This window comes from Paraburkholderia bryophila, from assembly GCF_003269035.1.
GTDB classification, from domain to species: domain Bacteria; phylum Pseudomonadota; class Gammaproteobacteria; order Burkholderiales; family Burkholderiaceae; genus Paraburkholderia; species Paraburkholderia bryophila.
Genome location: NZ_QLTK01000008.1, coordinates 115,344 through 173,014 on the forward strand (window position 1 = coordinate 115,344; position 57,671 = coordinate 173,014).

The following is a 57,671-nucleotide window of genomic DNA, read 5'->3' on the forward strand; positions in this document are numbered from 1 at the left end:
ACGCCGAACAACTGAGCGAAGTCGTCGATCACGAAGTAGGTTTTCTGGAACGTGTCGATGCGATAGCGCGTGCGCATCACGCGTTCGAGGTCGAAGCGGATCCGGTTCGGCGCCGCATCGCGCTGACTGTAGACGGTCTCGCCTTTGCTCGACACAATGCCCGCGCCGTAGATTTTCACACCGTTCGGACTGGCGGCGTCGCGGATCAGTCCAAACTCCACTGTGTACCAATAGAGACGCGCCAGCAACGGCAGCGCGCCGGCGTCGCTGGCGGCCAGCGCGGCGCGACCGTACGCGTGCATGTAGTCGGCGAACACCGGGTTGATCAACAGCGGCACGTGGCCGAACAGGTCGTGAAAGCAGTCGGGTTCCTGCAGATAATCGAGCTGATCCGGACGGCGCATCCACCAGGTCACGGGAAAGCGGCGGTTCGCCAGATGCTCGAAGAACACCTGGTCGGGCACGAGCCCCGGCACCGCCACGATCCGCCAGCCGGTAGCGGGCGTGAGCCTGGCGTTGATCTCGTCGAACGACGGCACGCGATCGGCCGGCATGCCGATTCGTTCGACACCTTCCAGAAACGCGTCGCAGACGCGGCCCTTGAGCAGCGCAGTCTGGCGGGCATAAAGCTGTTGCCACACGGCATGGTCGACCGCGCCGTAGCGTTCGGTCGGTTGATCGATGGTGAAGTCCGCACGGGTTTCGAGGCCGGCGTCGAATTGCTCTTTCAGTTTGGCGGTGTTCGCGGTGGACATGGCGGTGGTGCTCTACGGCATGGGCCGATCAAATTCGATGATGCGAGTGTAGAGCGGTGCGCACGCGGAATGGGCGCATTTGAGGCGTTATGAGGCGTAGATATGCAATAATCGCGCATCAAATAGACATTACATGCGGATATATAACATGCTAGAACTGGATCACTTCGATCTCGCGTTGCTCGACGTGTTGCAACGCTTCGGCAGGGCCACGCATCAGCAGCTGGCCGAGCAGGTACCGCTCTCGCCGTCGCAGATCGGACGGCGTTTGCAGCGGCTGGAGCAGGTCGGCGTGGTGGACGGTTATCGGGTCGTGCTGCGACCGGAGAAACTCGGGCTCGGCGTGACCGCGTTTACCAGCTTGAAGTTGAAGCACCACGGCGATTCGATCATCGAGCAATTCCAGCAACAGATCGACGTGTTGCCCGAGGTGCTGGAATGTCACGCGGTGGTGGGCGACGCCGATTATCTGCTGCGGATCGTCGCGCCTGATCTGAACTATCTGTCGACGTTCGTGATGAAGAAGCTGATGCGCGTGCCGGGTGTGGACAGCGTCCGCTCGAATATCGTGCTGACCACGTTCAAGCGCAATGGGCCGTTGCCGCTCGGGCATCTATCGCCGGGGGCGGCCGCCGCTTGATTTGGCGGCGGTTTGAGGAGCGCGGCGTTGGGATGCGTCCTGCGCCGCGAAAGATCGCTCCGCTGAAGTTTCAGGCCGCCTGCTTCGGCTCGTTCGCCGGGCTCAGCAGATCGACGTAAGCCACCGCCACCAGATCCGATTCCGGCACGCCGAGCGTTTGGAACATGGCGTGGGCTTCGGCGTGGCCGCCTTCCTCGTCGTCGTCTTGCGCGAGCAGCACTTCGAGTTCGACGAAGTCGCCCAGACCGTCTACCCGGTCCAGATGGATTCGCGTGCGCCCAGTCAGATACACATGGCGTTCTTTGGTCACGATGCCGCGCGTGGTCAACGCGGTGGCGAGCAGCGCATGCATGGCTTCGGGGTTCGTCACCGGGCTGCGTGTGTAGTACGAGGCCTTCGGACCGTCGCGGTCGTCGCGCTGATAGAAGATCAGCTCGGCCGGTGTGCCGTCGTCGAACTGACGCAGCTTCAGGCGCCCGCGCGGCACGTCGTAGAAAAAGTCCTGCTGGCGGAAGATCAGCGGCGCGTCCGGCGCGAGCTTGGCCGCGCGTTCACGGAGTTGTTCGAAATGCTGGGCGCGGGCTTTGATTTCAATGTTGCGTGCCATGTCAGGTTCCTGTCGAAAGGGTGGCGTGGTCGGCGGCTTCCGGTGAGGCCGGGGCGAAGCTGCCGGGAAGGACAGAGTCAGGCGAAACGAACAACGATGCAGACCGGCGCGTCAGCGCGAACCCTCAATCTAACAAAAACTGCGTGACGGTGTGGTTTCAGATGAAGGGACAGGCAAGGGCGACTATTGGCGATTTGCCGGGAAGTGACGATAGGCAAGGCGAGCGGCATTGGCCTTGAGGCGCACGGGTGGCGAATAGCCGCAGAGTGGGCCAACTCTTCAAAGAAGCTGAAACCCTGCGGCGTAACTGTCATGAGACTCGCTCATATCGCTGCGAATCGCTACGAAGCGTCCTTGCGTCACACGCCAGGCAGCCGACACGTCGTCACGTCGCCCACTGCTGCTCGATCAACTTCAACGCCGCGGCGATCGCGGGCTCCTCCTTGCGCGCGTCGAGCGTGATGAAACTGAGCTGCGTCGGCACCGTCACCCCTTCGACGATAGTCAACGCGTGCGCATGGGCTTCGGCGATCGCGGTGGCGTCGCGTGCGAGCGTGAGACCGACGCCGGACTTGACGAGGTCGAGCATCGACGGCTCCTGATCCACCTCCGCGACCTTCACTGGTTTCACCCCGGCCTCGCCGAAGCAGCGCGACAACAGCCGATTGTGCGCCGACGCGGGCGGCGTCCAGATCCACGGCAGCGCCGCGAGCGAGCGCCAATCACGTGCGCCTTTCACGCGATCCTTCCAGCCGGCCGGCGCGAGCACGCGATACTGGAAGCGGGTCAGCGTGACGGCGTGAAAAGCCGCACCGTCGCGCGGTTCGTCTTCGGAGGGCAGGCCGATGTAATAGCCCACATCCAGCTCGCCCGCGCGTACCTGCTCCAGCACCCAGCCCGACATGCCGTGACGCAGCGCCGTCTCGATGCGCGGCCAGGTTTCCACCAACTGCTTGAGGAACCCGCCCAGACGTAGAAACGCCGGGTCGAGGATCGTGCCGATCCGCAAGCGCCCGCGCACTTCGTGCCGCAGCGACTGCGCCGCGCGCTGCACGTCGCTGGCCGCGCCGAGTGCGCGCTCGGCGTGGGGCAGCAAGGCCTGGCCATCGCGTGTCAGCGACAGTCCGTGCGAGGTGCGCGTGAACAACGTCACGCCGAGCGTCTCCTGCAAATGTTTGATTTGCAGGCTGACGGCGGGTTGGGTCAGGTGCAGTTGCACCGCCGCGCGCGTGAGATTGCCCTCTCGTGCAACCGTGACAAAGGCCCGTAGCAGAGTCAGATCCATATCTTGATATTAGCGCGCCTTATATCGCAATTGAGCATTACTCATTGGATTTGTTGCACCGAAGCGCCGTACGCTTGCCCTTCGACACGCCCGCACGACGCCTTCGAACAGGCGCAAGAACGCTGGGCGGAAGACTTCACTGGAAGAGGAAAACCATGAGCGAGACAGATCAGGACGCGGTTGCGCGCAGCGAAACCCAGGCGCGCGCGCTGACCCATTTCATCAACAGCAAGCCGGTCGAGGGCACGAGCGGCCGTTTCGGCGACGTCTTCAATCCCGCGCTCGGCAGTGTCAGCGCCCGCGTGCCGCTGGCGAGCGTCGCCGAAGTGGACGCCGCGGTCGCCGCCGCCAAGGCCGCGTTCCCCGCCTGGAGCGAAACCGCGCCGATCAAACGCGCGCGCGTGCTGTTCAAGTTCAAGGAACTGCTCGACCGTCACCACGACGAACTCGCGGAACTGATCACGCGTGAACACGGCAAGGTGTTTTCCGACGCGAAGGGCGAGGTGATGCGCGGCATCGAGATCGTCGAATTCGCGTGCGGCATTCCGAATCTGTTGAAGACGGATTTCACCGACCAGATCGGCGGCGGCATCGACAACTGGAATCTGCGTCAGCCGTTGGGCGCGGTGGCCGGTATCACGCCGTTCAATTTTCCAATGATGGTGCCGTGCTGGATGTTCCCCGTCGCGATTGCGTGCGGCAACACCTTCGTGCTGAAACCGTCGGAACGCGATCCGTCGTGCGCCAACCGTCTCGCGGAATTGCTGAAAGAAGCCGGTCTGCCGGATGGCGTATTCAACGTCGTGCACGGCGACAAAACGGCGGTCGATGCGCTGCTCGTGCATCCGGACGTGAGCGCGTTGTCGTTCGTCGGATCGACGCCGATTGCCGAATACATCTATACGGAAGGCACGAAGCACGGCAAACGCGTGCAAGCGTTGGGCGGGGCGAAGAATCATCTGGTGGTGATGCCGGACGCCGATCTCGACCAGGCAGTCGATGCGTTGATCGGTGCCGCGTACGGTTCGGCCGGCGAGCGTTGCATGGCGATTTCGGTGGCAGTGGCGGTGGGACACATCGCCGATGAACTGGTCGAACGGCTGACGCCGCGCGTGAAGAGCCTGAAGATTCTCAACGGCATGGAAGCGGCGGCGGAGATGGGACCGTTGGTGACGGGCGTGCATCGCGACAAAGTGGTCGGCTATATCGACGCGGGTATCGCGGCGGGCGCGAAGCTCGTGGTCGACGGACGCGGTCATCAGGTGGAAGGTCACGAGAAAGGCTTCTTCCTCGGCGGTACCTTGTTCGACGATGTCTCGACCGACATGAAGATCTATCGCGAAGAGATTTTTGGACCGGTGTTGTGCGTGGTGCGCGTGCCGGATTTTGCGTCGGCGGTGGAACTCATCAACGCCAACGAATTCGCCAACGGTGTCTCGTTGTTCACGTCCGACGGCGGTGTCGCGCGAGCCTTCTCCAGGCAGATCCAGATCGGCATGGTGGGCATCAACGTGCCGATTCCGGTGCCGATGGCGTGGCATTCGTTCGGTGGCTGGAAGAAGTCCCTGTTCGGCGATCATCACGCGTATGGCGAAGAAGGCGTGCGGTTTTACACGCGCTACAAGAGCATCATGCAGCGCTGGCCCGACAGCATCGCGAAGGGCGCCGAGTTCACGATGCCGGTGGCGAAATAGTGTGACGTGTCGGCCTTCGGTGCGGCTTGCGATCGCGCGCCGAAGGTCGAGGCAGGAAGGCGCAACGAACAAATAAAATCGGCCCGACGCAGACACAGGCAAGCATCGCCGGTACGCGGGCCGAAAGGCTTAGGAGACTAGACCATGAGCGACACGCACACCAAGGCCACATCGGAAGGCCGGCGTCTGGAAGGCGAATTCGACTACATCATCGTGGGCGCGGGTACGGCGGGTTGCGTGCTGGCCAATCGCCTGAGCGCGGATCCCGACGTGCAGGTTCTGCTGCTCGAAGCCGGCGGCAAAGACGACTATCACTGGATTCACGTGCCGGTCGGTTACCTCTACTGCATCGGCAATCCGCGCACCGATTGGCTTTACAAAACACAGCCAGAAGCCGGCCTGAATGGACGTGCGCTGTCGTATCCACGCGGGCGGGTACTCGGCGGTAGCTCTTCGATCAACGGCATGATCTACATGCGCGGTCAGCGCGAAGATTACGACGAATGGGCGCGCGTCACCAACGACGCGTCGTGGTCATGGAACGCGGTGCTGCCGGTCTTCAAACGCAGCGAAGATCATCATGCCGGCGCGACCGAATCGCATGGCGCGGGCGGTCCGTGGCGTGTCGAAAAGCAGCGCCTCAAATGGAAAATTCTCGAAGAGTTTTCGCAGGCCGCGCAGCAAACCGGCATTCCCGCCACTGATGATTTCAACCGCGGCGACAACACCGGTGTCGGCTATTTCGACGTGAATCAGAAGCGCGGCATTCGCTGGAATGCGTCGAAAGCGTTTTTGCGTCCCGCGCTCAAGCGACCGAATCTCACGGTCATCACCGGCGCGCAGACACAGCGTGTCGTCTTCGAAGGACGCCGTTGCACCGGCGTCGAATATCGCGGCGACAACATCGACTATCTCGCCAGGGCGCGCTGCGAAGTGATCCTCAGTTCGGGCGCGGTGAACTCGCCGCAATTGCTCGAACTGTCCGGCATCGGCAACGGCGCGCGTTTGCAGAATCTGGGTATCGATGTCGTCAACGATCTGCGTGGCGTCGGTGAAAATCTGCAGGACCATTTGCAGTTGCGCATGGCTTATCGGGTCGACGGCGTGCGCACGCTCAACACGGCCTCCGCGCATTGGTGGGGCAAGCTGATGATCGGCATGCAATACGCGCTGTTTCAAAGCGGACCCATGTCGATGTCGCCGTCGCAACTCGGCGCGTTCGCGAAGTCCGATCCGCACGATCGCTCGCTCACGCGGCCTGACCTCGAATATCACGTGCAGCCGTTGTCGCTCGATCGTTTCGGCGAACCGCTGCATCGCTTCAACGCGTTCACGGCGTCGGTGTGTCAGTTGCGGCCCACCTCGCGCGGCAGCATTCATATCGCGTCCGCGGATGCTTCAGCGCCGCCGCTAATCGCACCGAATTATCTCTCCACCGATTACGACCGTCACGTCGCCGCCAACGCACTGCGTCTCACGCGACGGATCGCCGCGGCGCCTGCGCTGGCCCGCTATCAGCCGCGCGAGATTTTGCCGGGCATCCAGTATCAGACCGAAGCAGAGCTTCAACAGGCCGCCGGCGCGGTCGGCACGACGATCTTCCATCCGGTCGGCACCTGCCGCATGGGCACGACCGACGACCCGGCCGCGGTCGTCGATAACCGCCTACGTGTTATCGGTGTTGACGGCTTGCGCGTGGTCGATGCATCGGTCATGCCTGTCATCACGTCGGGCAACACCAACTCACCCACGCTGATGATCGCCGAGCGCGCCAGCGAAATGATCCGCGAAGACCGCCGTGCCCGCGTGGCCGGCAGTCGCACGACGCAAGGCGTGGCAGGCGCGTCGATGTCGGCCGTGTGACAACGGCACGTTGGTTGCGTGCGCTGTCCGTTGCCTGCCACGCGCAGGCCGGGCGGCCTGTGCGCGTCCGCCATCTGGCGCGCCGGCACGGGTCACGCGGCACACCGGCTTCATCCACTAAGTGCAAATCCCAATGAATGCGCTGCATCATTGGCGCGACAATGGCAGCCATGCTGCGTGCCGCCCCATGGATTACCGTCCGGATTGGTGCAGTACGCCAACGAGCGGCCCGGGGTGCCGCCGTCATCACAAGTCGCGCAAAGCTCCGCGCGGAAGATCGTAGTGCTTCGCCTTACTCCGTATGGAAGGGAACATGATTCTCGGCGATACGATTCTCGAAACGCGCGGCCTCACCCGTGAGTTCAAAGGCTTCATTGCCGTGAACGGGGTGAACCTGCGCGTGCGCCGTGGCTCGATCCATGCGCTGATCGGCCCCAATGGGGCAGGCAAGACCACCTGCTTCAATCTGCTCACCAAGTTCCTCGAACCGACCGCGGGCCAGATCGTTTTCAACGGTATCGACATTACGGGCGAACGTCCTGCGCAGATTGCCCGGCGCGGCATCATCCGTTCGTTCCAGATTTCCGCGGTGTTTCCGCATCTGACAGCATTGCAGAATGTGCGTATCGGGCTGCAGCGTCAGCTCGGCACGGCATTTCATTTCTGGAAAAGCGAGCGCACGCTGCGCCAACTCGACGACCGCGCGATGGATCTGCTCACCCAGGTCGGTCTGACCGATTTCGCCGACGTTCTGACGGTCGAACTGTCATACGGCCGCAAACGCGCGCTGGAAATCGCCACCACGCTCGCCATGGAACCGGAGCTGATGCTGCTCGACGAGCCGACGCAAGGCATGGGCCACGAAGACGTGGATCGTGTCACAGCCTTGATCAAGAAAGTCTCGAGCGGCCGCACGATCCTGATGGTCGAACACAACATGAATGTTATCGCCGGCATCTCCGACACGATCACCGTGTTGCAACGAGGCGAAGTGCTCGCCGAAGGCAGCTACGCCGAGGTGTCGAAGAACCCGCTCGTGATGCAAGCCTATATGGGCAGCGCCGACGCGGCGCTCGCCGGAGCCCACGCATGAATACGATTGCCGAGCGCGAAAGCCTCGACGTTCGCGGCACGGCGGAAGCCGTTCCCGCGCTGGAAATTGCGGGTTTGCAGGCGTGGTATGGCGAGTCTCACATATTGCACGGCGTCGACCTGACGGTGAATCGCGGCGAAGTCGTCACACTGCTTGGCCGCAACGGCGCGGGCCGCACCACCACGCTGCGCGCGATCATGGGGTTGACGGGCCGGCGCACCGGCTCGATCCGCATCGGCGGACGCGAAACCATCAATCTGCCCACGCATCGCATCGCGCACTGCGGCATTGGTTACTGTCCCGAAGAGCGCGGGATTTTCTCGAGCCTGTCGTGCGAGGAAAATCTGCTGCTGCCGCCGCCCGTCGGCGACAAAGCACACATGATGTCGCTCGACGAAATCTATTCGATGTTCCCGAATCTGCAGGAACGCCGCATGAGCCAGGGCACGCGGCTCTCGGGCGGCGAGCAGCAGATGCTGGCGGTGGCGCGCATTCTGCGCACCGGCGCGAGTCTGTTGCTGCTCGACGAGATTTCGGAAGGGCTGGCGCCGGTCATCGTGCAGGCGCTCGCACGCATGATCATCACGCTGAAAGAGCGGGGCTATACGGTCGTGATGGTCGAACAGAATTTCCGCTTTGCCGCGCCGCTTGCCGATCGCTTCTACGTGATGGAGCACGGCACGATCGTCGAGCACTTCGGGGCAAGTGAACTCGAAAGCAAGATGCCGGTGCTGCACGATCTGCTGGGCGTATAAAAGCCGCCCGATTGCCTCTGATAACCACAAGTGAAGAAACAGGAGACAGGAATGAAAAAGAACCCACTCGCGCGACTCGCCACCCTTTGCTTCGCGGCCGCCGCCGGCGCCGCTCTGACGATGGGCAGCGCGCAAGCGGCTGACGACGCGGTGAAGATCGGTTACATCACCGATCTGTCGGGCCTGTATGCGGATATCGACGGCCCGGGCGGACTCGAAGCGATCCGCATGGCGATCGCGGACTTCGGCGGCAAGGTCAACGGCAAGCCGATTACGCTGGTCTACGCGGATCATCAGAACAAAGCGGATATCGCCGCGTCGCGCGCACGCGAGTGGTTCGATCGTGACGGCGTCGACATGCTGATCGGCGGCACGAACTCGGCAACGGGTCTGTCGATGAACACGGTCGCGGGCGAGAAGCACAAGGTCTACATCAACATCGGCGCGGGCGCCGATACGCTGACCAACGAGCAGTGCACGCCGTACACGATCCACTACGCGTACGACACGACCGCGCTCGCCAACGGCACTGGTTCGGCGGTGACGAAGCAGGGCGGCAAGACGTGGTACTTCCTGACCGCGGACTACGCGTTCGGCAAGGCGCTGGAAAAGGCGACCTCGGACGTGGTGAAGGCAAACGGTGGTCAGGTGCTGGGCGCCGTGCGCGCGCCGTTGTCGGCGTCGGACTTCTCGTCGTTCCTGTTGCAGGCGCAAGCGTCGAAAGCGCAGATTCTCGGCCTCGCGAATGCCGGCGGCGATACGGTCAACTCGATCAAGGCCGCGAAGGAATTCGGTCTGACCAAGACGATGAAGCTGGCCGCGCTGCTGATGTTTATCGACGACGTGCACAGCCTCGGCCTCGAAACCACGCAAGGCCTGGTGCTGACGGACAGCTGGTACTGGAACAAGGACGCCAATACGCGCAAGTGGGCGCAGCGCTACTTCGACAAGACGAAGAAGATGCCGTCGAGCCTGCAGGCTGCCGACTACTCCGCGACCATGACCTACCTGAACGCGGTGAAGGCGGTCGGTTCGACCGACACCGACAAGGTGATGGCGCAACTGCGCAAGACCAAGATCGACGACTTCTATGCGAAAGGCTACATCCGTCAGGACGGCAGCATGATCCACGACATGTACCTGATGCAGGTGAAGACGCCGGCCGAATCCAAGGAGCCGTGGGACTACTACAAGATCATGGCGACGATTCCGGGCGAGCAGGCGTTCACGACCAAGGCGCAAACGCGCTGTGCGTTGTGGAAGTAACAACGGCTTGAGGCTTCGATAGACGTCGGTTTGCGAGTCGCGCTTCGGACAGGCAAACCGACTGTTTCACATGCCGCGCGTGTTCGGCGTCATTGCCGCCGCTCGCGCGTCGGCCGGATCGTGCGTCACCGATCTCACCTTGGCGATAGCTTCAGGGGTTAAGGCTTCAATGGAAATCTTTGGCATTCCGCTACCGGCGATGCTGAGCCAGCTTCTGCTGGGGCTCGTGAACGGCTCGTTCTACGCGATTCTGAGTCTCGGGCTCGCGGTGATCTTCGGCTTGCTCAACGTGATCAACTTCGCGCACGGCGCGTTGTTCATGCTCGGCGCAATGCTCGCGTGGATGGGCTTTTCGTATTTCGGCCTGCCGTACTGGGTGATGCTGGTGCTTTCGCCTCTAATCGTGGGGCTGTTCGGCATCGTGATCGAGCGCACCATGCTGCGCTGGCTTTACAAGCTCGATCATCTGTACGGGCTGTTGCTGACCTTCGGGCTCACGCTGCTGGTCGAAGGCGTGTTCCATTCGATCTACGGCTCGTCGGGCCAACCGTACGACGTGCCGTCGGCATTGTCCGGCGCGACTAACCTCGGCTTCATGTTCCTGCCGAACTATCGCGCGTGGGTCGTGGTGGCGTCGCTCGTGGTCTGTTTCGCGACGTGGTTCGTGATCGAGAAGACGCGTCTGGGCGCCTATCTGCGCGCGGGCACGGAGAACCCGAAACTGGTCGAGGCGTTCGGCATCAACGTACCGTTGATGATCACGCTCACCTACGGTTTCGGCGTCGCGCTGGCGGCGTTCGCGGGCGTGCTCGCCGCGCCGGTCATTCAGGTGTCGCCGCTGATGGGCCAGCCGATGATCATCACCGTGTTCGCGGTGGTCGTGATCGGCGGCATGGGCTCGATCATGGGCTCGATTCTTACCGGCCTGATGCTTGGCGTGATCGAAGGGCTGACGCGCGTGTTTTACCCGGAAGCGTCGGCGACGGTCGTCTTCGTGATCATGGCGCTCGTGTTGCTGGTGCGGCCGGCGGGTCTGTTCGGCAAGGAAAAATGATGCAGAGAAAAATGCTCTACGGTCTGCTGCTGATCGTGCTGCTCGCCGTGCCGGTGCTCGGCATCTATCCGCTGTTCGTCATGAAGGTGCTGTGTTTTGCGCTGTTCGCGGCGGCCTTCAATCTGCTGATCGGCTACACCGGGCTGCTGTCTTTCGGCCACGCCATGTTCCTCGGCTCGGCCGGTTACGTGACCGGCTACGCGATGCAAACGCTCGGCTTCTCGCCGGAACTCGGCGTGCTCGCGGGCACCGCGGCGGCCACCTTGCTCGGCTTCGTGGTGGGACTCTTTGCGATTCGCCGACAAGGCATCTACTTCGCGATGGTCACGCTGGCGCTCGCGCAGATGGTCTACTTCGTGTTCCTGCAGGCGCCGTTCACGCATGGCGAGGACGGCCTGCAAGGCGTGCCGCGCGGCAAGCTGTTCGGCCTGCTGGATCTTTCGTCCGACGTGACGTTGTATTTCGTCGTGCTGGCCGTCATGGTGCTGGCCTTCCTGCTGATCGTGCGGATCGTGCATTCGCCGTTCGGTCAGGTGCTGGTCGCGATCAAGGAAAACGAACCGCGGGCGATTTCGCTCGGCTACGACACGGACCGCTTCAAGTTGCTCGCCTTCATTCTGTCTGCCGGTATCGCGGGTCTCGCCGGTTCGCTGAAAGTGCTGGTGCAGGGCTTCGAAACCTTGAGCGATGCGTACTGGACCATGTCCGGCCTCGTGATCCTGATGACGCTGGTCGGCGGCATGGGCACGCTGTTCGGGCCGCTGCTCGGCGCGGCGGTCATCGTGGCGCTGGAGGATCGTCTCGGCGACATCGGCACGGCGCTCGCATCGACGACGGGCATCGAGTGGTTCCGCTCGCTGGGTGAGTCGGTCACGATCGTAACCGGCCTGATTTTCATCGCGTGCGTGCTGGCGTTCCGGCGCGGGATTGTCGGCGAGATTGTCGCGCGCGTGAAGCCATTGCGCGCGTGATCCCGATAGCTCTGCTTAACTGCTTCGGCATCCGATATAATCCGTCGGCGGTTGACATGGAGAAGGTGGCGGTGAAATCCGCCAGCCAATCGACACCAGCGGCCAAACCCGCGCATAGGCGCCCCAATTCAGTGCGGCAGTGCACCACTAGGGTAATTGCTAGTTGTAGTACACCATGTGCTCGTTTAATCTTCATGCAGTTCTGATGCACCACGAATTTTGCAGGTGGAGAACGAGGAGACAATGAGGCACTCAGTGCCCAGACGAAAGCGCTGTTGGATTGATATCCAACAGCGCTTTTTATTTGTATTTTCGAAATGGCGCAACACCATTTTGGTGCCAATTTCCCGGCCCTTTTTTATTCCCTGAACCATTCCATTTCCCGCGTGCCGTTTCCCTGCAAAACGCTTGCAGCGCGGGGCTGCGCTCCGCTACACTCGCAATTCACCGACCGCTGGGTCGGGATTAAATCGCGGAATGGCATTCGCGTATTTAACGTCGAATGAATAACGGGGTAGACAGAGGAGCGGGATGAAGTCGGCATTGCGTTGGATAAGCGCGGCATTAGTCGCCACCGGGGTATCCGCAGCATGGAGCGGTATTGCATTCGCGGACGTGAAAATCGGCGTGACGGTATCGGCGACCGGCCCGGCTGCGTCGCTCGGTATTCCGGAGAAAAACACGATTGCGCTGCTGCCTAAAGAGGTAGCCGGCCAGAAAATCGATTACATCGTGCTCGACGACGCGACCGACTCGACCCAGGCCGTGAAGAACGCCCGCAAGCTCACCAGTGAAGACCACGTCGACGCGCTGATCGGTTCGACCGTCGTGCCGAACTCGCTGGCCTTGATCGACGTCGCCGCCGAAAGCACCACGCCGATGATCTCCATGGCGGCCGCGGCGAGCATCGTCGAGCCCATGGATGCCAAGCGCGCGTGGGTCTTCAAGACGCCGCAGAACGACATTCTGATGGCCACCGCGATCGCGCAGCACATGTCGAACCACGGCGTGAAGACGGTTGCGTTTATCGGCTTCTCCGACGCTTACGGCGAGAGCTGGTTCAAGGAATTCGGCAAAGCCGCCGAGCTGGCCAAAATCAAGGTCGTCGCGAACGAACGCTTCGCGCGCAGCGACGCTTCGGTAACCGGGCAGGTGCTGAAGATCATGTCGCAGAACCCGGACGCGGTGCTGATCGCGGGGGCGGGCACGCCGGCCGCACTGCCGCAGAAAACCTTCAAGGAGCGCGGTTACAGGGGCAAGGTCTATCAGACGCACGGCGTTGCGAATAACGACTTCCTGCGCGTATGCGGCAAGGATTGCGAAGGCACGTATCTGCCCGCTGGCCCGTTGCTGGTCGCCGATCAGTTGCCCGATTCGAATCCCGTGAAGAAGACCGCGCTGACCTATAAACGCGCCTATGAAGCCGCGTACGGCGCCGGCTCGGTGTCGACCTTCGGCGGGCACGCGTGGGACGCCGGTTTGCTGCTGCAACGCGCGATTCCGCTGGCGCTGAAGAAGGGACAACCGGGCACGGCCGCGTTCCGCGAAGCGCTGCGTGCGGCGCTTGAGAGCACGAAAGACATGCCCGCGTCGCACGGCATCTTCAACATGAGCGCGAACGACCACGCTGGCCTCGACCAGCGGGCGCGCGTGATGGTGGAGATTGTCGGCGGCAAGTGGAAGTTGTCCGGCGACTGAGCGAAGAAGGCGAAGCGATACGGAACTCCATTCAAAAAAGACGCGTGCAGTTGACGCGTCTTTTTTATTGGCCGTTTCACGTGAAGTCGCCCCGACGTCGCGTGAAAAAGTGTGGTGTCGTGGCTTCAGGACAAACCCGCATTTGGCCCGCAGCAGCTTGACCGTCGATGATGCAGAACGCAATACTACTAACATGTTAGTGTTTTGCTCGCGACGAATCGCAGCAACAGATCGTGACGAAGATCACGAGAAAATCAGCATAGGAATCGCAGCAGTCCGCAGTCGTCGCACGCAGTAGGGCAGTGGCACCAATGCGGTGAAGGCAGCGCGCGTCGAGCAGGGAAAACCATGCTTGGCATGCCCGAACCCTATAACTAGATTCAGACACCCGGCCCGCGAGCCGGATTACAGATACGCGCTTCAAAGCGTTTGGAGACTGGCAATGAAAAAGACAAATCAATGGGTACGCACCGGCATCGCGATGGCGCTGATGTGCAGCGCGGGCGCCGCGTTCGCGCAGGTGAAAATCGGCGTGACGCTGTCTACCACGGGGCCGGCTGCATCGCTCGGCATTCCGGAGAAAAACACGATCGCGCTGTTGCCGAAAGAGATCGGCGGCAAGACGGTGCAGTACATCATTCTGGATGACGCGTCCGACACCGGCAAAGCCGTGCAGAACACGCGCAAGCTGATCGACGAAGATCACGTCGACGCGATCATCGGCTCGACCGTCACGCCGAACTCGCTCGCCATGCTCGACCCCGCTGCCGAAGGCAAGACGCCGGTGATCTCGCTGGCGGCGTCGGCGGCGATCATTTCGCCGATGGACGCGAAGCGCGCGTGGGCCTTCAAACCGCCGCAGAACGACAGCCTGATGGCCGACGCCATCGCCGACTACATGGAACGTCACGGCGTGAAGACGGTGGGTTTCATCGGCTTCGCGGACGCGTACGGCGACGGCTGGAACAACGTCTTCACGGCGGCCGCCGCGGCGCATCATCTGAAGATCGTCTCCAACGAACGCTTTAACCGTACCGACGCGTCGGTGACGGGTCAGGTGCTGAAGACCATGGGCGCGAACCCGGACGCGGTGCTGATTGCGGGCGCGGGCACGCCGTCGGCGCTGCCGGCCAAGACGCTCAAGGAGCGCGGCTACAAGGGCAAGGTCTATCAGACGCACGGCGTCGCCAACAACGACTTCCTGCGCGTGTGCGGCAAGGACTGCGAAGGCGAATTCCTGCCGGCCGGCCCGATCCTCGTCGCGGATCAGTTGCCGGACTCGAATCCGGTGAAGAAGTCGTCGGAAGCTTATAAGGCGGCTTACGAGAAGGCCTACGGCGCGGGTTCGGTGGCGACCTTCGGCGGTCACGCCTGGGACGCCGGCCAGATGCTGCAAGCGGCGATTCCGGTCGCGCTGAAGACCGCCCAGCCGGGCACCGAGGCGTTCCGCGTGGCGCTGCGCGGCGCGCTGGAAAGCATCAAGGAACTGCCGGTGTCGCACGGCATCATGAACACCACGACAACCGACCACAACGGCCTCGACAAGCGCGCACGCGTGATCGTGCAGATCGTCGACGGCAAGTGGAAGCTGCAGAACGACTAATAACAAAAGCGGTACGCGCCTCTCGCGCAATGTGCGGCGTATGACGCCGCATTGCCATTCTGGTCGATGAGAATGGCATCGACCGCCGCGCCGTGTCCCGGCGCGGCGGTCGCCTTTTCAGACTTGCAGGTTGCTGGCCGCTACGGTGCCGCCACGGCTGTTTCCCAGTTTCGATTTCGACGCTTCAGGACGAGGAAGTATGGATCTATCAATTGCGGCGATCCTCGCGCAGGACGGCATCACCACCGGCGCGATCTACGCGCTGCTCGCGCTTGCGCTGGTGCTGGTGTTCTCGGTGACGCGGGTGATCTTCATCCCGCAGGGGGAGTTTGTTTCGTACGGCGCGCTCACGCTCGCCGCGTTGCAGACACAAAAATTTCCGGCCACCTGCTGGTTGCTGATGGCGATGGGCGCGGCGTGTTTCGTCGTCGAGGTCGCGGGTCTCGTGCGGCATGCCGAGCGGCGGCGGCACGCGGCGCGCACGCTGGTGACGCTGGCCAGCAAATATCTGCTGTTCCCAATCGCGGTGTACGCGCTGACGCAAAGTGTTTTCCTGCATCCGCTGCCGATGCTCGCGCAGATTGCGTTGACGCTGTTGATCGTGATTCCGATGGGACCGTTCGTCTATCGCCTGGCTTATGAGCCGATCGCGGAAGCGACCACGCTGCTGCTGTTGATCGTGGCGGTGGCGGTGCACTTCGCGATGGTCGGCGTCGGGCTCGTGATGTTCGGCGCGGAAGGTTCGCGGACCACCGCGTTTTCCGACGCGACCTTCAACTTGGGCAGCCTGTCGATCTCTGGCCAGAGTTTGTGGGTGATCGGCACCGCGGCGGTGTTGATCGGCGCGCTGTATCTGTATTTCGATCGCTCGATCTCGGGCAAGGCCTTGCGCGCGACGTCGGTGAACCGGCTCGGCGCGCGGCTCGTCGGCATCGGCACGACGCAGGCGGGGCGCCTCGCGTTCACGCTGGCTGCGGGACTCGGCGCGCTGTGCGGCATCCTCGTGGCGCCGCTGACCACCATTTACTACGACTCCGGCTTCCTGATCGGTTTGAAGGGCTTCGTGGGCGCGATTATCGGCGGCCTCGTCAGCTATCCGCTGGCGGCTGCCGGTGCGATTCTGGTCGGCCTGCTGGAGTCGTATTCGTCGTTCTGGGCGAGTGCTTATAAGGAAGTGATCGTGTTCACACTGATCATCCCGGTGCTGCTCTGGCGAAGTCTGGCCAGCCCGCACAGCGAAGAGGACGAGGAGTGACGCGATGAAACGGATCATGCAAAACAAGTTCTTCTGGTTGTTCCTCGTGGTGCTGTTCACGTTGCCGGTGTTGCCGCACCCGATTCATGTGCCCGAGTATTGGGTCACGCTGCTGAACTACATCGGCTTGTACTCGATCGTCGCGATCGGTCTCGTGTTGCTGACCGGTATTGGCGGCATGACGAGTTTCGGGCAGGCGGCGTTCGTCGGCATCGGCGCGTACGCGACCGCCTATCTGACGACCACGTATGGTGTGTCGCCGTGGCTTGCGTTGATCGCGGGTGTGGTGGTGACAGCGCTGATCGCGCTGATGCTGGGGCTGGTGACGATGCGGCTGTCCGGGCACTTTCTACCGCTCGGCACGATTGCGTGGGGCCTGGCGCTGTTCTACCTGTTCGGCAATCTGGACATGCTCGGCAAGTACGACGGCATCAACGGGATTCCGGTGCTGAATGTTTTTGGCATCAACCTGGAATCCGGCCGCCATATCTATTACCTGATCTGGGTCGTCGTGCTCGGCGCGGTGATCTCTGTTCAGAATCTGCTTAATAGCCGGCCGGGGCGGGCGATTCGCGCGCTGCGCGGCGGCGGCATGATGGCCGAGGCGATGGGCGTTAATACGGGTTGGATGCGCGTGGTGATCTTCGTCTACGCGGCGGTACTGGCGTCCATCTCGGGCTTTCTGTATGCCCACTTGCAACGCGCGGTGAATCCGACGCCGTTTGGTTTGAATCACGGCATCGAGTTTCTGTTCATGGCCGTGGTGGGAGGGGTGTCGCACGTTTGGGGTGCGGTGCTCGGCGCGGCGATCCTGACCGTGTTGCAGGATTATCTGCAAACCCTGCTGCCGAAGCTGCTCGGCGAGAACGGCAACTTTGAAGTGATCGTGTTCGGCATCTTGATGGTGCTGCTGCTGCAATATGCCCGACAAGGCGTCTGGCCGTTCGTCGCGCGCTTTTTCCCGCGCGGTCCGCGTGCGCATCTGGCGGATCATGCGGAGCCGTTGCCGCAGCGCAGCAAGCCGACGGCGGGTGAAAACCTGCTGTCGGTGAACAAGGCCCGCAAGCAGTTCGGCGGTCTGGTCGCGGTGAACGACGTCAGTTTCGAGGTCAAAGCCGGGCAGATCATCGGCTTGATCGGCCCGAACGGCGCCGGTAAGTCGACCACGTTCAATCTCGTGACCGGCGTGCTGCAAGCCACCAGTGGCGAGATCACGTTCCGTGGCGAGCGCATCGATTCGCTGAGTTCACGTGAAATCGTCAAGCGCGGGATCGGTCGCACGTTCCAGCACGTCAAGCTGCTGCCGGGCATGACGGTGCTGGAGAACGTCGCAATCGGCGCGCATCTGCGTGGCCAGGCCGGTGTCTGGCGCAGCATTGCACGCCTGAACGGCGCGGAAGAAGCGCGGCTGATGGCCGAGGCTGCGCGCCAGATCCGTCGTGTCGGGCTCGAGCAGTATATGTACGAAGAGGCGGGCAGCCTGGCGCTGGGACAGCAACGGATTCTGGAAATCGCCCGGGCGTTGTGCTGCGACCCGACCTTGCTGTTGCTGGATGAGCCGGCCGCTGGTCTGCGGTATCAGGAAAAACTGCAACTCGCCGATCTGCTGCGCCGGCTGAAGGCCGAAGGCATGAGTGTGCTGCTGGTCGAGCACGATATGGATTTCGTGATGAATCTCACCGATCGTCTGGTGGTGATGGAATTCGGCACGCGGATCGCGGAAGGTTTGCCGCAGGAAGTACAGCAAGACCCGGCCGTGCTTGAAGCTTATCTGGGTGGGGTGGAGTGATGGAAAACACGATGAATACTGCGGATGCCATTCTGGACGTGAGCGGTCTGTCGGTTTGCTACGGCAAGGTCGAGGCGCTGCACGGCGCGGCGATCAAGGTGCGGCCGGGCCAGATCGTGTCGGTGATCGGCCCGAACGGCGCGGGCAAGTCGACGTTGCTGAACGCGATCATGGGTGCGCTGCCCACGACTGGACGCGCGAAGGGAACGGTTCTCTATCAGGGCGAGGACGTGAGCGCGGTGCCGGTCGAAAAGCGGGTCGCGCGTGGCATGTGTCTGGTGCCGGAGAAGCGGGAGCTGTTTGCATCGATGACCGTGGAAGACAATCTCGTGCTCGGCGCCTACCGTCGCAAGCGAGCAGGGGAGCGCAACTTCCTCGATCAGCTCGAACCCGTGTTCACGCTCTTTCCGCGGTTGAAGGAGCGTCGGCAGCAAGCGGCCGGCACGTTGTCCGGTGGCGAGCGACAGATGCTGGCAGTCGGTCGTGCGCTGATGGGTAAACCCGATTTGCTGATGCTGGACGAGCCGAGCCTGGGTCTTGCTCCGCTGATCGTGAAAGAGATTTTTCACATCATCAGCGCGCTGCGTCAGACGGGCGTGGCAACGCTACTGATCGAGCAGAACGCGCGCGCGGCGCTGCAGATTTCCGACTACTGCTATGTACTTGAAACCGGCGAACTGGCACTGGAAGGTCCGGCGGCGGATCTGGCGCAGAATCCACGCGTGATCGAGACATACCTCGGGCTGGCGAAAAAAGCGGCTTAATTCTTCGTTTTTTGACGACTGCGGATGTTTGAAGCGGTGTGTTTCACGTGAAACACACCGCTTTTTTTATTGGTTGGCCATTCGAGCGAAATTCGGGCCTAAACCGAACCCGCTATAATTCGCCCAACCATTTTCCTTTTGAAGGCTCACGCGACGATCTGGCGTGAGATCCGCGATGCTCTTTCCCACAGAATTTGACGTAATTGTCGTCGGCGGCGGTCATGCCGGCACCGAGGCCGCATTGGCTTCGGCGCGCATGGGCAATACCACGCTCCTGCTGACCCACAACATCGAAACCCTCGGCCAGATGAGCTGCAATCCGTCGATTGGCGGCATTGGCAAAGGCCATCTGGTTAAGGAAGTCGACGCGCTCGGCGGTGCAATGGCGGCCGCGACGGACGAGGGCGGTATCCAGTTCCGCATTCTCAATTCGTCTAAAGGACCGGCCGTTCGGGCCACGCGCGCCCAAGCCGACCGGCTGCTGTACAAGCAGGCGATCCGACATCGGCTGGAGAATCAGCCGAACCTGTGGCTGTTCCAGCAGGCGGTCGACGATCTGATGGTGGAGGGCGATCGTGTGGTCGGCGCGGTGACGCAAGTGGGGATTCAGTTCCGCGCACGCGCTGTGGTGCTGACGGCCGGGACGTTCCTCGACGGCAAGATTCACGTGGGCTTGAACAACTACACCGGCGGCCGTGCCGGCGATCCGGCTTCGGTGTCGCTGTCCGCGCGCCTGAAGGAATTGAAGTTGCCGCAAGGGCGCCTCAAGACCGGGACGCCGCCGCGTATCGACGGCCGCACGATCGACTTTTCGAAGCTCGAAGAGCAACCGGGCGATCTGGATCCGGTGCCGGTGTTCTCGTTTCTCGGGCGGGTCGAGCAGCATCCGCGGCAAGTGCCGTGCTGGGTCACGCATACGAACGAGCGGACGCATGACATCATCCGCGGCGGCCTTGATCGTTCGCCGATGTACACGGGCGTGATCGAAGGGGTAGGGCCGCGCTATTGCCCGTCGATCGAGGACAAGATTCATCGGTTTGCGTCGAAAGAATCGCATCAGATTTTCCTGGAACCGGAAGGGCTGACGACCAACGAGTACTACCCGAACGGGATTTCGACGAGCTTGCCGTTCGACGTGCAGTTGGAGTTGGTGCGCTCGATGCGCGGTCTGGAACACGCGCATATCCTGCGCCCCGGCTATGCCATTGAGTACGACTACTTCGATCCGCGCGGGCTGAAGGCGTCGCTGGAAACGAAGGTGATCAGCGGTTTGTTCTTCGCGGGGCAGATCAACGGCACGACCGGCTACGAAGAAGCGGCGGCGCAAGGCCTGCTGGCCGGTATTAACGCAGGTCTATTTGTACAGGGCAAGGAAGCGTGGTGCCCACGTCGCGATCAGGCTTACCTCGGCGTTCTGGTCGATGATCTGGTCACGCGTGGTGTGTCGGAGCCGTATCGCATGTTCACGAGCCGCGCGGAGTATCGTCTCAGCCTTCGCGAAGACAATGCCGATATGCGTTTGACGGAGATGGGCCGCGAGCTTGGCGTGGTCGACGACGTCCGTTGGGACGCGTTCAGTCGCAAGCGCGATGCTGTTTCACGTGAAACAGAGCGACTTCGCACGACGTGGGTCAATCCTAAGACGTTATCGGCCGACGAAGCGACCGCGCTGCTCGGCAAGCCAATCGACCATGAGTACAGTTTGGCCGATCTGCTGCGCCGTCCGGGTGTCTCGTACGACGGTGTCTGCGGTCTGCGTGCGGGCGCCTGCGCTGCGCCGGAAATCCTGGCGGAAGACGACGTGCTGCTCGCTCAGATCAAGGAGCAGATCGAGATCGGCATCAAATATCAGGGCTATATCGACCGTCAGGCCGGCGAGATTGAACGCAATGAAGCGCATGAAGGCACGCGTTTGCCGGACGGATTGGACTACGCAGAAGTGCGAGGGCTGTCGTTCGAAGCGTGCCAGAAGCTGACGCAATTCCGTCCTGAAACGATCGGCCAGGCATCGCGCATTTCGGGCATCACGCCAGCGGCGATCTCGTTGCTGATGGTTCATCTGAAGCGCGGCTTGGGACGTCGTTCGACGAAACCCGCCGAACCCGGCACCGACAGCACGCCGGTGACGCAATGACGGTAAGCCAGAAGGGAAGCGGTCGGGAAGCGTTGGCGCCATTGCTGGAAGAGGGCGTTCGCGACCTCGGCCTTGAATTGAGCGATGCCCAGCTTGGCAAGCTGCTCGACTACGTCGCGTTGCTGTTGAAGTGGAATGCCGTCTACAACCTGACGGCCATTCGCGACCCGCGACAGATGCTGATCCAGCACATTCTCGATTCACTATCGATCGTGCCGCATCTGGCGCCGTGCGGCCCGTCGTCGGTGCTCGACGTTGGCTCCGGTGGCGGTTTGCCGGGTATCGTGCTGGCAATCGTTCTGCCTGAATGGACCGTTACCGTGAACGACATCGTTCATAAGAAGACGGCGTTTCAGTCGCAGGCCAAGGCCGAACTCGGTCTGCCGAATCTGTCGGTGGTGACCGGCCGCGTCGAGACTTTGCAGCCGGGCGTCGAAGTACCCGCAAAGTTTGACGTAATCGTCTCGCGCGCATTCGCAGAGCTCTCGGATTTCGTTACACTGGCCCGTCATCTGGTGGCGGAGCAGGGTGCGATCTGGGCCATGAAAGGTGTGCGCCCGGAAGGCGAGATCGAGCGCCTACCTGCGGGCGCCCACGCGGAACAGATCATCCGGCTGAATGTGCCGTCGCTCGACGCCGAACGGCATCTGATCAAGGTGCGGGTGGACGCGGCCAACTGACAGCCGCTGATTCCCGACTTGGCCATTACCTTAGCCACGAGCGATCAGCCACACGTCGTACCAGCAGCAAGCTTTACTTACTTCATCCAGGCAGCAAAAGGGATACACCAACGATGGCAAAAATCTTCTGCGTTGCGAACCAGAAAGGCGGCGTCGGTAAGACGACGACCACAGTCAATCTGGCCGCGAGCTTGGCAGCGCAGGGACAGCGTGTCCTTCTCATCGACCTGGACCCGCAGGGCAATGCCACGATGGGCAGCGGCATCGACAAGGCCGCTTGCGCAAATACGGTTTATGAAGTGCTCGTGGATGGCGTCGCCGTCATCGATGCGCGAGTGCGTCCCGAAGCGGTCGGCTATGACGTGCTGCCGGCGAATCGCGAACTCGCCGGCGCCGAGGTCGAGCTGGTCAGCGTCCAGAACCGTGAACGTCAATTGAAGAACGCGCTTGCCGCGGTCGAGGGCGAATACGATTTCGTGCTGATCGACTGTCCGCCGGCTTTGTCGCTGCTGACGCTCAATGGCCTGTGCGCCGCACACGGCGTCGTGATTCCGATGCAGTGCGAGTACTTCGCGCTCGAAGGTCTGTCGGATCTGGTCAACACCATCAAGCAGGTGCATGCCAACCTCAACCGCGACCTGAAGGTGATCGGCCTGTTGCGCGTCATGTTCGATCCGCGCATCACGCTGCAACAGCAAGTCTCCGATCAACTGAAAGAGCATTTCGGCGACAAGGTATTCGATGCGGTGATCCCGCGCAACGTGCGTCTGGCCGAGGCGCCCAGCTACGGTTTGCCAGGCGTGGTGTTCGACCGTGCGTCGCGCGGTGCGCAGGCGTACGTGCAGTTCGGCGCGGAAATGATTGAGCGGGTGCGCGCGTTGAACGACGCGCCCCAGGCATCCTAAGCGGATCGAGGGAGCACGATGAACGCAGTAGCGAGAAAGAAGGGATTGGGTCGCGGCCTTGAGGCACTGCTGGGTGGCAGCGCGGATATTACCGAGGCCGTTGCCATTGAAGGCGCGCCGAACGTGCTGCCGCTTAGCAAGATGCAGGCGGGCAAGTATCAGCCGCGCACGCGCATGGACGAAGGCGCGCTGCAGGAACTGGCGGCGAGTATTCGCGCTCAGGGTTTGATGCAACCGATCCTGGTGCGCCCCGTGTCGGCGGACAGATACGAGATCATCGCCGGCGAACGGCGGTTCCGCGCGGCGCGTCTTGCCGGTCTGAGCGAAGTGCCGGTGCTCGTCAAGGACGTGCCGGATCAGGCCGCCGCCGCAATGGCGCTGATCGAGAACATCCAGCGCGAAGATCTGAATCCGCTCGAAGAAGCGCAAGGCATCCAGCGCCTGCTCGACGAGTTCAATTTCACGCACGAGCAGGCGGCGGAGTCGGTGGGGCGTTCGCGCAGTGCGGTGTCGAATCTGCTGCGCTTGCTGAACCTGGCGTCGCCGGTACAGACCATGCTGCTTGCCGGTGACCTCGACATGGGTCATGCGCGCGCGTTGTTGGCCGTGGATGCCGCGACGCAGATTACATTGGCCAATCAGGTCGTCAATAAACGCATGTCGGTCCGCGAGACCGAGAAGCTGGTCACGACGACCACCAAGGCCGCGCCGGCGGTAAAGGCGCGCGCCAACCCGGACGGCGGTCGCGACACGCGGCGGCTCGAGGAAGAGCTGTCCGATTTGCTGGCGGCGACGGTGAAGATCAAACTCGGCCGGCGCGGGCGAGGGCAAGTGCTGGTCGACTTCGGCGATCTGGACGCGCTGGAAGGCATTCTCGTGCGGTTGCGCGGCAACACCGCAGCGGTTTGATTGGCGGGTTGAGTCGTTGGTTTGCGACGCGGATCTCGGGCCGGATTTCGCGCGCAAGCTATTTGGCGCCCTGTGCCGGGTTATCAAGCCCGACGGAGTAGGGCGGTACGCTGCAGGGATCGGTCCCTCCTTTTGAAGCGCACTGGAATCCTAATTAAATTCCAGTCGATTAATCAGGATTCCGGAAGTGTGTAGCCCGGCCTGTGCTGTCATTGTCGAGGCCTCCCCGTGATCGCACTGCGCCGCGCGTTGGAATCCTCATGGCTCTCGCGCCTGGCCTTTTCAGCTAACCCGATCCACAAAGCCGTTCGCTTACCCAACGCCGCTCCACCTGTCCACCCACGCGCGCAAAAATCCGCGTTTGTTGCATTTTCGAGACGGCCATTACAGCGCTAAAGGGCCGTTTGCGCGGGCGCAAATTGACGCGATTCAATACGCATGTTTTGCCACCCCCGAGCCGCCTTACATTTGGCGCGTTTTGCCCCGCCAGGCCGCCATTCCCGCATCGTGAGGATCGGTTTCACGCAGCTTATTGAACGGCCTAAAGTCTTGAATTGCCTGCAACTATCGCTTACAATCGCCCGGATTTAATTGCACGGCAACCCCGTAAGCGCAGCGTAAGCTGGCGGGCTGGAATAAGACTTTCGGAACACTGCAATGGCGGTCAAAACGTCGAATCAAGCGCCGAAGAATGGGCACGACGAACCCGCTGAACGCATCGCTTCCGTTGCGTCCACCGGTCAGCAAGTCCCTTCTGACGAAGCGTGGGATGTCGAGCAGCAAGATAACAATATCGTTCCGCTCACGCGGACCGAAGCTGAAAAGCTGTTTGGTCCGAATGTGAGTCGTCCATCGCGCGTTACGCCTTTCAAGGTCGTGGCGGCGCAAATGGTTTTGTCCCTGGGTGCGACGCTGCTGTGGTGGCTGTTCTATAAGCCGCCGGGCGATGCTGCGCTGTCCGCATTCCTGGGGGGAGCGATCTGCTGGGTGCCGAGCGCGTTGTTCGCGGCACGACTTAGAACGCTGAGCGGCGCCACAACAGCCATGAGCTGGATGATTGGCGAAGCGCTCAAGATGGGGACAACGATCGCGATGTTTGTAGTCATCGCCTTCTGGTATCACGACGTAAGCTGGGTGCCGCTGCTCGTGACCTACCTCGTCGCGCTCAAGACGTACTGGATCGCCTTAGCCTGGCGCTAAGGGTGCAGGAACAAAAGCAGTACAAAATTCACGCTGGCGCGCAGCGCCGGCATCAGGAGTGCGGATATGACACGATCCGCACCCGGCGTGTTCCCGCAAAACAGTATTGCGGCGGGAACGGCCTAAGACGATTTTCGACAATTTGGGTGGCTTTAACGATATGGCAGCTAGCGAAGGCACGCGCGCAATGGATCCGTCCGAGTACATCGCGCACCACTTGCAGAACTTTTCCACCGCGCATCAGACGTCGATTTTCGACATTCACGTGTGGAATCTGGACACCCTTTTCTGGTCGATCGTTTGTGGTCTGGCCACCATCTTCATTCTGCATCTCGCGGCCCGCAAGGCAACGTCCGGCGTGCCGGGCCGTTTCCAATGCGCCATCGAAATGCTGGTCGAAATGGTCGAGGATCAATCGAAGTCGATGATCCACGGCTCGCGCACTTTCATCGCGCCGTTGGCCCTGACCGTGTTCGTCTGGGTCGCGCTGATGAACTCGCTCGACTTTATCCCTGTGGACCTGCCGGGCAAGGTGATTGGCCTGCTGGGTCTGTCCGAAGTCATCCCGCACCACCGTATCGTGCCGACCGCCGACCTGAACGGCACGCTCGGCATCGCCCTCGGTGTGTTCGCGCTGATGATTTACTACAACTTCAAGATCAAGGGCGCGGGCGGCTTCGTGCATGAACTGCTGTCCGCTCCGTTCGGCGCGCATCCGCTGTTGTGGATCCCGAACCTTGCACTGAACATCATCGAGTTCGTCGCCAAGACGGTCTCGCTCGGCATGCGGCTGTTCGGCAACATGTATGCGGGCGAACTGTTGTTCCTGCTGATTGCCCTGCTCGGCAGCATGTGGGGTTTCGGCGCGGACGTGACGGTGCTTGGCTTCATCGGCCATGTGATCGCAGGCACGGTTTGGGCGATCTTCCACATCTTGATCGTTCTGCTGCAGGCGTTCATTTTCATGATGCTGACGCTGGTGTACATCGGCCAGGCTCACGATACCCACTAGTAGCGGCTGCGCGTCACGAATAGTTTTTGGTTTAGCTTTAGTTTTTTAAATCCCAGTTCCAACCAGTTCTAAAAGACTTTTCACAAAGGAGTGATCATGCAAGCTTTCATCGCCAACATCCAGGGTCTGACCGCCATCGGTATCGGCATCATCATCGGCCTGGGTGCAATCGGCGCCTGTATCGGTATCGGCCTGATGGGTGGCAAGTACATCGAAGCATGTGCACGTCAGCCGGAATTGATGAACCCGCTGCAAACCAAGATGTTCCTGCTGGCTGGTCTGATCGATGCGGCGTTCCTGATTGGCGTTGGTGTGGCAATGCTGTTCGCGTTCGCGAACCCGCTGCTGTCGAAGCTGGCAGGCTGAGGTTCCTCGGAAGTTTGCGCCTGAGCTATAACTAGTAAGGGCGCAGGGCGGAACGGGCACTTGGGCGCTGATCGAATACAGAATCGATGAGCGCCTTGCCGTTTCACTTTCCGAACTAGCAACGTTTAAGGAAACACCGTGAATCTCAACGCAACCCTGTTTGCGCAAATGGTCGTGTTCCTGATCCTCGCGTGGTTCACGATGAAGTTCGTGTGGCCGCCGTTGATCAACGCCCTCGACGAGCGCTCGAAGAAGATTGCTGACGGTTTGTCGGCTGCTGAAAAGGGCAAGGCTGAACTCGAAGCCGCTCACAAGCGCGTCGACCAGGAACTCGCTCAGGCACGCAACGACGGTCAGCAACGCATTGCCGACGCAGAAAAGCGTGCTGTGGCAGTCGCTGACGAAATCAAGGCTCAAGCACACGCTGAAGCCGCTCGCATCATCGCGCAAGCGAAGGCCGACGCGGACCAGCAAGTCGTGAAGGCGCGCGAAACGCTGCGCGGCGAAGTCGCTGCACTCGCTGTGAAGGGCGCTGAACAGATCCTGAAGCGCGAAGTCGACCAGGCAGCTCACGCTGACCTGCTGAATCAACTGAAAGCCGAGCTCTGATCATGGCCGAACTTGCAACCATCGCCCGTCCGTACGCAGAAGCGCTGTTTGGCGTGGCCGAAGCTGGTGACATCGCCGCCTGGTCCACGCTCGTGCAGGAGCTGGCACAGGTTGCGCGTCTGCCCGAAGTGCTGTCGATCGCCTCGAGCCCGAAAGTAAGCCGCGCCCAAGTCAGCGAACTGCTGCTGGCCGCGGTCAAGTCGCCGCTCAAGGACAACGCGCAAGCGAAGAATCTGGTGCAAATGCTGGTGGATAACCATCGCCTGCAATTGCTGCCGGAAATCGCTGTGCAGTTCGAAGAGTTGAAGAATGCCCGCGAAGGGGCGGCCGATGTGCTGATCGTCAGCGCATTCCCGCTCGAAGGCGCGCAATTGAACGAACTCGTCGCAAGTCTCGAACGCAAGTTCCAACGCAAGCTGAAGCCGACGGTCGAAGTCGACTCGTCGTTGATCGGCGGCGTGCGCGTGACAGTTGGCGACGAAGTGCTCGATACCTCGGTCCGCGCGCGGCTTGCCAGCATGCAGACGGCTCTGACGGCCTGAAGCGCGTAACGCGCTGAAGCGGCTGGCACGCAACAGAATTGACTATCAGGAGCGAATAATGCAACTCAATCCCTCTGAGATCAGCGAGCTGATCAAGAGCCGGATCCAGGGCCTTGACGCGAGCGCAGACGTTCGCAACCAGGGCACCGTGATCTCCGTGACCGACGGTATCGTGCGTATTCACGGCCTGTCGGAAGTGATGCAGGGCGAAATGCTCGAATTCCCGGGCAACACCTTCGGTCTCGCACTGAACCTCGAGCGCGACTCGGTCGGCGCCGTGATTCTGGGTGAGTACGAACACATTTCGGAAGGCGACATCGTCAAGACGACGGGCCGCATTCTCGAAGTGCCGGTGGGTCCGGAACTGCTCGGCCGCGTGGTCGACGCACTCGGCAACCCGATCGACGGCAAAGGCCCGATCAACGCGAAGAAGACCGACGCAATCGAAAAGATTGCGCCGGGCGTGATCTGGCGTAAGTCGGTTTCGGAACCGGTCCAAACCGGTCTGAAGTCGATCGACGCGATGGTGCCGGTTGGCCGTGGCCAGCGTGAGCTGATCATTGGCGACCGCCAGTGCGGCAAGACCGCAGTCGCTGTCGACGCGATCATCAACCAGAAGGGCAAGAACCTCTTCTGTATCTACGTCGCGATCGGCCAGAAGGCGTCGTCGATCATGAACGTGGTCCGCAAGCTGGAAGAAACCGGCGCGCTGGAATACACGATCGTCGTGGCCGCTTCGGCTTCGGAATCGGCAGCGATGCAATACCTCGCACCGTACGCCGGCTGCACGATGGGCGAATACTTCCGCGACCGCGGTCAAGACGCGCTGATCGTGTATGACGATTTGACCAAGCAAGCTTGGGCATACCGTCAGATCTCGCTGTTGCTGCGCCGCCCGCCGGGCCGTGAAGCTTACCCGGGCGACGTGTTCTATCTGCACTCGCGTCTGCTGGAACGTGCAGCGCGCGTCTCGGAAGAGTATGTCGAGAAGTTCACGAACGGCGAAGTGAAGGGTAAGAGCGGTTCGCTGACGGCACTGCCGGTCATTGAAACGCAAGCCGGCGACGTGACCGCGTTCGTTCCGACGAACGTGATCTCGATTACCGACGGTCAGATCTTCCTGGAAACCGACCTTTTCAACGCAGGTATCCGCCCGGCAATTAACGCCGGCGTGTCGGTGTCGCGCGTGGGTGGTGCGGCTCAGACCAAGGTCGTGAAGAAGCTGTCGGGCGGTATCCGTACCGACCTCGCGCAGTACCGTGAACTGGCTGCGTTCGCGCAGTTCGCCTCGGACCTCGACGAAGCGACCCGCAAGCAACTGGAGCGCGGCCGCCGCGTGACGGAACTGCTGAAGCAGCCGCAGTATCAACCGCTGCAAGTGTGGGAACTGGCTATCTCGCTGTTCGCCGCAAACAACGGTTACCTCGACGATCTGGAAGTCCCGCAAGTGCTGCCGTTCGAAAAGGGCCTGCGCGAATACTTGAAGGCGAGCCACGCTGACCTGGTCAAGCGCATCGAAGATACCAAGGAACTCTCGAAGGACGACGAAGGCCTGCTGCACACGGCTCTCAAAGACTTCAAGAAGTCCGGCGCTTATTGATCCGCGAGTGATCCGCAAGGCATAAACGGACCTTGAAGCGGCGCGGGCCGCATGAGAATGCTCCCGCGTTGCTTCAATCGCTTTGCATGGGACCCGAGTCAGCGCCAAAACGCTAACTCGGGCCGACAAGGAGCAAGCAATGGCTGGAATGAAGGAAATTCGCGGCAAGATCAAGAGCGTGCAAAACACGCGAAAGATCACGAAAGCGATGGAGATGGTGGCCGCATCGAAGATGCGCCGCGCTCAGGAGCGCATGCGCGCTGCTCGCCCGTATGCTGACAAGGTCCGCGATATCGCTGCACACATGAGCCGTGCGAACCCGGAGTATCGTCACCCGTTCATGGTGTCGAACGAAGGCGCGAAGGCGGCCGGCATCATCCTCGTCACGACCGACAAGGGTCTGTGCGGCGGCATGAATACCAACGTGCTGCGTGCGTCGCTGCAGAAGTTCAAGGAACTGGAAGGTCAGGGCAAGACGATCGAAGCAACTGCGATCGGCACCAAGGGCCTGGGTTTCCTGAATCGTTTGCGCGCCAAGGTGGTGTCGAACGTCGTGCATCTGGGCGATACGCCGCATCTGGAAAAGCTGATCGGCGCGGTGAAGGTGCAGCTCGACCTGTACTCGGAAGGCAAGGTTTCGGCGGTGTACCTCGCGTACACGCGCTTCGTCAACACGATGAAGCAGGAGCCGGTGATCGAGCAACTGCTGCCGCTGTCGGCAGAACAGTTCGAGCGCAAGGAAGAAGACGGCACGACGCCGAGCACGCAGTGGGACTACATCTACGAGCCGGATGCGCAGGCAGTGGTGGACGAACTGCTGGTGCGTTATGTCGAAGCGCTGGTCTATCAGGCCGTCGCGGAAAACATGGCATCGGAGCAGTCGGCACGCATGGTCGCGATGAAGGCCGCTTCGGACAATGCGAAGACGGTCATCAATGAACTGCAGCTTGTGTACAACAAGAGCCGTCAGGCCGCGATCACGAAAGAACTGTCGGAAATCGTCGGTGGTGCGGCGGCTGTCTGACCTTGACGTCAGGCAAGTGCCTCGTGTGCGCCCGTGTGGCGCACACCGCCCCGGCGGCCCACTGAAACTGCGCCTTTGCGCGAGTGAAGAATTGAGTATCTAAAGGAAAAGCGATGAGTACTACTGCTTTGGTAGAAGGCAAGATCGTACAGTGCATCGGCGCGGTGATCGACGTGGAATTTCCGCGTTCGGACATGCCGAAGATTTACGACGCGCTCATTCTCGAAGGTTCGGAACTGACCCTCGAAGTCCAGCAACAACTGGGCGACGGCGTTGTCCGTACCATCTGTCTGGGTGCATCGGACGGCCTGCGTCGCGGTACGGTCGTGAAGAACACGGGTAAGCCGATCAGCGTGCCGGTCGGCAAGCCGACTCTGGGCCGGATCATGGACGTGCTGGGTCGCCCGATCGACGAAGCCGGCCCGATCAACTCGGACGTGGTTCGCGGTATTCACCAGAAGGCTCCGGCGTTCGACGAACTGTCGCCGTCGACCGAACTGCTCGAAACCGGCATCAAGGTTATCGACCTGATCTGCCCGTTCGCCAAGGGCGGCAAGGTTGGCCTGTTCGGTGGCGCCGGTGTGGGCAAGACCGTGAACATGATGGAACTGATCAACAACATCGCTAAGGAACACGGTGGTTACTCCGTGTTCGCCGGTGTTGGCGAGCGTACCCGCGAAGGGAACGACTTCTATCACGAAATGAAGGACTCGAACGTTCTCGACAAGGTCGCGCTGGTGTACGGCCAGATGAACGAGCCGCCGGGCAACCGTCTGCGCGTTGCGCTGACCGGCCTGACGATGGCTGAGCACTTCCGTGACGAAGGTCTCGACGTGCTGTTCTTCGTCGACAACATCTACCGTTTCACGCTGGCAGGCACGGAAGTGTCGGCACTGCTCGGCCGTATGCCGTCGGCAGTGGGCTATCAGCCTACGTTGGCTGAAGAAATGGGTAAGCTGCAAGAGCGTATTACGTCGACCAAGACCGGCTCGATCACGTCGGTTCAGGCCGTGTACGTCCCTGCGGATGACTTGACCGACCCGTCGCCGGCCACGACTTTCGGCCACCTGGACGCAACCGTCGTGTTGTCGCGTGACATCGCTTCGCTGGGTATCTACCCGGCAGTCGACCCGCTCGATTCGACCTCGCGTCAGATCGACCCGAACGTGATCGGCGAAGAACACTACGCGATCACGCGTGGCGTGCAGCAAACGCTGCAACGCTACAAGGAACTGCGCGACATTATCGCGATTCTGGGCATGGACGAACTGGCACCGGAAGACAAGCTCGCCGTGGCGCGCGCTCGTAAGATCCAGCGTTTCCTGTCGCAGCCGTTCCACGTCGCTGAGGTGTTCACGGGCTCGCCTGGCAAGTACGTGCCGCTGAAGGAAACGATCCGTGGCTTCAAGATGATCGTGGAAGGCGAGTGCGACCACCTGCCGGAACAAGCGTTCTACATGGTCGGCACGATCGACGAAGCCTTCGAAAAGGCCAAGAAGATCCAGTAAAGGTCGGGTGTAACGAAGCGGGCGCCGGCCTCGCGCTTGACCACTGCCCACGCGGCGGTCTTAAGCAAAGCCGGCGCTTCTTACTACGCTCAACCCAGCCTTGCATGGGACGGGAGCAAGCGCTGAAGCGCTCAAACCCGTCGACAGGAGTCGACAGTTATGGCAACTATTAAAGTAGACGTCGTCAGCGCGGAAGAGCAGATCTTCTCGGGCCAGGCGAAGTTCGTCGCATTGCCGGGCGAAGCGGGTGAACTCGGTATTCTGCCGGGCCACACCCCGCTGATCACGCGGATTCGTCCGGGTGCGGTGCGCATCGAAGCTGAAAACGGTGAAGAAGAGTTTGTCTTCGTCGCCGGCGGCATCCTCGAAATCCAGCCGGGCGCTGTGACGGTTCTCGCCGACACCGCGATTCGAGGCAAGGATCTCGACGAAGCCAAGGCTGAAGATGCACGCAAGCGTGCGGAAGAAGCGCTGCAGAACACGGGTTCGAACCTCGAATACGCGACCGCACAAGCGGAACTGGCGTATGCGACGGCTCAGCTCGCTGCGATTCAGCGTCTGCGCAAACTGCGTGGACAGAACTAAAGGCAGTTAGCGTTCACCTGATAAAGCCCGGACCACGGGCTTGGGTGCATCGGTAAGGAATTGAGACGGGCTCCTGCGTGGGAGCCCGTTTTTTTGTTTATCGATCACGAAATGATCCGCGCCCAGATTCCGTTCCACGCGGCTGGTGACAAACCGATCGTGTTGTCATGCCCAAAGCGCGTCACCCCTTTGGGTCGTTCTGAACGAATACCTGCATATTCAGACGCGTGAGCGCATCCTGATTGCGGTTCAGGTGCATGTTGGCGATGTCGGCCTCGGCATGAAACGGAGCCGCCGCATAGCGATTCAAATGCGCGCCTGCGCACGACCACGCCCTGTCGGACGTCGAGAGCTTTGGATCGCGAGCGTCGTTCATAAAGATCCGGTATTCGCAGGACGACGCCTCAGCGTTCGTCATGTGACCGTTCTGAACGCGTTCCAGATTCCTGGAAATGCGGCCGAAAGCCTGATCGGATAGTCCGACACCCAGCTTGGCGAGTCCTTCATTCACCACCTTGACGCTGTTCGCGTAATTGCCCGGTTCGGATGCGCTCGACATGGCGTTGAGCTGAGTGCCCAGCGCCCGACGATTCGCAATGCGGCGATCTTCGCCGAAACGGGGCACGCTCGCCGAGTCGCCGCCAAAAAGCCCCCCGCCCTTCAAACCCACGTTGTCATGCACTGTGAAGCGGCCTTCGGCATCGTATCGCACGGGATACTGAGGTTTATAAGCCCGGTCCGGTTGCCAGACGCGCAGCGTGCCGTTGTCGGCATCGTAGCGGGCCGGATACCAACTGGCGCCGTCGTGGAGGTATCGATTCCCGTCTGTGTCACGGTAGACGTTTGGTTGTTGCATGAGCGGCGAAAGCGCGCCGGCAGGGCGCTCTACGGCGTACGACGACGGAATGGCAAGTGGTTCGTGCGCTCCGCGGTCTCCGGCGGTTGGCCCACGGGAATTCGAGATCGGCAGGGAGCGTGGTGCATCCAGTCGGGCCGGCGTGTCCGTCGTATCCATGCCGGGTTGGTAGGTGTTGCTGACTACTTTCATCTCAGTTTCCTTCGAAGCGTCGAGTGCATGGTGTCGTCGAGCGTCACGCTGCCGGCTGAACTGGCGTGAAACGGCAGCGGCGATTCGGATCACCTTCCAGTCGCGAATGACTAGCGCATCGCGAACGTGCGGCTGGCGCAAGCAGACAGGACCGTCAACGTGCTCGTCGTCCTCTTGCAGCAAGCCGCGTTGCCATCTTCGCCGCGCTCGTCATGGTGGGGGACGCTAATCACCTGCGCCATGACCCCGGTCGGGAACGCAACACAATTCGGCAAAGGACATGACGGGGTAACACCATCGGTCGACGGTGCGGGTAAGACTTGATGCCGTGGCGCGAGGTGCTAGTGGCACAATCGGCTTCAAATTGATTTCAATAGAGCAACGATTGCCTCACGGAGACATCATCATGGCAGCTCAGGCAGCAGACGAAGCCGCGCTCATCGAACCGCGAGACGGCATCTCCTACGTGCGCGGGTCCACGCGAGTCCCGCTCAGCGATGCGCCGGTGAGTCAGTTTCTACGGGACACCGCGCTGCGTTTCCCGACCCGGCCAGCTGTCGTTTTCCGTGAGCAGGGCATCCGCTGGACATGGCGGGAATTCGCCGACGAAGTCGATGTGCTCGCGTCGGGGCTGGTGGCGTTGGGCATTGCGAAAGGCGACCGCGTGGGGATCTGGTCACCCAACCGCGTCGAATGGCTGCTCACGCAATTTGCCACCGCGCGGATCGGCGCCGTTTTGGTGAATATCAATCCCGCCTATCGCCTCGCCGAGCTCGAATACGCGCTGAACAAGGTGGACTGCAAGGCGATCATTGCAGCGGAACGCTTCAAGTCGTCGATGTATCTGCAAATGCTGCAGGAACTCGCGCCCGAGCTGGCGAGCGCCGTGCCCGGCGACCTGCGCGCAGCGCGCCTGCCGGGGCTTCGGATCGTGATCCGTATGTGCGACACGGAGACGCCCGGCATGCTGTCGTTTTCGGAAGTGGTCGAGCAGGGTCGCGCAACGCTCGACATCGCGAAACTCGACGCGATCGGTGCGACCCTGCATGCGGATGAGCCGATCAACATCCAGTTCACCAGCGGCACCACCGGCAACCCGAAGGGGGCGACGCTGACGCACAGGAACGTGGTCAACAACGCGCGCTACATCGCGATGGCAATGCGTCTGACCGAGCAGGACGGCTTATGTATTCCGGTGCCGCTGTATCACTGCTTTGGCATGGTGCTGTCGGTGCTGGCGTGCGTGTCGGTCGGCGCGAACATGGTGTTCCCCGGCGAAGGCTTCGACCCGGCGGCAACGCTGGCCGCGGTCGCGGAAGAAAAGTGCACCGCGCTGCACGGCGTGCCGACCATGTTCATTGCCGAACTCGATCATCCGGATTTCGCCACTTACGATTTCTCGCGACTACGCACCGGCATCATGGCCGGTTCGCCGTGCCCGATCGAGACAATGAAAAAGGTCGTCTCGAAGATGCATCTGGGCGAGATCACCATCGCCTACGGCATGACGGAAACCAGTCCGGTGTCGTTCCAAAGTTCGACCACGGACCCGCTGGACAAGCGAACCACAACCGTCGGCCGAATCCAGCCGCACCTCGAAGTGAAAATCGTCGACCCGCTCGGCGAGATCGTCCCGGTGGGCGAAACCGGCGAGCTATGCACGCGCGGCTATTCGGTGATGCAAGGCTATTGGGGCGACGAGGCGAAGACACGCGAAAGCATTGTCGACGGCTGGATGCACACCGGCGATCTGGCCACGCTCGACGCGGAAGGCTATTGCAACATTGTTGGCCGTCTCAAAGACATGCTGATTCGCGGCGGCGAGAACATCTACCCGCGCGAGATCGAGGAATTTCTGTTCCGCCACCCAAAAATCCAGAGCGTGCAGGTGTTTGGCGTGCCGGACACGAAATACGGCGAGGAGGTTTGCGCCTGGGTGGTTTTGCGTTCTGGTGAGCAGGCCACGGCGGAAGAGATCCAGCAGTTTTGCCAAGGGCAGATCGCGCACTACAAAGTGCCCAAATACATCCGTTTCGTCGACGAACTGCCCATGACGGTGACCGGCAAAGTGCAGAAATTCATCATGCGCGAACAGATGATCAGCGAACTGAAGTTGCGGGAAGACAAGACCGCTTGAGGTTGTGCAAAAGGCGAGCGCCGCGCCGGCAAGTTTCCTTGCGGCGCGGCTGCCGGAGACAACAGATTGGCTAAAACTGTTTGCGTGCAATCCGCGGACCGCTAGCGAAAAAGCCCTGATCGGTGCAATGGCACACCGCGCAAACGTTTGGCCGGACGAAAAAAAAGCGGGCCTGGAGCCCGCTAAAAACCACACGCTACGGGGTTAGCGCGAGGAGACCAAAGGAGGAACCAACTGAGACGACGCCCCAGCGTCGACTACGGCCCCAGCAGGGATGCCCCTTCACAGGGCTTCGGCATACGCCGACCGGCAAGTGCATCGTATCCGCTCACACCACGCACCCAGCCACATCCGTGTTGAAACCGTTGAGGGCATTGTGGGCGAATTAACCTACCAGCGCGGTAACAAAGTGTTTCAGGTTGTAACGCCCGCCAGATAAGGCGTTGCGGGACATATTGCCAAATAAAAATGTTTTAAACGTAATTACTACCGATGACTTGTCCGCAATTTCATACGCCTGATTGATGCTATTCGCGACGCATGGCGCGGCGTAATCCATTCAGCCGATTCCGCATGAAATGGTTGCACGCTCATCTTTTTTCTCGAAGATCGCCTGTGTTACATGGGCTTTTACGCTGCGAGAAATTAATCCGACAAAGCGAACTGCGGCGTGCTGCATTGCGGAACGTCGAACCGAATGAGAAGCCGTCACGAGGTACTGTTCATCAAAGGTTCACCGGCCTCGTTGTTCGGCCTTCGCTTAACTCGTCGGCCTTTCGTTACATGATCGCGGGAGCCATGCGTCCCTATCAATGTACCGAATTGCCGACCTGCCTCCGAAAAAAACCGGCCCGCGTCGCTCAACCACGCAGCTTTACTTCAGCCACTTGTCCGAGATCGCCTGATACTCGCCGGTTGCGCGCGCAAGGTGCAGCCACTGGTCGACATACTGCTGGAACGTCACGTCGCCGCGCGGCAGCAACCAGGCTTTCTCGCCGTACTGGAACGGTTTGTCCGGGTGCACCGAACACAAACCCGGATTCAGCTTTTGCTGCAGCAAGGTTTCCGATGCGTCGGTCACCATGATGTCGGCCTTGCCCGCCAGGATCTGCTTGAAGATCGTCACGTTGTCCGGATAGACGGTGAGGTTCGCATGCGGAAAGTATTGCTTCGCGAACCGTTCGTTGGTGCCGCCCGGATTGACGATCACACGGGTGCCCGGCTGATCGATCTGCGCGACGGTTTGATACTTGTTGATGTCGTCGCAGCGAACGATCGGCGTTTTGCCGTCCACCATGTACGCCTGCGTGAAGAACGCGCGCTTCTGCCGTTCGAGCGTGGGCGACACACCGCCCATGCCGATATCGCATTTGGCGACGAAGTCGTTCATCAGATTCGACCATGACGTTTTGACGTATTCCACCTTCACGCCGAGCGATTTGGCGAGCGACTCTGTCATGTCGATGTCGATTCCCTCGAACTGGCCGTCCGGCTTATAGAACGAGTAGGGCTTGTAGTCGCCGGTCGTGCAGGCGCGCAGCGTGCCGCGCGCGAGAATGTCGTCGAGCCGGGAAGGCGCCGCGGCGGTGGCGGTCTGCGCCACGGCCACGCCTGCGTGCATCAAAACGCCGGCCAGTGCGCCGAGCAGTGCGAGTGCTGCCTTGTTCATGGAGTCTCCTTGGTTTGCATGTAATTGTCCGGTAAGGTCGTCGGATAATAGCCCGGCAATTCGGGCTTGAACATTAGCCGTTCAGCCGAGTCGGCATGGGCATTCGCTGCCCGTCCGAGGCGGCCGCCGGCCGGTCGCCCAACAGTTATTGCCCGCATCAAGCGCGATGCCGGGAGCCGGGTCCGGTAAAATGCCCCTTTGCCCTCAGTCGTACGCACCGTGGCCCATAAACTCCTGAACGACACTTTCCTGCGCGCGCTACTGCGCCAGCCGACCGACTACACGCCGATCTGGCTGATGCGCCAAGCTGGCCGCTATCTGCCGGAATACAACGCCACCCGTGGCCGCGCGGGCAGTTTCCTCGGGCTGGCCAAAAACCCGGCGTTCGCAACGGAGGTCACGCTGCAGCCGCTCGAGCGCTATCCGCTCGACGCCGCCATTCTGTTTTCCGACATCCTCACGGTGCCGGACGCCATGGGTCTCGGCCTAGAGTTCGTCACGGGCGAGGGGCCCAAATTTGCGCGCCCGGTGCGCACCGAAGACGACGTCGCGCGTCTCGCGGTGCCGGATATCGACGCCACGCTGCGCTACGTGACTGACGCCGTACGTGAAATCCGCACTGCGCTCACGGACGCGCAAGGTCGCCAGCGCGTGCCGCTGATCGGCTTTTCGGGCAGCCCGTGGACGCTCGCGTGCTACATGGTCGAAGGCGGCGGCTCGGCCGATTTCCGCACCGTCAAATCGATGCTCTACGCGCGCCCGGACCTGATGCATCGCATTCTCGACATCAATGCGCGCTCGGTGGCGGCTTACCTGAACGCGCAGATCGAAGCCGGCGCGCAAGCCGTCATGATTTTCGACACGTGGGGCGGGGCGCTGGCCGACGGCATCTACCAACGTTTCTCGCTGCAGTACATCCAGCAGGTGGTGAGCCAGTTGAAGCGCGATCACGACGGCGAAAAAGTGCCGGTGATCACCTTCACGAAGGGCGGTGGCCTGTGGCTCGACGAGATCGCCGGGATCGGCGTGGATGCGGTCGGGCTCGACTGGACCGTGAATCTCTCCAAAGCGCGCGAGCGGGTCGGCGGCAAGGTGGCCCTGCAGGGCAATATCGATCCGTCCGTGCTGTTTGCGCCGCCGGCGGCGATCCGCATGGAAGCGCGTGCCGTGCTCGACAGCTTCGGCAACCATCCGGGCCATGTCTTCAATCTGGGCCACGGCATTTCGCAATTCACGCCGCCGGAAAATGTCGCCGAACTCGTCGACGAAGTGCATCGACATAGCCGGGCGATTCGAAGCGGCGCGCATGCACCGGCGTGATGCTGTAATCGTTACCGTTTTTGCTGCGTCGCAGCGAAGTGGGCTCTCGCTCTAAGGACAAATTGGCATGCCACGGGCCGCCGGACGGCGGTCCTGTGAAAGTCAAGACTTGACTTATGCACATTCTTCACGCTGCGGCGCGGTAGAAGCTTTCGTCGTACAGCCGCCCTTGCGCTTTGCCGGCGCATTTGATCTAAGCCTTGTCTGGCAAGGGTTTCAGGGGTTCGCGGCAGAGTGTGCGGAAACCCACAGAAGGCCGCTGCGGCGCGCTTCGCGGCCCTTTCCAGCGAAGTTCTCAACAAAGTTATCCACAGGCACACGGACCGATTGCAATTGTTCAGCCGAATCCAAAACTTAGCGCCGAAATTGAAGTTTTACTTTAACTTCGACGGGTTCGGCACGGGCTCAACGTGCACACAGATGCGACGTCGTGCCGCGCCGGCCCATCCGCTTCGGCTCGCCGCATGAGCGACGTGTTCGTCCGCGTTGCGGTGGATCATCCGCTGCCGACTCTATTCGACTATCGGTGCGACACACCCGGACTCGCCGAGCCCGGCATGCTGGTCAGCGTGCCGTTCGGCAAGCGCCACGTCGTGGGGCTCGTCTGCGAAGTAACCGCTCACAGTGACGTGCCCGCCGATCGGCTTCGCGCGGTAAGCGCCGTGTGCACGGCTTGTCCGCCGGTGTCGCCGGAGTGGCTCGCGCTGACCGCCTTTGCCGCCGATTACTATCAACGCGGCCTCGGCGAAGTCGCACTGCCCGCACTGCCTCAAGCGCTGCGCGACGCCTCGCGCTGGTCGCGCCTGTTTGCACCCGAAGAGCGCTACAGCCTCACAACCGAAGGACGCGCGGCGTTGCCCGACGCTTTGCCGGCGCGCGCCAGCGCGCTGCGCAAGCTCGCCGAGGCACTCGCCGAAGTCGAATTCCTGCTGGCGGCCGACGCCCGCGCGCTGCACCCCAAAGCGATCGCCACTTTTGAGGCGTGGCAAGCGCAGGGCTGGCTCGCGCTGGAAGTGATCGAAGCCGCCGCCGTGGTCGGCGCAGCGGCAGCGCCCGAGATGCCGGCGCCCACGCTACCCACGCTTACCGACGAGCAGGCCGCCGCCGTCGAGGCCATTCGCGACGCGACCGGTTTCGCGCCGTTCCTGCTACACGGCGTGACGGGCAGCGGCAAGACCGAGGTCTATCTGCGCGCGCTGGCCGAGATTCTCGCGGCCAGACCCGACGCGCAGGCGCTCGTCCTCGTGCCCGAAATCAATCTCACGCCGCAGTTCGAGGCGGCCTTCCGCGCCCGCTTCGCCGCGCTCGAAGGGACATCGATCGTCACGCTGCACAGCGGTCTCGCCGAAGGCGAACGCGCGCGCAACTGGTTTGCCGCGCACACCGGCCGCGCCCGGATCGTGCTCGGCACGCGGCTCGCGATCCTCGCGTCGCTGCCGAAGCTGGCCGTGATCGTCGTCGATGAAGAACACGATCCGGCCTACAAGCAGCAGGAAGGCCTGCGCTATTCGGCGCGCGATCTGGCGATTTACCGCGCCAAGCAGCTCGGTTTGCCGGTCGTGCTCGGCTCGGCGACGCCGTCGCTGGAAAGCTGGTGGCAGGCCGACCAGGGACGCTACAAACGGCTCACGCTGTTGCGCCGCGCGGTAGCCGATGCCGTGCTGCCCACCGTCCGGCTGATCGATCTGGAAGAGGAGCGGCGGCGCGGACGGGCATCGGTGGAAGGTCTGTCGGGGCCGCTGATCGCGGCGCTGAAGGCCCGGCTCGAACGCGGCGAACAAAGTCTCGTGTTCCTGAACCGACGCGGCTACGCACCGCAACTCGCCTGCGACGCCTGCGGTTGGGTGGCCGGTTGTCCGCGCTGTAGCGCTTATGTGGTTTTGCACAAGCCCGAGCGCGCGCTGCGCTGTCACCACTGCGGTTGGGAGTCGCGCATTCCGCGTTCGTGCCCCGACTGCGGCAACGTCGACATCGCGCCGATGGGGCGCGGCACGCAGCGCGTCGAAGAAACGCTGGCGAGCGCGGTGCCGGGCGCCCGCGTGCTGCGCATCGACGCCGACAGCACGCGCCGCAAAGGCAGCGCGCAGGCGCTGTTCTCCGACGTTCACGCGGGCGAGGTCGATATTCTGGTCGGCACGCAGATGATCGCGAAGGGCCACGATTTTCAACGCGTGTCGCTGGTGGGGGTGCTGAACGCCGACACGGCGCTGTTTTCGCACGACTTCCGCGCGAGCGAGCGCCTCTTCGCGCAATTGATGCAGGTGAGCGGCCGCGCCGGCCGTTCAGGTTTGCCCGGCGAAGTGCTGGTGCAGACGCGTTATCCGCGCCATGCGCTGTATCACGCGTTGGGTCGTCACGACTACGTCGGCTTTGCCAATTCGACCTTGGCCGAGCGGCGCGATGCGCATTTGCCGCCGTTCGTTTATCAGGCTTTGCTGCGCGCCGAGGGGCGCACGCTCGAGGCCGCAATTGCGTTCCTGCAGCAGGCTGCCACGGCGCTGACCAGCATTCCGGCCGCCGAGCGCGTGACGGTCTACGACGCGGTGCCGCTCACCATCGTCAAGGTGATGCACGTGCATCGCGCGCAGTTGCTGATCGAAAGCGCCTCGAGGGCGGCGTTGCAGGCGACGTTGCGTGCGTGGCAGCCGCTGCTGCGCGGCTTGAAAGGCGTGCTGCGCTGGAGTGTCGAAGTCGATCCGCTCGACATCTGACGAACGCCTCTCACCACTCGAATCAATCGTTCAATGCCGTCCGCGCATCGCCAGCCGATGCACGCGACGCCGCGCGCGTGCGTCCTTCGACTGCCGCGCGTTTGTCCGCACCGCCGGTTGCGCCACGAATAAACAGCACCGCGCAAGTCGCACACATTGCCCAGATACCCAATACCACCAGCCACTTTTCCATTTCACCGATCCTCTAAAGCGCCAAACCCCGTTTCGTTTTTTTTGCGTGCCGCGAGGCCGCATGCCGCCATGTTCTCTATAACGGCGCGCCGTCCCGTTTGATAAGGGTAAATGCGAAAAGAATCACGCCAGGGAAAGTACTGATCGCAACCGACTCCGCCGCGCGCCGCGCAATCGCGCGCAAACCCCCGTCCCACAAGGATTTCAAGAAGGTGCAACCATATGCCAAGTATGGTTGCACCTTTTTATTGGGAGGCGTACGATTCGCCAACTTTTAGTCTTTCGCCGGGCATTCGTCTGGTATCCGAAGAAGGAAACATGGCTAGCACCACCCTTGGCGTCAAGGTCGACGACCTCCTGCGTTCCCGGCTGAAAGATGCCGCCACCCGCCTCGAACGCACTCCGCATTGGCTTATCAAGCAGGCGATCTTCGCTTACCTCGAAAAGATCGAGCACGGCCAATTGCCGCCCGAATTGTCCGGGGTGACGGGTTCGGCCGATCTGGCCGATGGCGCCGCGGTCGAGCAGGAGGAAGACGGTGCTTCGCATCCGTTCCTCGACTTCGCGCAGAACGTGCAACCGCAGTCGGTGCTGCGCGCGGCGATTACGGCGGCGTATCGCCGTCCGGAACCGGAGTGCGTGCCGTTCCTGCTGGGTCAGGCGCGCTTGCCGGCCAATCTCGCCGGCGACGTGCAAGCCATGGCTCACAAGCTGGTCGAAACGCTGCGCACGAAGAGCAAGGGCGGCGGTGTCGAAGGGTTGATCCACGAATTCTCGCTGTCGAGTCAGGAAGGCGTGGCGCTGATGTGTCTCGCCGAAGCGCTGCTGCGGATTCCCGACCGCGCCACCCGCGACGCGCTAATCCGCGACAAGATCAGCAAGGGCGACTGGAAGTCGCACGTCGGCCAGGCGCCGTCGCTGTTCGTCAACGCCGCGACGTGGGGCTTGATGATCACCGGCAAGCTGGTGACGACCAACAGCGAAACGAGTCTTTCGTCGGCGCTCACGCGTTTGATCGGCAAGGGCGGCGAGCCGCTGATCCGCAAGGGCGTGGACATGGCGATGCGCCTGATGGGCGAGCAGTTCGTCACCGGCGAGAACATCTCCGAAGCGCTGGCCAACAGCCGCAAATACGAAGCGCGCGGTTTCCGCTACTCGTACGACATGCTCGGCGAAGCGGCCACCACCGAAGCCGACGCGCAGCGCTACTACGCGTCTTACGAACAGGCGATCCACGCAATCGGCAAGGCCGCCGGCGGCCGTGGCATCTACGAAGGCCCGGGCATCTCGATCAAGCTCTCCGCGCTGCATGCACGCTACTCGCGTTCGCAGCAGGAACGCACGATGAGCGAACTGCTGCCGCGCGTACGCTCGCTCGCGATCCTCGCGCGCCGCTACGACATCGGCCTGAATATCGACGCCGAAGAAGCCGACCGCCTCGAAATCTCGCTCGATCTGCTCGAAGCGCTGTGCTTCGATCCGGAACTGGCGGGCTGGAACGGCATTGGATTCGTGATCCAGGCGTACCAGAAGCGCTGCCCGTTCGTGATCGATTACGTGATCGATCTGGCGCGCCGCAGCCGTCATCGCGTGATGGTGCGGCTCGTGAAGGGCGCGTACTGGGACACCGAAATCAAGCGTGCGCAAGTGGACGGCCTCGAAGGCTATCCGGTCTACACGCGCAAGATCTATACGGACGTGTCGTACCTCGCCTGCGCGAAGAAGCTGCTTGGCGCGCCGGACGCGGTGTATCCGCAGTTCGCCACGCACAACGCGCACACGTTGTCGGCGATCTATCACCTCGCGGGCAACAACTACTATCCCGGCCAGTACGAGTTCCAGTGCCTGCACGGCATGGGCGAACCGCTGTACGAAGAAGTCACGGGCCGCGACAAACTGAACCGTCCGTGCCGCGTGTATGCACCGGTCGGCACGCATGAAACGCTGCTCGCGTACCTCGTGCGCCGCCTGCTGGAAAACGGCGCGAACACGTCGTTCGTGAATCGTATCGCCGACGAAAACGTCGCCATCAAGGACCTGATCGCCGATCCGTCCGACGAGGCGTCGAAGATCACGCCGCTCGGGGCGCCGCACGCGAAGATTCCGCTGCCGCGCAACCTGTTCGGCGCCGAGCGTCTTAATTCGATGGGCCTCGATCTGTCGAACGAACACCGGCTGGCTTCGCTGTCATCGGCATTGCTGGCGAGCGCGCATCATCCGTGGCGCGCCGCGCCGATGCTCGAAGACAACGAAATCGCCGTGGGCGTCGCGCGTGATGTGCGCAACCCGGCCGATCATCGTGACCTCGTCGGCACCGTCGTCGAAGCGACGTCGGAGCACGTGAGCGCCGCTCTGGCTCACGCCGTGGCCGCCGCGCCGATCTGGCAAGCCACACCGGTCGATGCGCGCGCCGATTGCCTCGCCCGTGCCGCCGATCTGCTCGAAGCGCAGATGCACACGCTGATGGGTCTGGTGGTGCGCGAAGCCGGCAAGTCGCTGGCGAACGCGGTCGCGGAAATCCGCGAAGCGATCGACTTCCTGCGCTACTACTCGACGCAGATTCGCAACGAGTTTTCGAACGACACGCATCGCCCGCTCGGCCCGGTGGTCTGTATCAGCCCGTGGAATTTCCCGCTGGCGATTTTCATGGGCCAGGTGGCCGCGGCGTTGGCCGCCGGCAACACCGTGCTCGCCAAGCCGGCTGAACAAACGCCTCTGATCGCCGCGCAGGCCGTGCGGATTCTGCGCGAAGCCGGCGTACCGGCCGGCGCGGTGCAACTGTTGCCGGGCAACGGCGAGACGGTTGGCGCCGCGTTGGTGGCCGATCCGCGCACCCGCGCGGTGATGTTCACCGGTTCGACCGAAGTCGCGCGTCTGATCAACAAGACGCTGTCGAACCGCCTCGATCCGGACGGCAAGCCGATTCCGCTGATCGCCGAAACGGGCGGCCAGAACGCGATGATCGTCGACTCGTCGGCGCTCGCCGAGCAGGTGGTGGCGGACGTGCTGCAGTCGTCGTTCGATTCGGCCGGTCAACGGTGTTCCGCGTTGCGCGTTCTTTGTCTGCAGGACGATGTCGCGGACCGTACGCTGGAAATGCTGAGGGGCGCAATGCGCGAACTGGCGGTGGGTAACCCGGACCGCTTGTCGATCGACGTCGGCCCGGTGATCGACCTCGATGCGAAGCGCGGTATCGACGCGCACGTCGCGGCCATGCGCGAGAAAGGCCGCAAGATCGAACAACTGCCGATGCCGGAAGGCTGCGCCCAAGGCACCTTCGTGCCGCCGACGCTGATCGAGCTCGACAGCATCGACGAACTGAAGCGCGAAGTATTTGGCCCGGTGCTGCACGTGGTGCGTTATCGCCGCAGCCAGCTCGACAAGTTGCTCGAACAGATCCGCACGACGGGCTACGGTCTGACGCTCGGTATTCACACGCGGATCGACGAAACGATCGCTCACGTGATCAGCCGCGCGCACGTCGGCAATATTTATGTGAACCGCAACGTGATCGGCGCGGTGGTGGGTGTGCAACCGTTCGGCGGCGAAGGTTTGTCGGGCACCGGTCCGAAAGCAGGCGGCGCGTTGTATCTGCAGCGTCTGCTGGCCACGCGTCCGGCGGGCTTGCCGAAGTCGCTGGCGCAGTCGTTGATCGCCGACGTACCGCAAGGCGGCGAAAACAGCGACAATCCGTCCGCCGCGCTGACCGCGTTGCGCGACTGGTTGATCGCCGAACGTCAGCCGCAATTGGCCGCACGTTGCGACGGCTATCTGTCGCATGTGCCGGCGGGCGCGACGGCGGTATTGTCGGGGCCCACCGGCGAGCGCAACACCTACACGCTGGGCGCGCGCGGCACGGTGCTGTGCGTCGCGTCGACCGCGAGCGGGGCGCGCGTGCAGTTCGCCGCAGCGTTGGCTACGGGAAATCGTGCGTTGTTCGAAGGCGCGGCTGGCGAACAATTGGTGTCGCAACTGCCCGCCTCGCTGAAAGCGCATGCGAGCGTGAAGAAGAATGCCGACACGCCGTTCGACGCCGTGCTGTTCGAAGGCGATAGCGACGAATTGCTCGCGCTGGTGAAGGAAGTCGCGAAGCGCACCGGGCCGATCGTGTCGGTGCAAGGCGTCGCGGCGCGCGCGCTGGAGAGCGGCGACGAGGACTACACGCTGGAGCGTCTGCTGACGGAACGCTCGGTCAGCGTGAACACTGCGGCAGCCGGCGGTAATGCGAATTTGATGACGATTGGTTGAGCGAACCTCAGTTCAATTGCTCAATAAAACGGAAGCGGTACGGCGACCCCGAAACCGCTCCATCCACACCTGGTACCAAGGAGAAGCTATGCAACACAAGATGAAACAGCTGGCAGGCGCGGCATTGGTTGCGGCGATGTCGCTGGCGGGGACGGCCAACGCTCAATCGACGGAAGACGTGAAGGTCGGTTTCGCTGGCCCGATGACGGGGGCGCAGGCGCACTACGGCAAGGACTTCCAGAACGGCATCGTGCTGGCAGTGGAAGACATGAACGCGACCAAGCCGACGATCGGCGGCAAGCAGGTTCGTTTCGTGCTGGATTCGGCCGACGACCAGGCTGACCCGCGCACCGGCACGACCGTCGCGCAGAAGCTGGTGGATGACGGTATCAAGGGCATGCTGGGCCACTTCAATTCGGGCACCACGATTCCGGCGTCGCGCATTTACGCGAACGCGGGCATCCCCGAAATCGCCATGGCCACGGCACCGGAATACACGCAGCAAGGCTTCAAGACCACGTTCCGCATGATGACCTCCGACACGCAGCAAGGTTCGGTCGCCGGCACGTTCGCGGTCAAGACGCTGGGCATGAAGAAGATCGTGATCGTCGACGACCGTACGGCTTACGGCCAGGGTCTGGCGGATCAGTTCGAGAAGGCAGCAAAGGCGGCGGGCGGCCAGATCGTCGATCGTGAATATACGAACGACAAGGCTGTCGACTTCAAGTCGATCCTGACCAAGCTGAAGTCGGTCCAGCCGGACCTGATCTATTACGGCGGCGCGGATTCGCAAGCGGCACCGATGGTCAAGCAGATGAAGGCACTGGGCATCAAGGCGCCGTTGATGGGTGGCGAAATGGTCCACACGCCGACGTTCATCGAGATCGCGGGTGACGCAGCAAACGGTACGGTGGCATCGCTCGCCGGCCTGCCGCTGGAACAGATGCCGGGCGGCAAGGACTACGTCGCGAAGTACAAGAAGCGTTTCAACGAAGACGTGCAAACGTACTCGCCGTACGCTTACGACGGTGCAATGGCCATGTTCGACGCAATGAAGAAGGCGAACTCGACCGATCCGGCGAAGTACCTGCCGCTGCTCGCGAAGACCTCGATGCCGGCAGTGACGTCGTCGAACCTGGCTTACGACAGCAAGGGTGACCTGAAGAACGGCGGTATCACGCTGTACAAGGTGGTGGATGGCAAGTGGACGACGCTGCAAAGCGTGGGCGGGAAGTAAGCAACGCCTCAATGGTGCGCAGTAGTGAAAAAGCCCTGCGGTGAAACGCGGGGCTTTTTTTCGACTTCAGCGATGCGGCATTGCGGTCATTTCGTTACTTGAGCAAGAAAGCCTCTCCGCGCTGGGTGAGCTGCTCATGTAGGCCGCGCGGAGGTGGGTCGCCCAAGTTTCGTGATTGTCGTTGACCTCGGTCAATGAACGCGGACCGACCCGTTAAGCCGCTTCGGGTGTTCCGCGCTCCGCCCTGTGCTCACGCGGCATTTTCGCGCAACTTCCTCCCCTGCTCGCGAATCTGCTCCAGCGTCGCGCCCGGCGTACTCGCCTCCTGCGGCATGCGGATCTCGATCACCGCCGCGCGCTTTGCTGCCATTGCGCGTTGCAAGGCCGGCAGAAAATCCTCGGTGCGCTCCACCGTTTCGCCGTGCGCGCCGAACGAACGCGCGAATGCCGCGAAGTCCGGATTGGTCAATCCCGTGCCATGCACACGCCCAGGATAGTGCCGCTCCTGATGCATCCGGATCGTACCGAAATGACCATTGTTCACGACGATAAACAGCACATGCAGGTCGTACTGCATCGCCGTCGCGAGTTCTTGCGCCGACATCATGAAGCAGCCGTCGCCGGCTAACGCAACCACCGCACGCTGCGGATAAAGCGACTTCGCCGCGATCGCCGCCGGCACGCCATAACCCATCGCGCCGCTCGTCGGCGCGAGCTGCGAGCGATAGTGCCGATACGAAAAATGCCGATGCAGCCACGTCGCGTAATTGCCCGCGCCGTTCGTGAGAATGGCATCGTCCGGTAGATGCGCGCGCAATTGCTGGATCACTTCGCCCATTTGCACGTTGCCCGGAATCTGGCGCGGCTTGCGCCAGTCGAGATACGCGCGGTGCGCTTCGTCCGCCGCGCCGCGCCAGGCCAGCGCTTCGTCAGAGGCGGGTTTCATCGCCGCCAGCATCGCCGCCAACTCGGGCATGCCGGAGACGATCGGCAGGTCCGCGGCATACACGCGTCCCAATTCGTCCGCGCCTTGATGAACGTGAACGAGCGTCTGTTTGGTCTTCGGAATATCCAGTAACGTATAGCCGTTCGTCGTGGCTTCGCCCAAACGCGGACCGATCGCGAGCAGCACGTCCGCGTCGCGAATACGCTGCGCAAGCGCCGGATTGATGCCGAGGCCGACATCGCCCGCGTAATTCGGATGCTCGTTGTCGAGCGTGTCCTGAAAGCGGAAAGCGAGCCCAACCGGCAGTTGCCAGATCTCGACGAAGCGGCGGAAATCCGCGCAAGCCTCCGGCGTCCAGCCGCTGCCGCCCGCGATCACCATGGGCCGTTGCGCACCTTCCAGCAGTTGCCGCAACGTCTCGATCTGCGCGAGCGACGGCGACGCCGCCACGCGTTGATAAGCCGGCGCGCCGGCGACCGCATCGCACACGTCGCTCAGCACATCTTCCGGCAACGACAACACCACGGGTCCAGGCCGGCCCGACGTCGCGGTGTGAAACGCATGACTCAGATATTCGGGAATGCGCTTCGGATCGTCGATCTGCGCGACCCACTTCGCCATCTGACCGAACATGCGGCGATAGTCGATCTCCTGAAACGCCTCGCGATCCAGATGTTCGCGCGCGCATTGGCCGATCAGCAGAATCATCGGCGTGGAGTCCTGAAACGCGGTGTGCACGCCGATCGACGCATGCGTCGCGCCCGGCCCGCGCGTGACGATCGCAACGCCCGGGCGGCCGGTCAATTTGCCGACCGCTTCGGCCATATTCGCGGCGGCCGCTTCGTGACGGCACACGACGGTCTGGATGCGTTCGGTTTCATCGTGCAGCGAATCCAGCACGGCGAGAAAACTCTCGCCGGGTACACAGAAAACACGTTCGACGCCATGGGTCAGCAAGGCATCGACAACGAGACGCGCGCCAGTGGTTTGAGCGGCGACGGAACCTGAAACGGGAGCATTCGGCAGCGACATTGCGATGAAGCCTCCAGGCAGTGCGTGAGTGCGATCAGAGATTGCCGCCTCGGCGAAGATGGGAGCCGATCGGCGCTTCGACAGCTTACGCCGACCGCGCGTGCACTGTCACGGCGCAGTGCAATGAGCATGCGCGCGCAGAAGCGTCGTCACGCAAGCGCGCAAGCTCCCAACCGCGTAGTCACGCGCCCATAAAAAAACGCGGGCCGTAGCCCGCGTTCCTCGTCATTCACCGTACAACACCGCGCTCAACACTCGACGATATTCACCGCCAACCCGCCGCGCGACGTTTCCTTGTACTTGGTCTTCATATCCGCACCGGTCTGCATCATCGTCTTGATGACGGAGTCCAGCGACACGTAATGCGTGCCGTCTCCGCGCAGCGCCATGCGCGCGGCGTTGACCGCCTTGACCGAACCCATCGCATTACGCTCGATACACGGAATCTGCACCATGCCGCCGACCGGATCGCACGTGAGCCCGAGGTTGTGCTCCATGCCGATCTCCGCCGCGTTCTCGACTTGTCTCGGTGTGCCGCCCATGACCGCGGCGAGCGCGCCCGCCGCCATCGAACACGCGACGCCCACTTCACCCTGGCAACCCACTTCCGCACCCGAAATCGACGCGTTCAGCTTGTACAGAATGCCGATCGCCGCAGCCGTCAGCAGAAAATCGATCACGCCTTGCTGGTTCGACCCCGGCATGAAGCGCACGTAATAATGCAGCACCGCCGGGATGATGCCGGCCGCGCCGTTGGTCGGCGCGGTGACCACACGGCCGCCCGCAGCGTTTTCTTCGTTGACGGCGATTGCGTAGAGATTGATCCAGTCCACCATCGACAACGGATCGCGCAGCGCGAGTTCCGGATTGCCCGACAACGCGCGATACAACTGCGGTGCGCGGCGCTTCACCTGGAACGGACCCGGCAGATTGCCGTCGGCATCCGGATTGTTGATACCGCAACCACGCGACACGCACGACTGCATCACGTCCCAGATCTTCATCAGGCCGGCGCGCGTTTCCTCTTCCGTATGCCAGACACGCTCGTTTTCCCACATCAACTGAGCGATGCTCTTGCCGGTCGATTCGCACAGCGCGAGCAGTTCATTGCCGCTGCGAAACGAGTGCGGCAGTTGATCGACGGCGCTCAGCACCTTCGTGTTCGGCGCACCGGCCGTCACCACGAAGCCACCGCCCACCGACAGATAGGTCGACTCGCGCAGCGTCTCGCCTTGCGCGTCGAGCGCGCGCAGCTTCAGGCCGTTCGGATGCTCGGGCAGCGCCTGGCGATAAAACGAAATCTGCTCTTTCAGCACGAACGGCACCTCGTGCGTGCCGAGCAGCGCGAGCTTGCGCGTGACCCGCACGGCGTCGAGCCGTTGCGCGATCGTGTCGGGGTCGACGGTGTCGGGTGCGTCGCCCATCAGGCCGAGCATGACGCCGCGATCCGTGCCGTGGCCCTTGCCGGTGGCGCCGAGCGAACCATACAGATCCACCTTCACCGACGCGGTGGTGTCGAGCAGCCCGTCGCGTTCAAGCCCTTGAGCGAACATCAGCGCCGCGCGCATCGGCCCGACCGTATGCGAACTGGACGGACCAATGCCGATTTTGAAGAGATCGAACACGCTGACTGCCATTTACTGCTCCATGCTGAAAGGGGGTGGGTTTATCGCGCCGGCAGCGGCAAACACACGGCGAGCCACGCGGGCGGTGTCGGTGCGAGCTGTAGCGCGATCGGCGTATAGCGTCCGTCGAGACGCGCCGCCAAGTGAAACAGTTCCGTCGCGTTCTTCGGGTCCCATTGACCCGAATAGCCGGGCAAACCGGCCTCGCGACGTTTTGCATCGAACGGAACGCTCGAATGCACGAATTCTTCATGCGTTTTGCTGCCGGTCGCGTACGGCGTGAGCCAGTTGAGCGCGGCCTGCAGCGACGCGCCGTTCGGGCCCTTCTCCGGCAACCAGTTACGGTTGTGGCGACGCGCGGACAATGCGGCCGTGACGAGCGGCTGCAAGTCGTAGGTCACGTAATGCAGCGCGTCACGTTCGCTGAAGTCGATCGTCGAGCCGTCCGGCGCGATGTTGTCGCCGATATGCTCGACGAACAGCCGTTGCGCCGCGTTGATCATCTTGCGATTGTCGAGCGTGAACGCGGCCATGGCGATCAGCTTGATGCGGTGACTCTGCCAGTTGTTGCGGAACGTGCCCTTGAGCGGCCGCGGCTGCGCATCGATCTGACCGATGTAACCGTTGGCGAGTTTCGTCAGGAACGCCATCGCGGCATTGCGCGTTTTCACGGGCAACGCACTGGCGGTCATGTCGTACGCGAGGATCAGGCCTTCGAAATGCGTTTCGTCGATCGGATTGAAGCTCGGCTGATACGTGGTGACCCACGCGAACAGCAAACGGTCGACGAGCTTCAGATAACGGTCGTCGCTGGTCGCGCGCCAGGCGAGGGCAGCATCGCGCAGCAGATCCAGATCTTTCTCCGCTTCGACACTTTGATCGTGGATGCCTTCGTGCGGCAGCGTGCCCTCGGTGTGCAGTTTCGCGAGCGCGTGCGGCGGATCGCTCAGATGCGCCTGCACATTGCTGACCAGGGCTTTCACACCGGGATCGGCGTTCGTGCGTTCGCTGGTTTGCAGCGCGGGCGCCGCGCAAAAATTCATCGCCGCCTGCGCCTGCCGCAGCGGCAGCAGCAGCGCCGCGCTCGCGAGCGTGAACGCGCAAGCCTGCTGCCACGTTTTCTGGGCTTGTCGGATACGGGTCCGGCTATGCATCGATCGCACCTTTCGCGCCATGCGAAACTCCTCGTTAGGCTGATTCGGTGTGTGATGTTAGCCGTTTGCGGCCACTCGCGACAGAAATGCGGACCGAACCGCGCACCGCCTGCTTGCAACCGCAGGCGGTGCGCGGCAGCGGCCATGCTTACTCGTAGTCGGCGATCGGCACGCAGGAGCAGAACAGATTGCGGTCGCCGTATACGTTGTCAGCACGGCCAACCGGCGGCCAGTACTTCTTCGCGATCAACGTGGGCAGCGGATACGCAGCGGTTTCGCGCGCATACGCGTGCTTCCAGTCGTCGGCGATCACGACGGCCGCGGTGTGCGGCGCGTGCTTCAGCGGATTGTCCTCGCGGTCCGAGCGGCCGTCTTCTACCGCGCGGATTTCGTCGCGAATCGCAATCATCGCTTCGATAAAGCGGTCGAGTTCTTCCTTCGATTCCGATTCGGTCGGCTCGACCATCAGCGTGCCCGGCACCGGGAAGCTCATGGTCGGCGCGTGGAAGCCGTAGTCGGCGAGACGCTTGGCGACGTCGTCGACGCTGATGCCGCTGGTTTCCTTCAACGGACGCAGATCGAGAATGCATTCGTGCGCGACCAGTCCGCCCGGGCCCGAATACAGCACCGGATAGTGCGGCGCCAGTTTGTTCGCGACGTAGTTTGCGTTGAGGATGGCGGTTTCGGTTGCGGCGGTGAGGTTCTTCGCGCCCATCATCGCGATGTACATCCACGAGATCGGCAGAATCGAGGCGGAACCGAACGGTGCGCCCGACACTGCGCCGATACCGTTCGGCGCGCGTTCATAGCCCGACGAGATCTGGTTCGGCAGGAACTGCGCGAGATGCGCGCCGACCGCGACCGGACCGACGCCCGGTCCGCCGCCGCCGTGCGGAATGCAGAACGTCTTGTGCAGATTCAGGTGCGAGACGTCGCCGCCGAACTGGCCCGGTGCGGTCAGGCCGACCATGGCGTTCATGTTCGCGCCGTCCACGTACACCTGGCCGCCGTGCGCATGCACGATCTCGCAGATTTCGCGCACATTCGCCTCGAACACGCCGTGCGTGGACGGATACGTGATCATGATCGCCGCGAGTTTGTCGGCGTGTTGATCGGCCTTCTTCTTCAGGTCGTCGATATCGACGTTGCCTTGCGCGTCGCACGCCACCACGACCACCTGCATGCCGGCCATTTGCGCCGAGGCCGGGTTCGTGCCGTGCGCCGAGGCGGGAATCAGGCAGACGTTGCGATGCGCTTCGCCGCGCGACGCGTGATACGCGTGGATGATCAGCAGACCGGCGTACTCGCCTTGCGAGCCGGCGTTCGGTTGCAGCGAGACCGCCGCGTAACCCGTCGCCGCGACCAGCATTTCTTCGAGCTGATCGATCATTTCGCGGTAACCGACGGTTTGCTCGGCCGGCGCGAACGGATGGATCTGACCGAATTCGGGCCAGGTGACCGGCAGCATTTCCGACGTCGCGTTCAGCTTCATCGTGCACGAGCCGAGCGGGATCATCGAACGATCGAGCGCGAGGTCCTTGTCGGAGAGGCTGCGCAGATAGCGCAGCATTTCCGTTTCCGAGTGGTGACGATTGAACACATGGTGCGTGAGGTACGCGCTAGTGCGTTCGAGCGCGGCCGGCACCGAAGCGCGGTTCGACGCCGCGAGTTTTTCGTCGAGCGTGTCGATTTGCGGCACGTCTTTCGAACCGGCCGCTTCGGCGAACACCGCGAGCAGATCGGCGAGGTCGCGACGCGACGTGGTTTCGTCGATCGACAGGCCCACCTGCGTGGCGCTCACGCAGCGCAGGTTGATGCGCTTCGCGTTCGCCGCGTCGTGCAGCGCTTGCGTGCGCGCGCCGCTATTGAACGTGAGCGTGTCGAAAAAGTTTTCGTTGGCGAGCGTGTAGCCGAGTTGCTTTGCGCCCTCGGCGAGCAGCGCGGCGATACGGTTCACGCGCAGCGCGATCGTCTTGAGACCTTGCGGGCCGTGATACACCGCGTACATGCTGGCCATGATCGCGAGCAGCGCTTGCGCGGTACACACGTTTGAAGTCGCCTTCTCGCGGCGAATGTGCTGTTCGCGCGTTTGCAGTGCGAGACGCAGCGCGGGATTGCCCTGCGCGTCGACGGTCACGCCGACGAGGCGGCCCGGCATCTGCCGCTTGAATTCGTCGCGCACCGCGAGGTAAGCCGCGTGCGGACCGCCGAAACCGACCGGCACGCCGAACCGCTGCGTGTTGCCGACGGCCACGTCCGCGCCCCATTCGCCCGGCGGCGTGAGCACGGTCAGCGCGAGCAGGTCGGCGGCGACCACCACATGACCGCCCGCAGCGTGGATCGCTTCGGTGAGCGCGCGGTAGTCGCGTACGTCGCCGTTCACGCCGGGGTATTGCAGCAGCACGCCGAACGCATTCGCGCTGGCGGCTTCGGTAGCCGGGCCCACTTTCACTTCGATGCCGACCGGCGTGGCGCGCGTCTTCACGACTTCGATGGTTTGCGGCAGCACGTCGTCGGCGACGAAGAACACGTTCGACTTCGGTTTGCCCACGCGCTGCAGCAGCGTCATGGCTTCGGCGGCGGCGGTGGCTTCGTCGAGCAGCGACGCGTTGGAGATTGCCAGACCGGTCAGATCGACGATCATCTGCTGGAAGTTCAGCAGCGCTTCGAGACGGCCTTGCGAGATTTCCGGCTGGTACGGCGTGTACGCGGTGTACCACGCCGGATTTTCCAGCACGTTGCGCAGGATCACCGTCGGGGTGTGCGCGTTGTAATAGCCCTGCCCGATGTACGAGCGGAACACCTGGTTCTTGTCCGCGAGCTCACGCAGCGCGGCGAGCGCTTCGGCTTCGCTCTTCGGTTGCGCGAAGGGGCCGAGCGGCAGCGTTTCGGTGCGGCGGATCGCCTTCGGAATGACGGCGTCGATCAGCGCGGCGCGCGACGCGAAGCCGAGGGCTTCGAGCATGGCGTGCTGGTCGGCCGTATCCGGGCCGATGTGCCGTTCGGCGAAGGCGTCATGCACTTCGAGCGCGGCGAGCGAGAGAGGAGTGCGGTTCATCAGACGATCCGGGTGTTCGAGCTTCATGGGTGTTCCTGGCGGTGCGGCCGTTTTTTCGAAGTCTCGAAAGTGGCGGGCCGCACCTGACGGGTTAAACGTAAAGGTGAATCAGGCGCCGATGGCCTTGGCGTACGCGTCGGCATCGATCAGGCGATCGTGCGTGGCGTCGTCGGACGGTTTGATCTTGAAGAGCCAGCTGTCGTACGGCGAGGTGTTCACCGAATCGGGCGTGTCGGCGACGGCGGTGTTCGCTTCGATGATTTCGCCCGAAACCGGTGCGTAGATATCGGAAGCGGCCTTCACCGATTCGATCACGGCGACGGTGTCGCCGGCTTCGACGTTCTTGCCCAGTTCCTGGACTTCGAAGAAGACGATATCGCCGAGCGCTTCCTGCGCGTGGTCGGTAATGCCGACCGTCAGCGTGCCGTCCGCTTCGGTACGGACCCATTCGTGCGATTCGGTATATTTCAGATCGGCCGGGATGCTCATCGGATGCTCCTATGCGGTGTTCGGATGGTGTTCAATAAGGGGGATGCGTACGCGCCGGTCTGCTTAAACCGCGAGCACTTTGCCGTTGCGCACGAACGGCAGTTTTACCACGCTTGCGGGAACGTTTTTGTCACGAATCTGAACGTGAACGGTGTCGCCCGGCTGCACGCCTTTCGGCACGCGCGCAAAGGCGATCGATTCCTGCATGGTCGGGGAAAACGTGCCGCTGGTGATTTCTCCGTCGCCGTGCGGCGTGACGACTTTCTGATGAGCACGCAGCACGCCTGCGGCCTTGCCGTTGTCCTTCAGCAGGATCAGGCCGACGAACGCGGCCCGCGAACCGTTCGCTTCCAGCTTGTCTTTACCGACGAAGGCGCGCGGCGACGTGAGGTCGACGGTCCAGGCGAGGCCGGCGTCGAGCGGCGAGACGTTGTCGTCCATATCCTGGCCGTACAGATTCATGCCGGCTTCGAGGCGCAGCGTGTCGCGCGCGCCGAGGCCCGCCGGGCGAACGCCTTGTGCCCGCAGCGCATCCCACAGAGCGGCGACGTGATCCGCCGGCACGATGATTTCGAAGCCGTCCTCGCCGGTATAGCCGGTGCGGGCAACGGTCAATTCACCGAACGGCGTGTGGTCGACGCGGGCGGCGTTGAACGGCTTCAAGGCTTCCGTCGCGGCGCGCGTGGCCGGCACGGTTTGCCAGACTTTGTCGCGCGCATTCGGGCCTTGCACGGCGACGATCGCGTAATCGCGACGCGGCGTGATGGTCAGGCCGAAGCTGCCTTCGGCGTTGAGCTGGCCGAACCAGGCGATGTCTTTATCGGCGGTGCCGGCATTGACGACCACGCGGAAGTGATCCTCGCCGAAGTAATAGACGATCAGGTCGTCGATCACGCCGCCGTTCGGGTTCAGCAGACAGGAGTAGAGCGCGCGGCCCGGAGTTTGCAGCTTGCCGACGTTATTGGCCAGCGCGTAGTCGAAAAAGGCGCGCACGCGCTCGCCGGTGAAATCGACGACGCACATGTGCGAAACGTCGAACATGCCGGCGTCGGTGCGCACCGCGCGGTGTTCGTCGATCTGCGAGCCGTAGTTGACGGGCATGTCCCAGCCGCCGAAATCGACCATGCGGGCGTTGAGCGCCCGATGGGCGGCGTGGAGCGGGGTGTGTTTGAGTTCGGTCATGGGGCCTCGGGCGTCTCGCGAAACAAAAAAGGCCATGCGGCGCTACGCCCCGCTGCCTGATGGCTGCGAGCGATGCGCTGCATGGCCCCTCTGTCCTCGATACCTGAGAGATTGCGTTGCCGTGAACACCTTGCCGTGTCGCGGTGAAACGCGCGCCCCTTCGGTGGGCAGCCTGCCGGAATCTGCGTTTGCAGATGGCTACTGCCGCTCTCCAGAGTGCGAAAAACCGTGGCCTCGATGCTACCTGAAAGCGGGTTTTTCGACGCGGTCGGTCCTTTTGCCTGAGAGTTTGCGGGTGTGCCCCTTCGGCGGCGCGGCCTGCGATTTTCAGCGGCCAGCACGCTCTCCCGACGCGTGCGGCGAATGTACGCGACGCCCCCAAGCTTGTCAAATAAAGGCGCGCAAGCGGCGCGTGGATTGGCGCAGCGCGATTGCGTCTGTCAAAAAAAAGCGCGGGACGTGATGCCCGCGCGGTTTGCTGCTGGGTTGCCCGAACTGGCGCGATTATTCGCCGATGGCGTGGGCCGCGTTGTCCAGTTCCTGGTTCAGCACGCGCTGTTCGTCGCCGGACAGGCCGCCGCCGTGTTGCGCGGCCATGTCGTGCGCTTCCTGACGGATCACGTCGAGGCGGTGATGCAGCGCGCCGCCTTGCGGGGGCGGGTAGTAGCCTTGATTGACGTGAGCGTCGATGCGGCGGCTCAGGTTGTCGATACGGCCGTCGACCTGATGCAGGCGTTCATACGCGATCTGCTGCGGGTTGGGGCGCGGGGCCGGCGCCGGTTGGGGCGCCACCACGCAAGCGGCGAGCGAACTGAGCAAAGCGCATGCTGCTACTGCGCGAATGATACGGGGCATGGACTCTCCGGAAGTCGTTGTCGTTTTCTGGTGCTACCCGGTAGCAACGGATAACACGGCGCTCACGCTGACCGGAAAGGCGCGCTTATTTGTAACGTTATGTTCCTTTCGGGCTTGTCAGTTTCAGGCGGCCAGGCGACGGTTTGTGAGCTGGATTTTAGGTACACAGACCGGCGCCGGATGCCGGCCTACCCCTTAGCGAATCCGCTCGAACGGCAAGCGGACACCTTCGTCGGAACTGCGCGCGGCCAGTTCGATAATCGTCATGACGTCGACGGCTTCCTGGGCGCTGACCGGGAATTTCACGCCGTTCTGGATCGAATCGGCGAGGGCAATGTAGAAGCCGGCGTAATCGCCGTTACGCGTGGGCAGTTCCCGTTCGACTTCCTGGCCGCCTTCCACCACGCGTAGCACGCCCGCTGTGTTACCGGCACCGAAGCCGTCGTCGCCGGGGCGCAGGCCGGCCTTCAACTGATCTTCCTGGGTGTCGAGCCCGTACTTCACGTAGCTTCCGCGCGTGCCGTGAATGGCGAACCGCGGCGCAAGCAGCATGGTCAGCGCGCTGGCGTGCAGTACCACCTCGAATTCGCCGTAGCCGAGTT

46 protein-coding genes and 2 riboswitches (2 of these 48 cut by a window edge) are annotated in these 57,671 nt (G+C 62.4%); of the genes, 31 read left to right on the forward strand and 15 right to left on the reverse strand.

Features of this window, described 5'->3' with window-relative positions; genetic code table 11:
* On the reverse strand, positions 1-755 hold the 5' portion of the coding sequence (gene phhA, locus BX591_RS15210) for a phenylalanine 4-monooxygenase (protein ID WP_111932249.1). It extends 136 nt beyond the left edge of the window; 755 of the gene's 891 nt are visible here — the first part of the coding sequence; it begins with the start codon at positions 753-755; its stop codon lies off the left edge, out of view.
* A 148-nt stretch (positions 756-903) separates the two neighbouring features.
* Between phhA and BX591_RS15215 the strand changes: the two genes are divergently transcribed.
* Positions 904-1,395 carry an Lrp/AsnC family transcriptional regulator gene (locus BX591_RS15215; RefSeq protein WP_111932250.1) on the forward strand — a complete coding sequence of 164 codons (492 nt, stop codon included), beginning with the start codon at positions 904-906 and terminating at the stop codon, positions 1,393-1,395.
* 70 nt (positions 1,396-1,465) lie between these two features.
* Here the strand turns inward: BX591_RS15215 and BX591_RS15220 are convergent, their stop codons facing one another.
* Together BX591_RS15220 and BX591_RS15225 are read right to left on the reverse strand one after the other, a co-directional pair.
* On the reverse strand, positions 1,466-2,002 hold the full coding sequence (locus tag BX591_RS15220; protein WP_111932251.1) for a class IV adenylate cyclase: 537 nt from the start codon (positions 2,000-2,002) through the stop codon (positions 1,466-1,468).
* A gap of 385 nt (positions 2,003-2,387) precedes the next feature.
* Positions 2,388-3,287, reverse strand: a complete 900-nt coding sequence (locus tag BX591_RS15225; protein ID WP_111932252.1) for a LysR family transcriptional regulator — start codon at positions 3,285-3,287, stop codon at positions 2,388-2,390.
* A 155-nt stretch (positions 3,288-3,442) separates the two neighbouring features.
* Between BX591_RS15225 and BX591_RS15230 the strand changes: the two genes are divergently transcribed.
* From BX591_RS15230 to BX591_RS15350, 25 genes are all read left to right on the forward strand, one after another.
* On the forward strand, positions 3,443-4,981 hold the full coding sequence (locus BX591_RS15230) for a CoA-acylating methylmalonate-semialdehyde dehydrogenase (protein WP_111932253.1): 1,539 nt from the start codon (positions 3,443-3,445) through the stop codon (positions 4,979-4,981).
* A 144-nt stretch (positions 4,982-5,125) separates the two neighbouring features.
* Positions 5,126-6,844: a GMC family oxidoreductase gene (locus BX591_RS15235; RefSeq protein WP_111932254.1), complete on the forward strand. Its 1,719-nt coding sequence runs from the start codon at positions 5,126-5,128 to the stop codon at positions 6,842-6,844.
* A gap of 313 nt (positions 6,845-7,157) precedes the next feature.
* Positions 7,158-7,937, forward strand: coding sequence for an ABC transporter ATP-binding protein (locus BX591_RS15240; protein WP_007180049.1), 780 nt, complete (start codon positions 7,158-7,160; stop codon positions 7,935-7,937).
* Positions 7,934-8,692 (forward strand): ABC transporter ATP-binding protein, encoded by a 759-nt coding sequence (locus BX591_RS15245; protein ID WP_111932255.1) that lies wholly within the window; start codon positions 7,934-7,936, stop codon positions 8,690-8,692. Before BX591_RS15240 ends, BX591_RS15245 begins: the two co-directional genes overlap by 4 nt.
* A gap of 51 nt (positions 8,693-8,743) precedes the next feature.
* Positions 8,744-9,958: an ABC transporter substrate-binding protein gene (locus tag BX591_RS15250; protein ID WP_111932256.1), complete on the forward strand. Its 1,215-nt coding sequence runs from the start codon at positions 8,744-8,746 to the stop codon at positions 9,956-9,958.
* 169 nt (positions 9,959-10,127) lie between these two features.
* Positions 10,128-11,012 (forward strand): branched-chain amino acid ABC transporter permease, encoded by an 885-nt coding sequence (locus BX591_RS15255; protein ID WP_105510169.1) that lies wholly within the window; start codon positions 10,128-10,130, stop codon positions 11,010-11,012.
* Entirely contained in the window at positions 11,012-11,983 is a 972-nt protein-coding gene (locus BX591_RS15260; protein ID WP_167444567.1) for a branched-chain amino acid ABC transporter permease, read from the forward strand. Before BX591_RS15255 ends, BX591_RS15260 begins: the two co-directional genes overlap by 1 nt.
* 531 nt (positions 11,984-12,514) lie before the next feature.
* Positions 12,515-13,681, forward strand: a complete 1,167-nt coding sequence (locus tag BX591_RS15265; protein ID WP_111932258.1) for an ABC transporter substrate-binding protein — start codon at positions 12,515-12,517, stop codon at positions 13,679-13,681.
* 442 nt (positions 13,682-14,123) lie between these two features.
* The gene (locus BX591_RS15270) at positions 14,124-15,284 is read left to right on the forward strand and encodes an ABC transporter substrate-binding protein (RefSeq protein WP_111932259.1); all 1,161 of its coding nucleotides are present in this window, start codon (positions 14,124-14,126) and stop codon (positions 15,282-15,284) included.
* A gap of 199 nt (positions 15,285-15,483) precedes the next feature.
* Positions 15,484-16,539 carry a branched-chain amino acid ABC transporter permease gene (locus BX591_RS15275; protein WP_111932260.1) on the forward strand — a complete coding sequence of 352 codons (1,056 nt, stop codon included), beginning with the start codon at positions 15,484-15,486 and terminating at the stop codon, positions 16,537-16,539.
* 4 nt (positions 16,540-16,543) lie between these two features.
* Positions 16,544-18,328, forward strand: coding sequence for a branched-chain amino acid ABC transporter ATP-binding protein/permease (locus BX591_RS15280; RefSeq protein ID WP_111932261.1), 1,785 nt, complete (start codon positions 16,544-16,546; stop codon positions 18,326-18,328).
* Positions 18,329-18,339: 11 nt separating this feature from the next.
* Positions 18,340-19,092 carry an ABC transporter ATP-binding protein gene (locus tag BX591_RS15285; protein ID WP_176343080.1) on the forward strand — a complete coding sequence of 251 codons (753 nt, stop codon included), beginning with the start codon at positions 18,340-18,342 and terminating at the stop codon, positions 19,090-19,092.
* A gap of 175 nt (positions 19,093-19,267) precedes the next feature.
* Positions 19,268-21,226: a tRNA uridine-5-carboxymethylaminomethyl(34) synthesis enzyme MnmG gene (mnmG, locus tag BX591_RS15290; protein WP_111932263.1), complete on the forward strand. Its 1,959-nt coding sequence runs from the start codon at positions 19,268-19,270 to the stop codon at positions 21,224-21,226.
* Positions 21,223-21,906 (forward strand): 16S rRNA (guanine(527)-N(7))-methyltransferase RsmG, encoded by a 684-nt coding sequence (gene rsmG, locus BX591_RS15295; protein ID WP_111932264.1) that lies wholly within the window; start codon positions 21,223-21,225, stop codon positions 21,904-21,906. The genes mnmG and rsmG overlap by 4 nt, the downstream gene beginning before the upstream one ends.
* Positions 21,907-22,019: 113 nt before the next feature.
* Positions 22,020-22,811 (forward strand): ParA family protein, encoded by a 792-nt coding sequence (locus BX591_RS15300; protein WP_111932265.1) that lies wholly within the window; start codon positions 22,020-22,022, stop codon positions 22,809-22,811.
* 18 nt (positions 22,812-22,829) lie between these two features.
* Entirely contained in the window at positions 22,830-23,720 is an 891-nt protein-coding gene (locus BX591_RS15305) for a ParB/RepB/Spo0J family partition protein (protein WP_111932266.1), read from the forward strand.
* Between the two features lie 657 nt (positions 23,721-24,377).
* A complete protein-coding gene (locus BX591_RS15310; protein ID WP_111932267.1) occupies positions 24,378-24,920 on the forward strand; it encodes an ATP synthase subunit I in 543 nt (180 codons plus the stop codon).
* Between the two features lie 160 nt (positions 24,921-25,080).
* Positions 25,081-25,932, forward strand: a complete 852-nt coding sequence (gene atpB, locus BX591_RS15315; protein WP_105510157.1) for a F0F1 ATP synthase subunit A — start codon at positions 25,081-25,083, stop codon at positions 25,930-25,932.
* A 96-nt stretch (positions 25,933-26,028) separates the two neighbouring features.
* A complete protein-coding gene (atpE, locus tag BX591_RS15320) occupies positions 26,029-26,298 on the forward strand; it encodes a F0F1 ATP synthase subunit C (RefSeq protein WP_007180033.1) in 270 nt (89 codons plus the stop codon).
* Positions 26,299-26,436: 138 nt separating this feature from the next.
* Positions 26,437-26,907, forward strand: coding sequence for a F0F1 ATP synthase subunit B (locus tag BX591_RS15325; protein WP_111932268.1), 471 nt, complete (start codon positions 26,437-26,439; stop codon positions 26,905-26,907).
* Between the two features lie 2 nt (positions 26,908-26,909).
* Positions 26,910-27,449 (forward strand): F0F1 ATP synthase subunit delta, encoded by a 540-nt coding sequence (locus tag BX591_RS15330; protein ID WP_074762539.1) that lies wholly within the window; start codon positions 26,910-26,912, stop codon positions 27,447-27,449.
* Between the two features lie 58 nt (positions 27,450-27,507).
* Entirely contained in the window at positions 27,508-29,049 is a 1,542-nt protein-coding gene (gene atpA / locus BX591_RS15335) for a F0F1 ATP synthase subunit alpha (RefSeq protein ID WP_111932269.1), read from the forward strand.
* Positions 29,050-29,188: 139 nt separating this feature from the next.
* Positions 29,189-30,073 carry a F0F1 ATP synthase subunit gamma gene (gene atpG / locus BX591_RS15340; protein WP_105510153.1) on the forward strand — a complete coding sequence of 295 codons (885 nt, stop codon included), beginning with the start codon at positions 29,189-29,191 and terminating at the stop codon, positions 30,071-30,073.
* 113 nt (positions 30,074-30,186) lie between these two features.
* On the forward strand, positions 30,187-31,581 hold the full coding sequence (atpD, locus tag BX591_RS15345; protein WP_035554361.1) for a F0F1 ATP synthase subunit beta: 1,395 nt from the start codon (positions 30,187-30,189) through the stop codon (positions 31,579-31,581).
* 159 nt (positions 31,582-31,740) lie between these two features.
* A complete protein-coding gene (locus BX591_RS15350; RefSeq protein ID WP_012434800.1) occupies positions 31,741-32,166 on the forward strand; it encodes a F0F1 ATP synthase subunit epsilon in 426 nt (141 codons plus the stop codon).
* 181 nt (positions 32,167-32,347) lie between these two features.
* On the opposite strand, the gene BX591_RS15355 is transcribed toward BX591_RS15350, so the two are convergent.
* The gene (locus BX591_RS15355) at positions 32,348-33,214 is read right to left on the reverse strand and encodes a hypothetical protein (protein ID WP_146749771.1); all 867 of its coding nucleotides are present in this window, start codon (positions 33,212-33,214) and stop codon (positions 32,348-32,350) included.
* Positions 33,215-33,620: 406 nt separating this feature from the next.
* Between BX591_RS15355 and BX591_RS15365 the strand changes: the two genes are divergently transcribed.
* The gene (locus BX591_RS15365; RefSeq protein ID WP_111932271.1) at positions 33,621-35,351 is read left to right on the forward strand and encodes an AMP-binding protein; all 1,731 of its coding nucleotides are present in this window, start codon (positions 33,621-33,623) and stop codon (positions 35,349-35,351) included.
* A gap of 385 nt (positions 35,352-35,736) precedes the next feature.
* Here BX591_RS15365 and BX591_RS36480 read toward each other — a convergent pair whose 3' ends face one another.
* On the reverse strand, positions 35,737-35,910 hold the full coding sequence (locus tag BX591_RS36480; protein WP_167444559.1) for a hypothetical protein: 174 nt from the start codon (positions 35,908-35,910) through the stop codon (positions 35,737-35,739).
* Between the two features lie 315 nt (positions 35,911-36,225).
* Positions 36,226-37,020, reverse strand: coding sequence for a transporter substrate-binding domain-containing protein (locus tag BX591_RS15370; RefSeq protein WP_111932272.1), 795 nt, complete (start codon positions 37,018-37,020; stop codon positions 36,226-36,228).
* Positions 37,021-37,239: 219 nt separating this feature from the next.
* Between BX591_RS15370 and hemE the strand changes: the two genes are divergently transcribed.
* Entirely contained in the window at positions 37,240-38,340 is a 1,101-nt protein-coding gene (hemE, locus tag BX591_RS15375) for a uroporphyrinogen decarboxylase (protein WP_111932273.1), read from the forward strand.
* 464 nt (positions 38,341-38,804) lie between these two features.
* Positions 38,805-41,051 (forward strand): primosomal protein N', encoded by a 2,247-nt coding sequence (locus BX591_RS15380; RefSeq protein WP_111932274.1) that lies wholly within the window; start codon positions 38,805-38,807, stop codon positions 41,049-41,051.
* A gap of 22 nt (positions 41,052-41,073) precedes the next feature.
* Here BX591_RS15380 and BX591_RS36485 read toward each other — a convergent pair whose 3' ends face one another.
* The gene (locus tag BX591_RS36485) at positions 41,074-41,244 is read right to left on the reverse strand and encodes a hypothetical protein (protein WP_167444560.1); all 171 of its coding nucleotides are present in this window, start codon (positions 41,242-41,244) and stop codon (positions 41,074-41,076) included.
* 317 nt (positions 41,245-41,561) lie between these two features.
* Here BX591_RS36485 and putA point away from each other — a divergent pair, with 317 nt between their 5' ends.
* Positions 41,562-45,491 carry a trifunctional transcriptional regulator/proline dehydrogenase/L-glutamate gamma-semialdehyde dehydrogenase gene (gene putA / locus BX591_RS15385; RefSeq protein WP_111932275.1) on the forward strand — a complete coding sequence of 1,310 codons (3,930 nt, stop codon included), beginning with the start codon at positions 41,562-41,564 and terminating at the stop codon, positions 45,489-45,491.
* 88 nt (positions 45,492-45,579) lie between these two features.
* Positions 45,580-46,728 carry a branched-chain amino acid ABC transporter substrate-binding protein gene (locus BX591_RS15390; protein WP_111932276.1) on the forward strand — a complete coding sequence of 383 codons (1,149 nt, stop codon included), beginning with the start codon at positions 45,580-45,582 and terminating at the stop codon, positions 46,726-46,728.
* Positions 46,729-46,978: 250 nt separating this feature from the next.
* On the opposite strand, the gene BX591_RS15395 is transcribed toward BX591_RS15390, so the two are convergent.
* The 8 genes from BX591_RS15395 to BX591_RS15430 all read right to left on the reverse strand — a co-directional run.
* On the reverse strand, positions 46,979-48,706 hold the full coding sequence (locus tag BX591_RS15395) for a thiamine pyrophosphate-binding protein (protein ID WP_111932277.1): 1,728 nt from the start codon (positions 48,704-48,706) through the stop codon (positions 46,979-46,981).
* A gap of 248 nt (positions 48,707-48,954) precedes the next feature.
* A complete protein-coding gene (locus BX591_RS15400) occupies positions 48,955-50,343 on the reverse strand; it encodes an L-serine ammonia-lyase (protein WP_111932278.1) in 1,389 nt (462 codons plus the stop codon).
* Between the two features lie 29 nt (positions 50,344-50,372).
* The gene (locus tag BX591_RS15405) at positions 50,373-51,506 is read right to left on the reverse strand and encodes an alginate lyase family protein (RefSeq protein WP_111932279.1); all 1,134 of its coding nucleotides are present in this window, start codon (positions 51,504-51,506) and stop codon (positions 50,373-50,375) included.
* 127 nt (positions 51,507-51,633) lie between these two features.
* Complete coding sequence (gene gcvP, locus BX591_RS15410) at positions 51,634-54,570, reverse strand: aminomethyl-transferring glycine dehydrogenase (protein ID WP_111932280.1); 2,937 nt, start codon at positions 54,568-54,570, stop codon at positions 51,634-51,636.
* Between the two features lie 81 nt (positions 54,571-54,651).
* Positions 54,652-55,032, reverse strand: a complete 381-nt coding sequence (gcvH, locus tag BX591_RS15415) for a glycine cleavage system protein GcvH (RefSeq protein ID WP_111932281.1) — start codon at positions 55,030-55,032, stop codon at positions 54,652-54,654.
* 63 nt (positions 55,033-55,095) lie between these two features.
* The gene (gcvT, locus tag BX591_RS15420) at positions 55,096-56,214 is read right to left on the reverse strand and encodes a glycine cleavage system aminomethyltransferase GcvT (protein ID WP_111932282.1); all 1,119 of its coding nucleotides are present in this window, start codon (positions 56,212-56,214) and stop codon (positions 55,096-55,098) included.
* A gap of 80 nt (positions 56,215-56,294) precedes the next feature.
* Positions 56,295-56,439: riboswitch (glycine riboswitch) on the reverse strand.
* Positions 56,440-56,473: 34 nt separating this feature from the next.
* Positions 56,474-56,574: riboswitch (glycine riboswitch) on the reverse strand.
* Positions 56,575-56,718: 144 nt separating this feature from the next.
* Positions 56,719-57,069, reverse strand: a complete 351-nt coding sequence (locus BX591_RS15425; protein WP_105510139.1) for a hypothetical protein — start codon at positions 57,067-57,069, stop codon at positions 56,719-56,721.
* Between the two features lie 195 nt (positions 57,070-57,264).
* Positions 57,265-57,671: the 3' portion of an oxidoreductase gene (locus BX591_RS15430; RefSeq protein ID WP_111932283.1), read on the reverse strand. Its footprint extends 643 nt past the window's final position; the window shows 407 of its 1,050 coding nt (coding positions 644-1,050); the start codon falls outside the window, past its right edge; the stop codon is at positions 57,265-57,267.

What these genes read in the sequence shown, in the direction of transcription:
- BX591_RS15215 (WP_111932250.1), top strand. Translation starts at nt 904, where the DNA reads ATGCTAGAACTGGATCACTTCGATCTCGCGTTGCTCGACGTGTTGCAA.
- BX591_RS15220 (WP_111932251.1), bottom strand. Translation starts at nt 2,002, where the DNA reads ATGGCACGCAACATTGAAATCAAAGCCCGCGCCCAGCATTTCGAACAA.
- BX591_RS15225 (WP_111932252.1), bottom strand. Translation starts at nt 3,287, where the DNA reads ATGGATCTGACTCTGCTACGGGCCTTTGTCACGGTTGCACGAGAGGGC.
- BX591_RS15230 (WP_111932253.1), top strand. Translation starts at nt 3,443, where the DNA reads ATGAGCGAGACAGATCAGGACGCGGTTGCGCGCAGCGAAACCCAGGCG.
- BX591_RS15235 (WP_111932254.1), top strand. Translation starts at nt 5,126, where the DNA reads ATGAGCGACACGCACACCAAGGCCACATCGGAAGGCCGGCGTCTGGAA.
- BX591_RS15240 (WP_007180049.1), top strand. Translation starts at nt 7,158, where the DNA reads ATGATTCTCGGCGATACGATTCTCGAAACGCGCGGCCTCACCCGTGAG.
- BX591_RS15245 (WP_111932255.1), top strand. Translation starts at nt 7,934, where the DNA reads ATGAATACGATTGCCGAGCGCGAAAGCCTCGACGTTCGCGGCACGGCG.
- BX591_RS15250 (WP_111932256.1), top strand. Translation starts at nt 8,744, where the DNA reads ATGAAAAAGAACCCACTCGCGCGACTCGCCACCCTTTGCTTCGCGGCC.
- BX591_RS15255 (WP_105510169.1), top strand. Translation starts at nt 10,128, where the DNA reads ATGGAAATCTTTGGCATTCCGCTACCGGCGATGCTGAGCCAGCTTCTG.
- BX591_RS15260 (WP_167444567.1), top strand. Translation starts at nt 11,012, where the DNA reads ATGCAGAGAAAAATGCTCTACGGTCTGCTGCTGATCGTGCTGCTCGCC.
- BX591_RS15265 (WP_111932258.1), top strand. Translation starts at nt 12,515, where the DNA reads ATGAAGTCGGCATTGCGTTGGATAAGCGCGGCATTAGTCGCCACCGGG.
- BX591_RS15270 (WP_111932259.1), top strand. Translation starts at nt 14,124, where the DNA reads ATGAAAAAGACAAATCAATGGGTACGCACCGGCATCGCGATGGCGCTG.
- BX591_RS15275 (WP_111932260.1), top strand. Translation starts at nt 15,484, where the DNA reads ATGGATCTATCAATTGCGGCGATCCTCGCGCAGGACGGCATCACCACC.
- BX591_RS15280 (WP_111932261.1), top strand. Translation starts at nt 16,544, where the DNA reads ATGAAACGGATCATGCAAAACAAGTTCTTCTGGTTGTTCCTCGTGGTG.
- BX591_RS15285 (WP_176343080.1), top strand. Translation starts at nt 18,340, where the DNA reads ATGAATACTGCGGATGCCATTCTGGACGTGAGCGGTCTGTCGGTTTGC.
- mnmG (WP_111932263.1), top strand. Translation starts at nt 19,268, where the DNA reads ATGCTCTTTCCCACAGAATTTGACGTAATTGTCGTCGGCGGCGGTCAT.
- rsmG (WP_111932264.1), top strand. Translation starts at nt 21,223, where the DNA reads ATGACGGTAAGCCAGAAGGGAAGCGGTCGGGAAGCGTTGGCGCCATTG.
- BX591_RS15300 (WP_111932265.1), top strand. Translation starts at nt 22,020, where the DNA reads ATGGCAAAAATCTTCTGCGTTGCGAACCAGAAAGGCGGCGTCGGTAAG.
- BX591_RS15305 (WP_111932266.1), top strand. Translation starts at nt 22,830, where the DNA reads ATGAACGCAGTAGCGAGAAAGAAGGGATTGGGTCGCGGCCTTGAGGCA.
- BX591_RS15310 (WP_111932267.1), top strand. Translation starts at nt 24,378, where the DNA reads ATGGCGGTCAAAACGTCGAATCAAGCGCCGAAGAATGGGCACGACGAA.
- atpB (WP_105510157.1), top strand. Translation starts at nt 25,081, where the DNA reads ATGGCAGCTAGCGAAGGCACGCGCGCAATGGATCCGTCCGAGTACATC.
- atpE (WP_007180033.1), top strand. Translation starts at nt 26,029, where the DNA reads ATGCAAGCTTTCATCGCCAACATCCAGGGTCTGACCGCCATCGGTATC.
- BX591_RS15330 (WP_074762539.1), top strand. Translation starts at nt 26,910, where the DNA reads ATGGCCGAACTTGCAACCATCGCCCGTCCGTACGCAGAAGCGCTGTTT.
- atpA (WP_111932269.1), top strand. Translation starts at nt 27,508, where the DNA reads ATGCAACTCAATCCCTCTGAGATCAGCGAGCTGATCAAGAGCCGGATC.
- atpG (WP_105510153.1), top strand. Translation starts at nt 29,189, where the DNA reads ATGGCTGGAATGAAGGAAATTCGCGGCAAGATCAAGAGCGTGCAAAAC.
- atpD (WP_035554361.1), top strand. Translation starts at nt 30,187, where the DNA reads ATGAGTACTACTGCTTTGGTAGAAGGCAAGATCGTACAGTGCATCGGC.
- BX591_RS15350 (WP_012434800.1), top strand. Translation starts at nt 31,741, where the DNA reads ATGGCAACTATTAAAGTAGACGTCGTCAGCGCGGAAGAGCAGATCTTC.
- BX591_RS15355 (WP_146749771.1), bottom strand. Translation starts at nt 33,214, where the DNA reads ATGAAAGTAGTCAGCAACACCTACCAACCCGGCATGGATACGACGGAC.
- BX591_RS15365 (WP_111932271.1), top strand. Translation starts at nt 33,621, where the DNA reads ATGGCAGCTCAGGCAGCAGACGAAGCCGCGCTCATCGAACCGCGAGAC.
- BX591_RS36480 (WP_167444559.1), bottom strand. Translation starts at nt 35,910, where the DNA reads ATGGATTACGCCGCGCCATGCGTCGCGAATAGCATCAATCAGGCGTAT.
- BX591_RS15370 (WP_111932272.1), bottom strand. Translation starts at nt 37,020, where the DNA reads ATGAACAAGGCAGCACTCGCACTGCTCGGCGCACTGGCCGGCGTTTTG.
- BX591_RS15380 (WP_111932274.1), top strand. Translation starts at nt 38,805, where the DNA reads ATGAGCGACGTGTTCGTCCGCGTTGCGGTGGATCATCCGCTGCCGACT.
- BX591_RS36485 (WP_167444560.1), bottom strand. Translation starts at nt 41,244, where the DNA reads ATGGAAAAGTGGCTGGTGGTATTGGGTATCTGGGCAATGTGTGCGACT.
- putA (WP_111932275.1), top strand. Translation starts at nt 41,562, where the DNA reads ATGGCTAGCACCACCCTTGGCGTCAAGGTCGACGACCTCCTGCGTTCC.
- BX591_RS15390 (WP_111932276.1), top strand. Translation starts at nt 45,580, where the DNA reads ATGCAACACAAGATGAAACAGCTGGCAGGCGCGGCATTGGTTGCGGCG.
- BX591_RS15395 (WP_111932277.1), bottom strand. Translation starts at nt 48,706, where the DNA reads ATGTCGCTGCCGAATGCTCCCGTTTCAGGTTCCGTCGCCGCTCAAACC.
- BX591_RS15400 (WP_111932278.1), bottom strand. Translation starts at nt 50,343, where the DNA reads ATGGCAGTCAGCGTGTTCGATCTCTTCAAAATCGGCATTGGTCCGTCC.
- BX591_RS15405 (WP_111932279.1), bottom strand. Translation starts at nt 51,506, where the DNA reads ATGGCGCGAAAGGTGCGATCGATGCATAGCCGGACCCGTATCCGACAA.
- gcvP (WP_111932280.1), bottom strand. Translation starts at nt 54,570, where the DNA reads ATGAAGCTCGAACACCCGGATCGTCTGATGAACCGCACTCCTCTCTCG.
- gcvH (WP_111932281.1), bottom strand. Translation starts at nt 55,032, where the DNA reads ATGAGCATCCCGGCCGATCTGAAATATACCGAATCGCACGAATGGGTC.
- gcvT (WP_111932282.1), bottom strand. Translation starts at nt 56,214, where the DNA reads ATGACCGAACTCAAACACACCCCGCTCCACGCCGCCCATCGGGCGCTC.
- BX591_RS15425 (WP_105510139.1), bottom strand. Translation starts at nt 57,069, where the DNA reads ATGCCCCGTATCATTCGCGCAGTAGCAGCATGCGCTTTGCTCAGTTCG.